General features: G+C 52.7%; 34 protein-coding genes. 17 read left to right on the top strand and 17 right to left on the bottom strand.

Annotated features, from left to right (window positions below; translation table 11 throughout):
- Positions 1-58 precede the first annotated feature (58 nt).
- Positions 59-388 (top strand): hypothetical protein, encoded by a 330-nt coding sequence (locus AC3DKE_RS03710; RefSeq protein ID WP_487990094.1) that lies wholly within the window; start codon positions 59-61, stop codon positions 386-388.
- 82 nt (positions 389-470) lie between these two features.
- Here the strand turns inward: AC3DKE_RS03710 and AC3DKE_RS03705 are convergent, their stop codons facing one another.
- Together AC3DKE_RS03705 and AC3DKE_RS03700 are read right to left on the bottom strand one after the other, a co-directional pair.
- Positions 471-3,668 (bottom strand): thrombospondin type 3 repeat-containing protein, encoded by a 3,198-nt coding sequence (locus AC3DKE_RS03705; RefSeq protein WP_487990093.1) that lies wholly within the window; start codon positions 3,666-3,668, stop codon positions 471-473.
- Positions 3,669-3,692: 24 nt separating this feature from the next.
- Complete coding sequence (locus AC3DKE_RS03700; RefSeq protein ID WP_487990092.1) at positions 3,693-4,775, bottom strand: OmpA family protein; 1,083 nt, start codon at positions 4,773-4,775, stop codon at positions 3,693-3,695.
- A gap of 255 nt (positions 4,776-5,030) precedes the next feature.
- Here AC3DKE_RS03700 and AC3DKE_RS03695 point away from each other — a divergent pair, with 255 nt between their 5' ends.
- The 4 genes from AC3DKE_RS03695 to AC3DKE_RS03680 all read left to right on the top strand — a co-directional run bounded on the left by AC3DKE_RS03695 (position 5,031) and on the right by AC3DKE_RS03680 (position 8,873).
- Positions 5,031-6,164: a Re/Si-specific NAD(P)(+) transhydrogenase subunit alpha gene (locus AC3DKE_RS03695; protein ID WP_340676149.1), complete on the top strand. Its 1,134-nt coding sequence runs from the start codon at positions 5,031-5,033 to the stop codon at positions 6,162-6,164.
- A gap of 24 nt (positions 6,165-6,188) precedes the next feature.
- Entirely contained in the window at positions 6,189-6,533 is a 345-nt protein-coding gene (locus tag AC3DKE_RS03690; RefSeq protein ID WP_340676360.1) for a proton-translocating transhydrogenase family protein, read from the top strand.
- A 12-nt stretch (positions 6,534-6,545) separates the two neighbouring features.
- Positions 6,546-7,934 (top strand): NAD(P)(+) transhydrogenase (Re/Si-specific) subunit beta, encoded by a 1,389-nt coding sequence (locus tag AC3DKE_RS03685; protein WP_340676150.1) that lies wholly within the window; start codon positions 6,546-6,548, stop codon positions 7,932-7,934.
- A 195-nt stretch (positions 7,935-8,129) separates the two neighbouring features.
- The gene (locus AC3DKE_RS03680) at positions 8,130-8,873 is read left to right on the top strand and encodes a hypothetical protein (RefSeq protein WP_379067925.1); all 744 of its coding nucleotides are present in this window, start codon (positions 8,130-8,132) and stop codon (positions 8,871-8,873) included.
- Between the two features lie 17 nt (positions 8,874-8,890).
- Here the strand turns inward: AC3DKE_RS03680 and AC3DKE_RS03675 are convergent, their stop codons facing one another.
- Genes AC3DKE_RS03675 through AC3DKE_RS03655 form a run of 5 tightly spaced genes read right to left on the bottom strand, consistent with a single transcriptional unit; the run spans position 8,891 to position 15,337 of the window.
- Positions 8,891-9,682 (bottom strand): tRNA threonylcarbamoyladenosine dehydratase, encoded by a 792-nt coding sequence (locus AC3DKE_RS03675; protein ID WP_487990091.1) that lies wholly within the window; start codon positions 9,680-9,682, stop codon positions 8,891-8,893.
- A 21-nt stretch (positions 9,683-9,703) separates the two neighbouring features.
- Positions 9,704-10,738: an SMP-30/gluconolactonase/LRE family protein gene (locus AC3DKE_RS03670; RefSeq protein WP_487990090.1), complete on the bottom strand. Its 1,035-nt coding sequence runs from the start codon at positions 10,736-10,738 to the stop codon at positions 9,704-9,706.
- Positions 10,739-10,784: 46 nt separating this feature from the next.
- The gene (locus AC3DKE_RS03665; RefSeq protein WP_340676154.1) at positions 10,785-11,120 is read right to left on the bottom strand and encodes a type IV pilus assembly protein FimV; all 336 of its coding nucleotides are present in this window, start codon (positions 11,118-11,120) and stop codon (positions 10,785-10,787) included.
- 5 nt (positions 11,121-11,125) lie between these two features.
- Positions 11,126-12,454, bottom strand: a complete 1,329-nt coding sequence (locus AC3DKE_RS03660; protein ID WP_411729799.1) for a ribonucleotide-diphosphate reductase subunit beta — start codon at positions 12,452-12,454, stop codon at positions 11,126-11,128.
- Positions 12,455-12,478: 24 nt separating this feature from the next.
- Positions 12,479-15,337: a ribonucleoside-diphosphate reductase subunit alpha gene (locus AC3DKE_RS03655; protein WP_379067930.1), complete on the bottom strand. Its 2,859-nt coding sequence runs from the start codon at positions 15,335-15,337 to the stop codon at positions 12,479-12,481.
- 545 nt (positions 15,338-15,882) lie between these two features.
- Between AC3DKE_RS03655 and AC3DKE_RS03650 the strand changes: the two genes are divergently transcribed.
- Both AC3DKE_RS03650 and AC3DKE_RS03645 read left to right on the top strand, forming a co-directional pair.
- The gene (locus tag AC3DKE_RS03650; RefSeq protein WP_340676157.1) at positions 15,883-16,593 is read left to right on the top strand and encodes a response regulator; all 711 of its coding nucleotides are present in this window, start codon (positions 15,883-15,885) and stop codon (positions 16,591-16,593) included.
- Complete coding sequence (locus AC3DKE_RS03645) at positions 16,593-18,227, top strand: ATP-binding protein (RefSeq protein WP_487990089.1); 1,635 nt, start codon at positions 16,593-16,595, stop codon at positions 18,225-18,227. Before AC3DKE_RS03650 ends, AC3DKE_RS03645 begins: the two co-directional genes overlap by 1 nt.
- Positions 18,228-18,770: 543 nt before the next feature.
- Here the strand turns inward: AC3DKE_RS03645 and fdxA are convergent.
- The 3 genes from fdxA to AC3DKE_RS03630 form a co-directional block, all read right to left on the bottom strand.
- Positions 18,771-19,094, bottom strand: a complete 324-nt coding sequence (gene fdxA / locus AC3DKE_RS03640; RefSeq protein ID WP_340676159.1) for a ferredoxin FdxA — start codon at positions 19,092-19,094, stop codon at positions 18,771-18,773.
- A 115-nt stretch (positions 19,095-19,209) separates the two neighbouring features.
- Entirely contained in the window at positions 19,210-21,876 is a 2,667-nt protein-coding gene (gene mutS / locus AC3DKE_RS03635) for a DNA mismatch repair protein MutS (RefSeq protein ID WP_487990088.1), read from the bottom strand.
- A 99-nt stretch (positions 21,877-21,975) separates the two neighbouring features.
- Positions 21,976-22,977, bottom strand: a complete 1,002-nt coding sequence (locus AC3DKE_RS03630) for an NAD(P)H-dependent flavin oxidoreductase (protein ID WP_487990087.1) — start codon at positions 22,975-22,977, stop codon at positions 21,976-21,978.
- A 255-nt stretch (positions 22,978-23,232) separates the two neighbouring features.
- Here AC3DKE_RS03630 and AC3DKE_RS03625 point away from each other — a divergent pair, with 255 nt between their 5' ends.
- On the top strand, positions 23,233-24,396 hold the full coding sequence (locus AC3DKE_RS03625) for an NnrS family protein (RefSeq protein WP_487990086.1): 1,164 nt from the start codon (positions 23,233-23,235) through the stop codon (positions 24,394-24,396).
- Positions 24,397-24,425: 29 nt separating this feature from the next.
- Here the strand turns inward: AC3DKE_RS03625 and AC3DKE_RS03620 are convergent, their stop codons facing one another.
- From AC3DKE_RS03620 to AC3DKE_RS03600, 5 genes are read right to left on the bottom strand one after another with little or no spacing between them, the layout of a single operon-like run.
- Complete coding sequence (locus AC3DKE_RS03620) at positions 24,426-24,827, bottom strand: DUF488 domain-containing protein (protein WP_487990085.1); 402 nt, start codon at positions 24,825-24,827, stop codon at positions 24,426-24,428.
- The gene (locus tag AC3DKE_RS03615; protein WP_487990084.1) at positions 24,827-26,287 is read right to left on the bottom strand and encodes an NAD-dependent succinate-semialdehyde dehydrogenase; all 1,461 of its coding nucleotides are present in this window, start codon (positions 26,285-26,287) and stop codon (positions 24,827-24,829) included. The genes AC3DKE_RS03620 and AC3DKE_RS03615 overlap by 1 nt, the downstream gene beginning before the upstream one ends.
- A gap of 41 nt (positions 26,288-26,328) precedes the next feature.
- Positions 26,329-26,769, bottom strand: coding sequence for an acyl-CoA thioesterase (locus tag AC3DKE_RS03610; RefSeq protein ID WP_340676176.1), 441 nt, complete (start codon positions 26,767-26,769; stop codon positions 26,329-26,331).
- A gap of 6 nt (positions 26,770-26,775) precedes the next feature.
- Positions 26,776-27,927 (bottom strand): iron-containing alcohol dehydrogenase, encoded by a 1,152-nt coding sequence (locus tag AC3DKE_RS03605; RefSeq protein WP_487990083.1) that lies wholly within the window; start codon positions 27,925-27,927, stop codon positions 26,776-26,778.
- A complete protein-coding gene (locus AC3DKE_RS03600) occupies positions 27,927-29,084 on the bottom strand; it encodes an iron-containing alcohol dehydrogenase (RefSeq protein WP_487990082.1) in 1,158 nt (385 codons plus the stop codon). The genes AC3DKE_RS03605 and AC3DKE_RS03600 overlap by 1 nt, the downstream gene beginning before the upstream one ends.
- Positions 29,085-29,188: 104 nt before the next feature.
- Here AC3DKE_RS03600 and AC3DKE_RS03595 point away from each other — a divergent pair, with 104 nt between their 5' ends.
- The 6 genes from AC3DKE_RS03595 to csrA all read left to right on the top strand — a co-directional run bounded on the left by AC3DKE_RS03595 (position 29,189) and on the right by csrA (position 35,818).
- On the top strand, positions 29,189-29,740 hold the full coding sequence (locus tag AC3DKE_RS03595; protein ID WP_487990081.1) for a CinA family protein: 552 nt from the start codon (positions 29,189-29,191) through the stop codon (positions 29,738-29,740).
- Between the two features lie 82 nt (positions 29,741-29,822).
- Complete coding sequence (recA, locus tag AC3DKE_RS03590; RefSeq protein WP_340676180.1) at positions 29,823-30,872, top strand: recombinase RecA; 1,050 nt, start codon at positions 29,823-29,825, stop codon at positions 30,870-30,872.
- An 11-nt stretch (positions 30,873-30,883) separates the two neighbouring features.
- Positions 30,884-31,384 (top strand): regulatory protein RecX, encoded by a 501-nt coding sequence (locus AC3DKE_RS03585; RefSeq protein ID WP_487990080.1) that lies wholly within the window; start codon positions 30,884-30,886, stop codon positions 31,382-31,384.
- Positions 31,385-31,531: 147 nt separating this feature from the next.
- Positions 31,532-34,177, top strand: a complete 2,646-nt coding sequence (gene alaS / locus AC3DKE_RS03580) for an alanine--tRNA ligase (RefSeq protein WP_379067968.1) — start codon at positions 31,532-31,534, stop codon at positions 34,175-34,177.
- Between the two features lie 69 nt (positions 34,178-34,246).
- Positions 34,247-35,476, top strand: a complete 1,230-nt coding sequence (locus AC3DKE_RS03575; protein ID WP_340676183.1) for an aspartate kinase — start codon at positions 34,247-34,249, stop codon at positions 35,474-35,476.
- Positions 35,477-35,620: 144 nt separating this feature from the next.
- Positions 35,621-35,818 carry a carbon storage regulator CsrA gene (gene csrA / locus AC3DKE_RS03570; RefSeq protein WP_340676184.1) on the top strand — a complete coding sequence of 66 codons (198 nt, stop codon included), beginning with the start codon at positions 35,621-35,623 and terminating at the stop codon, positions 35,816-35,818.
- Positions 35,819-35,834: 16 nt separating this feature from the next.
- Here the strand turns inward: csrA and yihG are convergent, their stop codons facing one another.
- The gene (yihG, locus tag AC3DKE_RS03565; RefSeq protein ID WP_487990079.1) at positions 35,835-36,737 is read right to left on the bottom strand and encodes a 1-acylglycerol-3-phosphate O-acyltransferase, YihG family; all 903 of its coding nucleotides are present in this window, start codon (positions 36,735-36,737) and stop codon (positions 35,835-35,837) included.
- Positions 36,738-36,954: 217 nt separating this feature from the next.
- Here yihG and nhaB point away from each other — a divergent pair, with 217 nt between their 5' ends.
- Together nhaB and AC3DKE_RS03555 are read left to right on the top strand one after the other, a co-directional pair.
- Positions 36,955-38,472, top strand: coding sequence for a sodium/proton antiporter NhaB (gene nhaB / locus AC3DKE_RS03560; protein ID WP_340676186.1), 1,518 nt, complete (start codon positions 36,955-36,957; stop codon positions 38,470-38,472).
- 4 nt (positions 38,473-38,476) lie between these two features.
- The gene (locus AC3DKE_RS03555) at positions 38,477-39,637 is read left to right on the top strand and encodes a GNAT family N-acetyltransferase (protein ID WP_487990078.1); all 1,161 of its coding nucleotides are present in this window, start codon (positions 38,477-38,479) and stop codon (positions 39,635-39,637) included.
- Positions 39,638-39,680: 43 nt separating this feature from the next.
- Here the strand turns inward: AC3DKE_RS03555 and AC3DKE_RS03550 are convergent, their stop codons facing one another.
- On the bottom strand, positions 39,681-41,168 hold the full coding sequence (locus AC3DKE_RS03550; RefSeq protein ID WP_340676188.1) for a SulP family inorganic anion transporter: 1,488 nt from the start codon (positions 41,166-41,168) through the stop codon (positions 39,681-39,683).
- Positions 41,169-41,340: 172 nt separating this feature from the next.
- Between AC3DKE_RS03550 and AC3DKE_RS03545 the strand changes: the two genes are divergently transcribed.
- The coding region (locus AC3DKE_RS03545; protein ID WP_487990077.1) for a TonB-dependent receptor at positions 41,341-42,479 on the top strand (1,139 nt) is incomplete at its 3' end.

Here is a 42,479-nt window from a genome sequence, read left to right as displayed (position 1 = left end):
GATTCAGCCAGCATTCGCGATGTGATTTTGTTTCCGCATATGCGGCCTGAGGTTTGATATGGGCAACGCACTACGTGATCAGGCAAACGCGCCTTATCTAAAAGCAATTTATGTATTGTTTGGAGTTAGTGTCATTTTTAATGTGTTGTTTCCAGTGGCGTTTATTTTAACCGCATTGCAGCGCTCGAAAGCGACGCAATGGGCAGTGAGTCATTATCGATATTTACTGAAATATAGTCTGTGGGCATTTAGCTTCATGTTGTTGAGTGCTGTGCTAATTTATTTGAAAGTAAGTTTAGGCATGTGGTTGGTGATACCGATTAAGATATGGTTTGCCTACATTATTTTTGTAGGTGTAAGTGCGCTGTTGAAACAGCAGTCGGTTTAATTTAAAGCATAAAAAAACCCGCCTAGGCGGGTTTTTTTATGCTTTAGCCTTAGTTAAGGGAAGAACGAGGCGATAGCAGGGGTTATGGGTTTGCGGGAAGTAGTGCAAGAAACCTTGTTGGTAAGGTAGTGAGGCCGGGTGGGAGGCCGGAGCTGAGGCCGGGAGGGATCCCGGGAGTGTTGCCAGGTTTGCCACCCGGTTTGCGAGTGCCATTGATAAGATCGACAACGCCATTGCTGAGAGGTGCCAGTGGAGTTTGACCCAGTGTGCTATCTAGGCCATCAGCCAGTGGCACGGTAAGTGCTGAAAGCGCATCGGTTGCTGGCGCTAGGGCATCACCTAGTGGAGTAGTAATTACGCCGAGGGGGTTATCGCCAAAGGTGTCAGCACCGGGGATTGAGTCGGCAGCAGGAAGTGAGTCAGCACCTGGAAGCGCGTCAGCACCTGGAATCATCGCGGCTAGAGTTTCCAGCGCAGCAGTGATTGGGTTATCGCCTAGTAGGGCCATGAACTCTTCAGGTGAAGTAGGGATGCCGGGAGTGTTGCCAGGCTCGCCACCGGCTTCGCCAGTGCCATCGATGAGATCGACAACACCATTGCTGAGAGGAGCCAATGGGGTTTGACCCAGTGTACCGTCCAGGCCATCAGCCAATGGCACGGTAAGTGCTGAAAGCGCACCGGTCACTGGCGCTAGGGCATCACCCAATGGCGTAGTGATTACGCCGAGTGGGTTGTCGCCAAAGGTGTCCGCACCTGGGATTGAATCGGCACCGGGGAGCGCGTCAGCACCTGGAATCATCGCGGCTAGAGTTTCCAGCGCAGCAGTGATTGGGTTATCGCCTAGTAGGGCCATGAACTCTTCAGGTGAAGTAGGGATGCCGGGAGTGTTGCCAGGCTCGCCACCGGCTTCGCCAGTGCCATCGATGAGATCGACAACACCATTGCTGAGAGGAGCCAATGGGGTTTGACCCAGTGTACCGTCCAGGCCATCAGCCAATGGCACGGTAAGTGCTGAAAGCGCACCGGTCACTGGCGCTAGGGCATCACCCAATGGCGTAGTGATTACGCCGAGTGGGTTGTTATTACCGCCGCTATCACCACCAATGCTAGGTAATGGCGATGAGCCATCACCAATAGTGTTTGTAGTGCTTGCAGATATGTCGGTACAGACGTCGTATACCTCAATGGAGGTACCCAAGTCAGCAGAAAGACCACCACCTACCGTAATTGTCAGGGTTTGGAAAGCCTTCGTTGCAAACCCACCTAAAACATACAACGGTTGTACGGAGCCTGGCGCTAGGTTGTCTACTCCGAGAGGGTCAACATTGCCGTCATAACCGGCTGTTAGCAGCTCCAAAGCAAAGCCACCTGTCTGGTCTGGTCCGCCGAAAGACTCGCCGCCATCAGTAGTTACTGTAATAGCCTTGGCTAAGCTTAGCTCCACTAAACTTCGTGGCACGCTAATTTTAAAGGCAGCGAGTTTTCCTGCTGCAACTTTCTGGGGCAGCGTTACTGAAATACCAACTTTCCCTGTCAATGCGCCATCGGTAAATAGGCTATCTGCGAGAGCAACTGCGTTGTTCACCTTGGCAAACGTCTCGCCATTGCCGTCAGCGGCCGAGGCAGGAGAGTCCACGCCGCAAATATCAACGAGAGAACCATTAAGCAGAAGATTACTTAATGAGCAGAGGCCGCCCTGTTTGACTGCTACTGCCACGCTTCCAGTGGGTGCGAAGCCTGTACAGCTGTAGCCAGTTTTCAGGTCGGCTACTGCAGGGCAGGTAGGAGTTGCTGTGCCAGTACCGCAAGTGAAACCATCGGTGTCACAAGCATCACCTACACCATCTTTATCCGAGTCGAGCTGATCACGATTTGGAGTTAATGGACAGTTGTCACCATCGGTCTCTTTTACACCGTCACCATCTTGATCTGTATCGCAAAGATCTCCTTTGCCATCATTGTCCGAGTCTTTTTGATCGGCATTTGAGAGTGATGGGCAGTTATCATCATCGTTTGCCACATTATCGCCATCACGATCTGGATCACACACATCGCCGATGCCATCACCATCAATATCGCCTTGATTAACGTTGGATACTAGCGGGCAGTTGTCTTTATCATCGAAGATCTCGTCACCATCTTCGTCGCTGCATGCATCACCTGTGTTGACTACACCTGGGATGTTGCTTTCGTTGAAGTCAGCCTGATTGGTGTTAGGGGTGAGTGGACAGTTGTCTACATCGTCGGGAATTGAGTCGTTATCTGTGTCGCCATCACAGGCGTCACCTTTGCCATCGCCGTCTTTGTCGGGCTGGATTCCGTTGATTGGTGGGTTGTTAACCAGTGGGCAGTTATCGACAGAGTTTGAGACGCCATCGCCGTCACGATCTATATCGCAAACATCACCAAGCCCATCGCGATCTTGGTCTGCTTGATCATTGTTGGCGTTCTGGGGGCAATTATCTTGGTTATCAAACAGGCCGTCAGAGTCAGAGTCATCGCAGACATCGCCTAGGCCATCGCCATCTTGATCTTTTTGGTCAGCATTTGGTATGAAGCGGCAATTATCGACAGTGTTTAAAATGCCGTCATTATCAGAGTCATTCTCGCAGGCATCGCCGCTGGGAGTGCTGTCAGAGTTTTCTTGGCCTGGGTTAAACACAAATGGGCAGTTGTCCATCGCGTTCAATTTTCCATCGCCATCAGTATCTGAGTCACAGACATCGCCAACACCATCTTGGTCTTGGTCGGCTTGACTGGGGTTGCCATTCATTGGGCAGTTATCTGCTGTATCCAAGATGCCATCGCTGTCGCTGTCTTGGCAAGCATCGCCAATATTATTGCCATCGGAGTCAGTATTGGGATTGTTTGGCGTAGTTGGACAGTTATCCTCCGAGTCCTTAATACCATCGCCATCTTGATCGCCTTCACATGCATCACCAATGCCGTTATTGTTGGAGTCAATCTGATTCTCGTTAGACACTGTCGGGCAGTTATCTGGCGAGTTTAAAATGTTGTCACCGTCGATGTCGGGATCACAGAGGTCGCCGACTCTGTCTTCATCAAGATCGTTTTGATTTGGGTTAAAAGTTGTTGGGCAGTTATCGCCAATATCTGGTACGCCATCGCCATCAGTGTCAGGTTTAATTTGACCACTTGTGTTGTCGTTAGAGGTTGTGCCGGTCCCGTTCTTCGCCGAATCGCCGCCACAAGCAGTAAGCGTGAGCGCTACTGCGGTGAGGCCGATCAGCATGTATTGTTTGCTTTTGAGCAATATCATGATGTTAGTCCTTTAATTAAAATCTTAGTTTGCTTCTGAAATGCTGAGTAAGAACTCAACACGTCGATTTTTGGCGCGATTTTCAGCGCTGTTATTTGTTACCAAAGGCATGGTTTCACCCAGGCCTATCGCTTGAAAACGTTTGCCATCTAAGCCTTCAGCAATCAGTGCGCTACGCACGGCAGCGGCACGCGCGAGTGATAGGCGTTGGTTGCTGTTGTCGCTGCCAACATCATCGGTATGGCCGGCGATGATGGCGCGTAGGTTGGCTTGTTTTTCAAAGAATTTAGCGGCTTCGCTAATGCTCGCTTTTGAGGCGGCAGTTAGTGTGGCTTTATTCGTGTCAAATTCGATGTTGTTGAGTGTTGCTGCTTGGGCAATGGCACAGCCGGTGTTGTCTGTGCGGACGCCGGCCAGTGTGTCTGGGCATTGGTCGCGATCATCGGCGATGCCATCATTGTCGGTGTCAGCTGGAGCAACCTCTTTAATGATAGGAGCTACGGCAGGTGCTGGCACTTCACGAATCACTTCTACTTCGCGGATCACCTCTACGCGCTCGACTTTGCCTAATGGCACTTCGACACCAGCACTTAGAGTGGTATCGAAAATATCTTTGCTATTAAAGTCGTCATACACGCCTTGAACCTCTATTCGGCCACGCACTGTTTTACCGATGAGTTTGGTTAGGCCGAGACCGACATGAGCGGTTAGGCCATCTTCATCGAGAAAGTTAGTGTCGTTGTGCACATAGCCCGCGCCAGCGAGGACATAAGGTGTGAATTCATCGCGATCGCCAAATGAATACATCAGCGAGCCGGTTAATGCTTGGCGAAAGTAGTTGGTATCTTGGGTTTTATTGGTTTTTAGCGTGCTGGCATTGGCGGCAATCTCAAACGCCCAGCGCTCGCCCCAGCTCGTGATGGGAATATCTAACGCGCCAGTTACGCCGTAGCCGTGGTCAACATTTTGACGGCTATCATCGGTGGCATTGAACATGGCGCCTATATAAAAGTTGTATACGCCGTTGGTTTGCTCAGGAACATCAGCGAGTGCAGCGCTGCATGTAGAGGCTAGTAGGGCCGCTGCGGCTAGGCGTGAAATAGGCATGACAAGTTCACTCAAGTGTTATTGTTGTGTGTGAGTGAATTTATCACGCAAGTGTAAACTTGTTGAGCATTACATCAGGTTTTTGGTAATTTTGTGTAAACGAATTTCTGGCATTTTCTCTGCATAGCCTCGACAAAAGTCGTAGCAGATAGCTTACAATCCGCCGGTTACTTCCTGCGGTAATCTGCCGCTTTTACCGAGTCGCTCCTCTATTCACGTATGATGGGCGGCTTAAACGCAAGATGAGGACGAACCATGCAGATTGGTATCCCCGCGGAAACTCTGGCTGGCGAGACGCGTGTCGCTGCAACTCCAGAGACCGTAAAGAAGTTTGTGGCTATGGGCTGCAAAGTTGTTGTGCAAGCTGGTGCTGGTGTTGCCGCTAGCTGTATCGACAGCGCCTATGAGGCCGCTGGTGCCAGCATCGCTGCTAGTGCTGCTGATACATTAAGTGCATCAGATATTGTGCTGAAAGTTGCTGCACCAACCGCTGATGAAGTGGCCTTGATGAAGCAAGGTGCAACTGTACTGGCTGCTTTTGCACCTCATCAAAACACTCATTTCGATGCTTATGCCGCTAAAGGTCTGACCTGCGTTGCGATGGAATTGATTCCGCGCATCACGCGCGCACAAAGCTCCGATATTCTGTCGTCGCAAGCTAACGTGGCCGGCTACAAAGCCGTGCTCATGGCTGCGAACGAATACGCTGGCCTATTTCCCATGATGATGACCGCTGCTGGCACTATTAAGCCTGCGCGCGCCGTAATCTTGGGTGTTGGCGTGGCTGGCCTACAAGCCATCGCGACCGCTAAGCGCTTAGGTGCTGTGGTGGAAGCGTCAGATTTGCGTCCTGCTGCACGCGAGCAAGTTGAATCGCTCGGTGGTCGCTGGTTAGACGTGCCAATGAGCGAAGAAGAGGCCGCCAAAGCCTTGAGCACGGGCGGTTACGCTTGGCAGCCATCGCCAGAATACATCCGTGATCAAGCGGCTGTGGTCGATAAAGCGGTGTCGAATGCCAACGTGGTGATTACCACGGCACAGATTCCTGGTCGTAAAGCGCCGACATTGGTGAAAGCCGAGACTGTTGCGAAGATGAAGCCAGGTTCGATCATTATCGATATGGCCGTGAGCTCAGGCGGTAACGTCGAAGGTTCGCAGCTCGATCAAATCGTGGTGACTGAAAACGGCGTGCGCATTGTCGGTATTGGCAACATTCCGGCATTAGTGGCAACTGAAGCTTCTGCTTTATATGCCCGCAACATGCTGAATTTCTTAGCGCCAATGCACAACAAAGAAACCAGCGAGATCGTCTTGAACCGTGAAGATGACATGGTTAAGCCCACGCTGATTGTTGATGCCGGCACGGTCAACTACCAAAAACCGAATTGATCGGGAGCTTTCCAAATGATTGATATGTCTCAGGTAAGTCAGTTGGCAGAGCACGCTACCAGCGTGCCATTTGTCACTACCTTTACCATTTTCGTGCTGGCTATTTATGTCGGCTACTACGTGGTTTGGGGCGTAACACCTGCGCTGCACACACCATTAATGGCGGTAACCAACGCATTGTCCGGCATTATTATTGTCGGTGCCATGCTGCAAACCGTGGCTACGGGCACAGACCCTGCTGCGCTGCAAACCATTACCCCCACCAGCCTTTTGGGCGCTTTCGCTGTTTTCTTGGCCAGTATCAACATCTTCGGCGGCTTTGCTGTTACCGAACGCATGCTTGATATGTTCAAGAAAAAGAAGAAGTAAGGAGCGACTCAAATGAGTGATTTTGCACAATACGCCGACTGGTTCTATTTGGTCGGCTCTGTTCTGTTCATCCTGACCCTGCGCGGTTTGTCGGGTCCAAAAACAGCCATCATGGGTAACCGTTACGGCATGATCGGCATGACGCTGGCCATTCTGACCACGTTCTTTGTTGCGCCTAACCCAGTGCTCGGCATGATCATCGGCGCGATGATTGCTGGTGCTGTGGTTGGCTTGGCGCGTGCGCGCACTGTGCCGATGACGCAAATGCCTGAAACTGTGGCGATGATGCACTCCTTGGTGGGTCTCTCGGCTGTCTGTATCGCTATTGCAGCGGTATTGCACGAAGGTGTTCATCACGACGCATTGCACCGTTTTGAACTCTTTGTTGGCTGCTTTGTTGGTGCTATCACCTTCACGGCCTCGGTCTTTGCTTATGGCAAATTGGCCGCGAAAAAGTGGGCGAAATCGGTTAGCGGCGTTTGGGTGAAACCACTGCAAGCTATCTTGTTCTTGGGCATGGTTGGCTTTGGCATGGTGTATTTCCGCACTGAAGATCTCAACGCCTTCTACGCCATGACAGCCTTAGCATTGGCATTTGGCCTTATCTGGATCGCCCCCATCGGCGGTGGCGATATGCCTGTGGTGGTATCGCTGCTGAACTCGTTTTCGGGTTGGGCTGCTGCCGGTATCGGCTTCACACTGAACAACCCAATGCTGATCATCGCTGGTTCGCTAGTGGGTTCGTCAGGTGCCATTCTCTCCTACGTCATGTGTAATGCCATGAACCGTTCGCTACTGAACGTGCTCTTCGGCGGCTTCGGTACTACAGCAGTTGCTGCTGCTAGCGGCGATGGCACAGAGAAGACACACAAGTCTGGTTCGGCTGAAGATGCGGCATTCATGATGGCTAATGCTGATTCTGTTGTCATTGTGCCTGGTTATGGCTTGGCTCAAGCGCGTGCGCAAAACGCCGTGAAAGAACTAGCAACGGTGCTGAAAGAGCAGGGCGTGAAAGTGCGCTATGCCATTCACCCGGTTGCAGGCCGTATGCCTGGCCACATGAACGTGCTGTTGGCAGAGGCCGATGTGCCATACGAAGACGTGTGCGAGATGGACGAAATCAATAGCGATTTCGCCTCTACCGACGTAGTTCTGGTCATTGGCGCTAACGATGTGGTTAACCCCGCAGCGAAAGATGATCCAGCATCACCGATCTACGGCATGCCAATTTTGGAAGCTAGCCGTGCGCGCACCGTGATGGTGATTAAGCGTTCGATGGCAACAGGCTATGCTGGCCTTGATAACGACCTGTTCTATCTAGACAAAACCATGATGGTGTTTGGCGATGCCAAAAAAGTCTTGGAAGAAATGGTTAAAGGCGTTACCGGCGGCGGTCACTAATTCATTTGAGTTAGTCCCCGCGGGATGTTGAAAAAAACCACGGCCCATGCCGTGGTTTTTTTTGCTCTCGATTTGCCTAGACGACTGGAGTTACAAAAATACTCAGTATTTTTCATACCCCCTAAACGGGGGATTGTCGGCTCACTAGCGCTAAAATTATATTTGCCTTGAATTAAATATAAAGGCTGAGCCTCCATGAAAAAACTACTCATAGCCGCTACTGTAGCGGCTAGCTGCTACGCACCAATGGCAATGGCTGGCTGGGGCGATTTGCTCAGCGCCGCTGCGAATATCGCCAATCAAAGCGCTGGCAATAACGCTGGTAATGAGCAAGCAGCCGCTGCTATTGCTGCCGCTGCAGCCAACTTAAACGCCTATGGCACTGTGGCCGCTAACCCAGCAACCATCCAGCAAGGTCTTGCCCAAGCCCTAGCAAACCAAGCTCAGGCCAATGGTCAGACGCTGACACCAGCTCAGCAAAAAGCGCTAGTAGCTGCCTATGCGCAAGCCGCTGCTAATGCTCAAGGCCAAGCAGCGGCATTGACGGCACTTCAGCAGCAGCAGTTGATTAAGCAGGGCATGACTCCCGCACAGGTGCAGGCCTATGCTCAGCTACAAGGTGTGACGCCAGAGCAGCTGCAAGCGCTCGCGCAAGCACAAGTCAACGCCATGACACCTGCGCAACGCAAACAGTATCAAGCAGCCCAGGCGCAGGCTTTGGCTCAAGCACAACAGCAAATTCAAGCACAACAAGTAGCAGCTGGCCCTTGTCAGGCGTCAGCTACATCAAAAACCGGTGGCTTAGGTGGCATGTTCGGCAAAATGGCCGGCGGCATGTTGAAGTCGGGCCTAGTGCCAGGCATGTCGGCTGAAGCAGCGGCAACTGCTGCATCGGTGGCTGAAAGCGCCGGAGCAATGGCCGACTGCGTACCCCAGTAAACGTTAAGCAATAAGTGTTAAGTCCGCACCTTGCGCCGCAGCAGCTGCGCAAGGGCGGTACTCACCGCGAGCAAACCCATGCTCGCGGTCACCGTTACCAAAGAGCCATAGCCGCTACAATTTAGCGATGCGCTGCCGCACATATCTGGCGGCGTGCTTATCGGCTCATCTGAATAAATACAGCTAATACCAAATACTTTGCCAGCCTCGAGAGGGTAGCCATGATGCTTGCGCAGGCGTTTGCGTAAACGCGCGAGCAGTGGATCTTGCTCAGTGAGCGCTAGGTCGGCCATATGCAAACGCGTAGGATCCATTTTGCCGCCAGCGGCACCGCAAACCACCAATACATTGCGATGACGGCGTGCATGTAGCGCTAGTGTGAGTTTGGCTTTTGCATCATCGCAGCAATCTAAAATGATGTCGGGCTGTGGCGTGAGAATATCCAGCGCATTTTCCCGCGTCAGAAAATCATCAACCACTCGCACTTGGCAGCGCGGATTAATATCTCGTACGCGCTCAGCCAAAACTTCGGCTTTGCCACGGCCAAAGGTTGATGTCATGGCTGGAAGCTGGCGATTCACATTGGATGCAACCAACACATCAAGATCAACTAGCGTGAGCTGGCCGATGCCATTGCGAGCAAGTGCTTCTAATGCCCAAGAGCCAACGCCGCCAAGGCCGACTACTACGGCATGGCTATTTTGGAAGCGCTCAAGTGCGACGTCGCCATAGACTCGCGCCACGCCAGCAAAGCGGCGCTGGTGATCGTCATCAATAAGGGGGTCTAGCGTAGGGGTAGGCTCGGTCATAAATCGGGGTGCGCAAGCGGGTTATTGTAGGCTCGCAGGCAATGGGCAGCTGAGCAAGTAAGGGTCAAATAGCTGGCCTGCATAGAGCCGGCCATCGAAGGATTGTACGCTGCTAATGGCACTAATTCGTTCGCCGCTATCTGTAAAAATAACGCGACTGGCACCCGTGGTGGGATTGATAGCATAAATTTTGGTTGGCGATTGCGACGCAGGGCGCTGCCAATGCAAGCCAAGACCTATGAGTGATGGGTAGGCACTGCTGAGCAGGTCGCCATTGCTCGCAACGCTGAGGCCGTCGAGTAACGATAGTGCTGTCACGCTGGTGCGCTCGCTAAGCTGGCCATCTTTGCCACGCTTGAAGCGCACTAAACCCTCGCCCAATGTTTGCGTGACCCAAAGATTATCACCGCGAATAGCCACGCCATTGGCGATGGCAAATTGACCAGCGGCGACGCGCCAGCCTTCGCCTGGGCGATACATCACCACGGTAGCTTTGCGCTGTAAAAATAGCCACTCGACGATGCTGGCACCATTGGCGCGCTCGTTGGTGACATAAAGTGTGCCATCGGGCGCGATGGCGATATCGTTGGGCGCACTCAGTAGCGGAGAGGTGAGCAGCTCGTGAAAGCGTAGCTGATCGTCAAGCACTTCATAGACTGCGATGCTGTGCTGATCGCTGATTAAGTCACGATCGTGGCTGATGACATACAGCCACCAACGACTGTCAACGTGTCGAAGCGCCATGCCTTGAGGGCGAAATCGAAATTTTTCGGGCTCGCCGACGCGTGGCAAGACCACCATGGCATTCATGCTTGGCGTATAAGCGTAGATCTCGCCAGTGCGTGCAAAATGTCGACGATCGTGACTAGAAATTAAGAGTCGCGGCGTATCTAAAGCCTGCGAGATGACCTTGTCGGGCCCCGGGCCTGTGCCAATCAGCTGGCATTGCGCAATGTTCAGCTCCACGGCAGCACTCGTCGTGGCGTGACTCATTGGCGCTAGCATTAAGCTGACCCAGAGCAAGTGCTGGGTCAGATGGCGCAGGGTAGGTGTCATCGGCAGGGCCTTAATCAAGCAAGCAGATGGCTCAATACGCCATAATTTACTGAGCGTCGGGCTTTTCTGCTAGCTCTTGCAGACGAGCGGCTTTTAACTCAATCAGCTGTTGCGCATCTTTGCTCTGCTGCTCTAGGTCAGCAATGCGCGACTCCAGCTCATCATTTTCGGCCTTTAGGGCGTCTACCGACTCCTGCGTTAGCACTAAGGCCTCAGCAGAAGTGGCATTTTCCGGCATGGCCAATGGCTCTTGCTTGCCAGTCGTGAGCGCTGATTCAGCGTTTACTTCAGCATCGTTTGCCGCTGGCTGACTGGCTTGCCACCAGCGCCAGCCAGAAAACACCACAATGATCGTTAACGCTAGAATAATCAGCCGTTTCATAGGACCTACCAGGCTAGTGCGCCACCGGTTTGATACTCGGTGACACGGGTTTCAAAGAAGTTCTTTTCCTTGCGCAAGTCCATGATTTCGGACATCCACGGGAAAGGGTTTTTAACGCCCGGGAACTGTTCAGCTAACCCTAACTGCATTAAGCGACGGTTGGCAATGTATTGCAGATACTCTTCCATCATCGCAGCGTTCATGCCGAGCACGCCACGCGGCATGGTGTCGCGGGCATATTCGACTTCGAGCTGAGTGCCTTCCAAGATCATTTGCGTGGCTTCCTGTTGGAAAGCCTTGGTCCACAACTGTGGGTTTTCGTTTTTGATTTGGTTGATGACATCGATGCCGAAGTTCACGTGCATGGATTCATCGCGCAGGATGTATTGGAACTGCTCAGCGACACCGGTCATTTTATTGCGGCGACCCATGGAGAGAATCTGGGTAAAGCCACAGTAGAAGAAGGTGCCTTCGAGCACGCAGTAGAACGCAATCAGATTGCGCAATAAGCGTTGATCATTCTCAATAGTGCCGGTTTTGAAGCTTGGATCACTGAGATTTTGCGTGTACTTCAAGCCCCATGCCGCTTTACGCGCCACACTCGGTACTTCGCGATACATATTGAAGACTTCGCCCTCATCGATGCCCAGCGACTGAATGCAGTACTGGTAAGCATGGGTGTGGATGGCCTCTTCAAAAGCTTGGCGTAGCAAGTATTGGCGGCATTCTGGGTTGGTGATGTGGCGATAGAGTGCCAGCACCAAGTTATTCGCCACCAGTGAGTCGGCGGTGGAGAAAAAGCCCAATGAGCGCATGACGATTAGGCGCTCGTCATCGGTTAGTTGGCCATCGCCAGATTTCCACATGGACACGTCTTTCGACATGTTCACTTCTTGTGGCATCCAGTGGTTGGCGCAGCCATCGAGATATTTTTGCCATGCCCATTCGTATTTGAATGGTACGAGCTGGTTAAGGTCAGCACGGCAGTTGATCATGCGTTTGTCATCGACGCGAATGCGCTCGGCACCCATTTCCAGGTCTTCTAGGCCGGGAGCGGGGTCGAGTGCAGCCAAGGCCGCCGCAGCGCGCTCGTGAGCAGAGCCCTCTACGGCGTCTCGGGCGTCATTGCTGACGCGAGTGATGGCCTCTGTGATGATGGCAGCAGGTGCCTCAAGTCCACGAGGGGCAGATCCGGCTGCAGATGGCGCAGCAGAAACCACTGCCTCTGTCGGCGCACTTGCTGGGTTCGCAGCTGGCGTCTCAGTTCTTTTCGACGGAATCGGTGCTGGCGCATTGGGCTTCTCGTCCGCATTAAAATCATCCCAACTAATCATATTCTATCTCCTAGAGCCTACGCCTTATTGACAGGCTTCGCAGTCTGGATTGTCGATCGAGCAGGCCAGTGGTACTGGTGCTGCGACGACCATGTCTTCAATTTGTGCTTTTACCGCGTTCAGCGCGCCGTCGGAAACCGTCGATTTCTCTGTCGCTGTGGCGCCAATGGCACGGAGGTAATACGTGGTTTTTAGGCCGCGATACCACGCCATACGGTAGGTAATGTCGAGTTTTTTGCCCGATGCTTCAGCCAAGTACAAGTTCAGTGATTGCGCTTGGTCAATCCATTTCTGGCGGCGCGAACCGGCATCGACTAACCAGCGCGGTTCGATCTCAAACGCGGTGGCATAAATCGCTTTCATGTCGGCAGGCACGCGCTCGAGTTTCTGCACCGAACCTTCGTAATACTTCAGGTCGTTGACCATCACTGTATCCCATAGGCCACGTGCTTTCAGCTCATGCACCAAGTAGGGGTTAACTACGGTGAACTCGCCCGACAGGTTCGATTTCACATAAAGGTTTTGGTAGGTCGGCTCGATCGATTGCGAGACGCCGCAAATATTCGAAATCGTTGCCGTTGGCGCAATCGCCATGACGTTGGAGTTGCGCATACCGACGGTTTTTACTTGATCGCGCAATGTTGCCCAGTCCAGCGTTTGGCTGAAATCGACTTCAACATATTGTGCGCCGCGATGCTCAGCGAGTGCCCATAGCGAGTCGATAGGCAATACACCACGGCTCCATAGTGAGCCTTCGAATGTCGAGTAGCGGCCACGTTCGCCGGCTAGCTCGCAAGAAGCTTCGATGGCGTAGTAGCTGATGGCTTCCATTGAACGGTCGGCAAAAGTTACGGCGTCATCGCTAGCATAGGCCAGTTTCTGCTTATACAGCGCATCTTGGAAGCCCATGATGCCCATGCCGACGGGGCGATGGCGCATGTTTGATGTGCGTGCAGCTTCAACGGCGTAGTAGTTGATGTCGATCACGTTATCGAGCATACGCACAGCAGTACGCACGGTGCGGCGCAGTTTGTCTTGGTCTAGGCCGGTTTCGGATACGTGGTTTACCAAGTTTACCGAGCCTAGGTTACAGACCGCGATTTCATCTTTGCTAGTGTTTAGCGTGATCTCGGTGCACAGGTTTGACGAGTGCACGACACCGACGTGTTGCTGCGGCGAGCGCAGATTGCAGACATCTTTGAAAGTGATCCAAGGATGGCCTGTTTCAAACAGCATCGAGAGCATTTTGCGCCATAAATCTTGCGCTTGAATGCGTTTGTACAGGCGCATTTGGCCGTTGTCGCACATGCGCTCATATTCGGTGTAGCGCTGTTCGAAGGGCTTGCCGTACAGATCATGCAGATCGGGCACATCAGATGGCGAGAACAGAGTCCATTGGCCGCCATCGAAGACGCGCTTCATGAACAGGTCGGGCACCCAGTTGGCGGTATTCATGTCGTGTGTACGACGACGATCATCGCCGGTGTTTTTACGCAGCTCGACAAACTCTTCGATGTCTAAGTGCCAGGTTTCTAAATAAGCACAGACCGCACCTTTGCGTTTGCCGCCTTGGTTCACTGCCACAGCGGTGTCGTTGGCGACTTTCAGGAATGGCACGACGCCTTGTGACTTGCCATTGGTGCCTTTGATGTAGGCGCCGAGTGCGCGCACGGGCGTCCAGTCGTTGCCTAGACCACCGGCCCATTTCGACAGCATGGCGTTATCTTGGATGGCGCCATAGATGCCGTGCAGGTCATCGGGAATCGTGGTCAGGTAGCAGCTGGAAAGCTGCGGACGCAGGGTGCCGGCGTTGAATAGAGTTGGTGTTGATGCCATGTAGTCGAAGCTGGACATCAAGTCATAGAACTCGATGACGCGGGCTTCACGATCACCCGGCTCTTGCATGGCTAGGCCCATGGCGACGCGCATAAAGAAAATTTGCGGCAGCTCGAAACGGACGTCATTGCTATGTAAGAAATAGCGGTCGTATAGCGTTTGCAGGCCAAGATAAGTGAACTGGAAGTCACGATCTGGCTTCAGTGCTGCGCCTAAGCGCGCCATGTCGTAGTCGGCGAGTTTAGGGTCGAGCAGTTCTAACTCAATGCCGCGATTGATGTAAATCGGCAGTGCGTGCGGGTAGTACTGAGTCATCTCGCCTTGTGATGCCAGCTCAGCAATGCCCATAAACGACAAGCCTTCGCTGCGCAGATGATCGAGCAGTAGACGGGCGGTAACGTAGGTGTAGTTGGGCTCTTGCTCGATCATCACGCGGGCGCACATGACTAAAACGTTGTTGATGTCAGTTTCTGCGGCACCGTCGTAGAGGTTGCGCAGAGTGTCTTCAACAATGGCTTTCGATTCGACACCGCTCAGGCCTTCGCAGGCGTTGACCACTAAGGCTTCGAGGCGACCAAGATCGAGCAGATGACGGCTGCCATCGGCCTTTAGCACGTGCAGTGTCGGGTGATGACGTGTCGACGCAGGTGTTTCGATATCGCGGGCGCGGGCGCGCTCATCGCGGTAGAGCACATAGGCGCGAGCAATTTTTTGCTCACCGGAGCGCATCAAAGACAGTTCAACTTGGTCTTGGATTTCTTCGATATGAACCATGCCGCCGCTGGGCATGCGGCGCTTAAACGTGGCCGAAACCAATGTGGTGAGCTGAGCCACGGTTTCATGAATACGGCTGGAGTTGGCTGCTGCCGAACCTTCAATGGCTAAAAAAGCCTTGCTGATGGCTAGCGCGATTTTGTTGTCGTCATAGCTGACCACAGTGCCATTGCGTTTAATAACACGCAGTTGGCCTGGCGCAGTGCCGGCAGTGGGCGTTGTCGGAGTAGTTGGCGTTTGCGTGGTGGCTTCGGCGAAAATGTCTGCTTGCATAGATTCCTCGGCAACAGGACACAGTGTGTGGCCTGAATAAAGACAGTGATGGCGACTGTCGAACACTAGATATTGTGGTTGTTGAGTTCAGCATTTAGGTGGCTGATGTGCAAGTTGGCGAGTGGGCAGCCTCTTGCACTTGGTGTGTATAAGACCGCGTATGCGCATATCATGTCCAGCGTTTTTTAAGAAAAAATCGCTATATATAGTGTTTATATATGTGGATGACACACTAGATGGTGTGTTTTGCTGAGTTCTCTGAGCGCCAAATCTGTGGATAAGTTGTGCATAGCTTGCGGGTATCCCTTGGGATAACTTAACTTTGGTCGAAATATTAGTGACTTAGCTAAAAACACTAGATATTGTGTTTTGAGCTGTTTCGCAACTCGATAAATTGTTCTATCACTAGCCGCAGTGTTCGTTGCGTTGCAGTATATGAATGTTTACAAAACCGTATAAACTGCAACATGAGCCACTTGCTTTGTCGCGCAGTGGCAGTAACACGCGTGTTTTAGTTAACACATAAGAAGAATAGGGAGCATGGCATGGCATCTCACGAAGCGCCGCCGAAGATTTTGATTGTAGAAGACGACCAGCGCTTAGCAGAGCTGACTCAGGAATACCTGATCCGTAATGGCTTGGAAGTGAGTATTGAAGGTGATGGCCAGCGTGCTATTCGCCGCATCATTGATGAGCAGCCCGACCTCGTTGTGCTTGATGTTATGTTGCCTGGAGCCGATGGCCTGACTGTTTGTCGCGAAGTGCGCGGCCAGTTTAATAAGCCGATCATTATGCTAACGGCACGTACTGACGATATGGATCAAGTCTTGGGCTTGGAAATGGGCGCGGATGATTACGTGCCTAAGCCTGTGCAGCCTCGTGTATTGCTGGCGCGTATTCGTGCGCAACTACGCCGTGGTGAGAGCACTGAATCGACAGCGCAGCGCATTAGCTTTGGTGAGCTGATCATCGACAATGGTGCACGTTCGGTAACATTGGCTGGCGAATTAGTTGACTTCACTAGCGCCGAATATGACCTGCTCTGGCTGCTAGCTTCTAGTGCTGGCAAAACATTGTCGCGCGAAGATATCTTCTCGAAATTACGCGGCATTGAGTATGACGGCCAAGATCGTTCAATCGACGTCCGTATCTCGCGTATTCGTCCAAAAATTGGCGATGACCCCGATAGCCCGCGCATTATTAAAACTGTGCGCAGCAAGGGTTATCTCTTTGTGAAGGATGGTGGCAACGCCTAATGCTGCGAGCCTTTCGCACTAAGAGCATCTTTGTCGGGATTTACGGCGGCATCTTGTTGACGGTGGTGGCAGTTAGCTTCCTCACCTATATCACGATGCACTGGATGAATAATCAGCGTGCGCAAGAATATACCGAGCGTATGTCGACAGCGGTGTTTCACATCACGGCAATTGCTGTAGCACGACAAAAGGCCGAGCAGCGCGCTTTATGGTTGCAAGACGCTTCGTTACTTATTGATGCGCCCTTGCAGCTGATTAATGCACTGCCTATCTCCCTCACGAACCACGAAGAAGAGCGTTTAGCTCAGGGTTACACCGTGGTTCGCACGGTGGGTGATGCCAGCGATATTTATATTCGTGTGCCGCTGCCAGGAAAGCCGTCGTACTTAACCACGCGCATAGCTGGTATTGGTGAGCAGCAGGCTAGGGCGGCGGCAAACTTTTATTTAGAAGATCTCGCCAACTATCCCGGCCAAGAAGAAATTCGCCTGAAGACGCTATCGCCATTTGTTGGCTTTCCGATGGCGATGATTCCATTGAGTAAGGTCAGGCTAGACCGCGATCAGCGTATTCGTCTTGAGCAAGATGAGATTGTCGTGAGCTTTGGCGAGCTTTCATCCAGTGCCACGCGCTCGGCCATGACGGTCTATGCGCCTAGCCAAAATCGCTCCGGCCAAGTGCTAATGCTTGGCCCCTTCGAATTATTTGACCCTTTACCATTTCAGCATCTGGTTATTGCCTGTGTGATTGCGCTGTTCTTTATTACCTTGGGTGCGTATTGGGTTATTCATAACTTCGAGATCAAGGTTGTCTCGTTGGGCGCGACTGTGCAACGTCTGCGAGAGGGTGACTTAACCGCGCGGGCTGATGTCAGTGGTAGCGATGAGATTGGTCGTTTAGCTGAGACGCTCAACCAGATGACGGCGCATATAAAGCGCTTGCTAGACTCGCAGCGCGAATTAACCCAAGCGGTATCGCATGAGTTACGCACGCCTTTAGCGCGCCTACGGTTTGGTATGGAAATGATGGCGGGCTCTCCCGATGAGGAGGATCGCTTTCAGCAGCTCGAACTACTCGATGAAGATATCAATCAGCTAAACCAATTGATTGATGAGATTTTGACTTACGCCACGCTACAGCAGAGCCGTCCGCAGCTGAGCTTTGAACCACTAGATATGACTGCTTTGATGGGGCGTATTCAGCGTGAGACTGATGCGCTGAGAAAGCCTGCCAAGTTGACGGTGACTGTAGATGATGACTTGGTGATTCAAAGCGTTGAGCGTTACGCCCATCGTGTCATCCAAAATCTAGTAGGTAATGCCCTGCGCTATGCCAACCATGATGTGCGCGCAACACTGCGCCGTGATGGTGACTATGTCGTATTGTGGGTTGAGGATGACGGTCCGGGCATTCCAGAGGCGCATCGTGAGCGTATTTTTGAGCCGTTTACTCGCCTCGATGATAGCCGTACGCGCAGTACCGGCGGTTATGGCTTAGGCCTGTCTATTGTCAGTCGCATCGTGCATTGGTTTGAAGGTACGATTTATGTAGACCAGAGTCACCAGCTAGGTGGCGCCAGATTTATTATGCGCTGGCCAGTCTCTCCAACTGGGAAGCAGAGCGCATTAACGTAACGCAACAAAATGCCACAAACCTCATATCGTTTTTGTCTGACATTTGCCAGATTATTACGTCAACCGCAACGCGAACCACACGTTTAATCTCACAGGATGAAGACGACGGTGTGCAACAACGATGATTGTTTTTCAGGGCTCACATGATGTGGGCCCTTTTTTTATGTAAGAAATACCTTACAAGAAACCCTGTATTTTACGCCATATTGCGGTAATTACTTTCAAACTATTGTTGGGTCTTTTTTTATCTATTTGAATATAAAAGGGTAAAATCAAACCCATCATAGGTTGGATCGCTCAGCATATTGTGCGGCCCTGTAAACCTACTACCATTAGCCTTATCAGGACGCCGCTTAAAGGATTATGCGAGCACAAGGATGGTGTGTAGGAAGTACGCATGATGTGAACTCCCAGGGTAGGGGACAAGGATGTGGTCGAGCGAGGGAATGAGTCGGCCACAAAAAAGGAGCTATTTAGCTCCTTTTTTGTATTTAAATTTCACTGTTTATCTGACGCTATAAGCGTAGACCACAGCGCTAGGCTTTAGCGTTCTAGCAAAGGCAGCTTGTTCGGCTTGCCATCCCACTCTTTACCGTCTGCTGGACGCTCACCAATCTCGGTGATATTTGGCCAAATCTGCGCCAGATCGGCGTTGATTTTGATAAATGCCTTTTGGTTTTCTGGTAGCTCATCTTCAGAGAAAATGGCGTTGGCTGGGCATTCTGGCTCGCAGAGTGCGCAATCGATGCACTCATCTGGGTGAATCACTAAAAAATTTGGGCCTTCATAGAAGCAGTCTACTGGGCACACTTCCACGCAGTCTTGATATTTGCACTTGATGCAGTTTTCGGTAACGACGAATGTCATGGTTAAGCAATCCCGGTGACTAATGACTAATGGCGGTTAGTTTACTGTCGCAGCATCAGTGTGGCAATTGACTCATGCTGAGTAATTCTATCAGCAGCACTGATAGTGATGATGACTACAGTTGTTTTTTCAGCGCATAAATCAGCTCAAGCGCTTCACGTGGGCTCAGGCTATCTGGATCGATCTGGCGTAACGACAGCTCCACATCGCTAGGTTGGCGGGTGGCGAATAGGTCTGCTTGCGGGTTGTCGTTGCGCAGGCTGAGTTTGCGTGATGTGTTGCGCTGAGGTGTGTCGGCAGCTACGGCAGTTGGTGGTGTATCTGCCGGTAAGGCAGCTGGCGTGGCGAGAGCGGCAAGCGGTTCGCTATAGCGCAGGCTCACGCTTTGCGATTCGAGCAGAGCTAAGCGTTCACGCGCTCGGCTAATAACTTCTGCTGGCACACCCGCGAGCTGTGCGACTTGCAGGCCGTAGCTTTGGCTGGCGGGACCAGATTTTACTGAGTGTAAAAACACCACATGGCCATCATGTTCGGCAGCGGCTAGATGCACGTTGGCGACACCTTCGAGCAAATCAGGAAGTGCCGTGAGTTCAAAATAGTGCGTGGCAAACAAGCTTAAGGAGCGGCATTGCATAGCGAGGTATTCTGCCGCCGCCCACGCCAGTGAGAGGCCGTCGAAGGTGCTAGTGCCACGGCCGATTTCATCCATGATGACTAGGCTGTGTGGTGTCGCATTATGCAAAATAGTGGCGGCTTCGGTCATCTCGACCATGAAAGTGGATCGGCCAGAGGCGAGGTCATCTGATGAGCCAATACGCGTGAAGATGCGATCGACTGGGCCAATGCTGGCAGCGCTGGCGGGCACATGGCTGCCGATATGCGCGAGCAGCACAATGAGCGCGGTTTGCCGCATATAGGTGGATTTACCGCCCATATTCGGGCCAGTGACCACCAACATACGCTGCTCGTTGTCGAGGCGAAGATCATTGGCGGTGAAAGGCTCGCTGAGTAAGCGCTCGACCACAGGGTGGCGGCCGGCCTCGATGGTAATGCCGGGTTCGTCGAGCAGTGTTGGTTTGGCCCAATTCAGCGTATCAGCGCGCTCGGCGAGACAGACTAGCGCATCTAACTCGGCTAGCGATTCGCAGAGTGCTTGCAGCGGTGTGAGTTCAAAGATGATGGCATCGAGCAAGTCTTCAAACAGCTGTTTTTCGCGTGCCAAGGCTCGGGCCGAGGCCGACAGCGCTTTATCTTCGAAGGCTTTGAGTTCGGGCGTGATGTAGCGCTCAACATTTTTCAGCGTTTGGCGGCGAATGAAATGTGCTGGCGCTTGCTCTGCGTGTAGCCGCGAGAGCTCGAAGTAATAGCCACTGACGCGGTTATAGCCAATTTTTAGTGCGGCAATGCCAGAGGCTTCACGCTCTTTTGCTTCTAGCGCGAGCAGGTAATCGCCGGCGTTTGTGCTTAAGCCGCGCAGCTCATCGAGGTCAGCATCGAAGCCATCGGCGATAACGCCGCCATCGCGCAAAACTGCTGGCGGCGCTTCAACCACGGCGCGTTGTAAGAGATCTGCCAGCGCGGGTTGTGGTGCGATGTTGCCGGCTAGCGCTTGTAGGCGTGTGGATTGGCGGATGCTAAGCCATTGCGCAAAATCTGGGATGAGTGCGAGTAAATCACGTAGACGTGCCAGGTCGCGCGGGCGGGCGCTGCGCAATGCCACGCGCGAAAGTACGCGCTCGCCATCGCCCATATCAGCTAGTGGCTGGCTGAGTTCATCCCAGGCATGGTCAGCGATGAGTTCATCGATGGCTTGTTGGCGCCAGAGCAGAATTTCACGTACACGAATAGGCTGATGCAGCCAGCGTCGCAATAAGCGGCTGCCCATAGCCGAGCGAGTTTGGTCGAGAATGCCGGCCAAAGTGCTACGTGTATCGCCTGCGAGGGTATGGGTAATTTCGAGATTACGCCGCGTTGCGGCATCGAGTTGCAGTGTGTCTTTGGCATTATCGACTTGGATACCACGTAAATGCGGCAGAGCATTGCGCTGGGTTTCGCGGGCATAGACTAGCAAAGCGCCAGCGGCGGCAATGGCACTGGGCATCGCTTCGCAGCCAAAGCCCTGTAGGTCATGCACGCCGAATTGTTGGCAGAGCTGACGATGACCGCTGTCACGATCGAAATGCCACGGTAAGCGTCCACGTAGACCGCGCTGGCCTTCGAGCTGGGCGCGCCAAGAAACATCTTCGGGGTAGAGCACTTCAGCTGCTTGGATGCGTGCGAGCTCGCCGAGCACGTGGTCAATGTCGCTGAGTTCCTGCACATTAAAGCGGCCGCTAGACATATCTAAATAGGCCAAGCCCCAGCGTTCATTTAGGCAGACTAACGCGGCGAGTAGCGTATCGCGGCGCTCATCTAAAAAAGCGTCATCGCTCACGGTGCCAGGCGTGACCACGCGCGCGACTTGGCGCTCCATTGGGCCTTTTTGTGCGCCGGCTTCGCCGACTTGCTCGCAAACCACCACCGATTCGCCGTGGCGAATGAGGCGGGCGATATAGTTTTCCGCGGCATGGTACGGAATGCCGGCCATCGCGATAGGTGCGCCAGCCGATTTGCCTCGCGCCGTTAGCGTGATGTCGAGCAGGCGTGCGGCTTTTTTGGCGTCATCGAAAAACAGCTCGTAAAAATCGCCCATGCGATAGAACACCAGCTCATTGGGGTGTTCGGCTTTGATGCGCAAATATTGTTGCATCATTGGCGTGTGTTGGGCGTTATCGCTGCTCATAGATGAAACAAGCCTAGTGTTTGCTGGCCACAAGCTAAAGGTGCGTGGCCGATGAGTGAGGGCTGGGAGGATAGCAAACCCAGCCATCAGGCACTAATGCTATGGCAGTTGATTCAAGCGTTGGGCCGCGTCTTCAGCGATTTGTTGAAAGCGCTCGGCGGCGCTGCACAGCGTAGAGATTTGGCTGCACGATTGGCCGCAATACAGCGCCATGTCGTCGAGCTTACCGGTGGCGCCAACGAGTGGCGAGTCGGTGGAAAAGATATACACCGGCTGACCATCTTGATGGCCAATTATCAGGTCGCGATCGGCACTGTCGTATTCGCCACGAGTGGCGGCATTGGTCAGTACGCGCACGGGCGCGGCCTCATGCCAGTTGCGCGCAAAAAGCGTGGTGTATATGGTTTCATCGGCTTCGGCCGCCAACACGCGCTGCTTATGATGCAGGTGAGCATTGGCCTCGTGAGTAGCTAGGAAGGCTGTGCCTAAGCTCACGCCTTGAGCGCCAAACATCATTGCCGCCGCCACAGCTTGACCGCTTGCGATGCCGCCAGAGGCTACCACCGGCACATCACAGTGCTGAATAATTTGCGGCAATAAAGAGAGTGTTGAGGTTTGGCCACGAACATGACCGCCGGCTTCTTGGCCTTGCACGATCAATACATCAGCGCCGGCAGCTTGCGCGGCATCGGCATCGCACTGATAGCCCACTTGATGAATCACGGTTTTGCCGAGGCTTTTTAAGTAGCGAATCAAGGCCGTGTCGACTTCCCAAAACAGCACAAACGTAGACACATCTAGATCCAAGCAGGTGTCGACTTGTTCTTTCAATAGCGCTGCGTTGGTGCAGGCCGGAATTAAGTTCACGGCAAATGGCGCTTGGCTGAGTTCGCGCAATGCCAAGATCTCACTGCGGATTAATGCGGCTGGCTCGCGCACCATGCCGAGCACACCAAAACCGCCGGCATTGCTAACGGCAGCGGCAAGCTTATGGCGCGCGACACCGCCCATACCGGCGAGCATGATTGGATACTCACAGCCTAAAATTTTCAGCAGCGGGGCGCTACGCTGAGTCAGAGCATTTAGGCTGTGGTTTGGCATGCCTTATTCCATTGTCTGAGAGGCGTGCTATAGGGTGCAAATAGTCGCCGATAGGTTGCTGAGTAAGTCGCTTTCGAGCGAGGAGGTTACCGAGGTATTCATCGGCTCGGTGGAGCCGACTTTAGGCCCGAAATAGCTGGCCTAGCAAGTCAATACAATGCTCTTCGCGGACATGGCGACTCCGAGTGCCACCATAGCTGCATTCTTCTCCAAAGAAGCATATTATTTACCTGTTTATTTTTGGAGAGTTATGCGATGTCGCTGATGAATGATCGTTTTACCGTGCTTGCGCATCCATTTCGCATCTTCTTTTTAAGCTCGGCGATTATGGCCGCCGTGCTGATTCCGCTCTGGGTGTATCTGCTCACCAGCGGGGTGAGCGCGCACTTGGCATTGCCACCGATGCTCTGGCATCAGCACGAAATGCTGGCGGCGTTTTTATATCCAGCCATTGCCGGCTTCTTGCTCACCGCAGTCTGTAATTGGACGGGTACGCCGCCACCGGCCCGTAGTCATTTGCTCATGCTCTGGTTGGTCTGGCTTGCCGGTCGCCTAGCAATGGGCTTTGGCCAAGGTTTTGAAGTAGTGGCGGCCATCGTTGATTTGGCATTTATGCCGATGGTGGCCTGCTTTTTTGGCCTGAAAGTGTGGCGCACCAAGCAAAAGCGCCAGCTGATTTTAGTCTGTGGCATCTGCCTGTTTTGGCTCTTGGATCTTGGCTTTCATATCACCGATCAAGTACGTTTTTTTCACGCACAAATCTTATTGGCGGGCGCATTAATTTTGGTGGTGGGCGGTCGTATTACGCCAGCATTTACCAATAATTGGTTGCGCCAAAATGCTCCACAAGCGCCGCAGATCGCTAGTCATGAGCGCTTAGATCGCATTGGCTTGATCATGGCCGTGTCGCTGGTATTGACCCAAGCCATGTTTGCCCAGCTATCACCGCTTGGTGCCGTGATGGCGCTAGGCGCTGGCGTGGTGACGTTAGCTAGGTTGTGGCAATGGCGATTGTATTGGGTGAGGCAGGAGCCATTGCTTTGGGTGCTACAGCTTGGCCAACTCTGGGTTGCTATCGGTTACATACTGTTTGCTTGCACGGCGCTAGGTTGGTTGCCAGCGAATGTGTGGCTGCATGCACTTGGTGCCGGCGCTATGGGAACGATGATCTTAGGTGTGATGACGCGAGTGTGCATGGGGCATACCGGTCGTCCGCTTAAGTTGCCGAGTGGCGGCGTATGGATTTATATCTTGGTGACAGCTGCTGTGTTGGTACGCTTAGCGGCGGCACTGAATTGGATTGCGCTGCCGCTGGGATGGTGGTTGGCAGCGGCATTATGGAGCTTGGCTTTCGGCCTATTTTTGCTGCGTTATAGCGGTATTTTGCTGGCGCCTCGCCCTGATGGAAAGGCAGGCTGATTTATAGGTCGCGCTAAACTACGTGCTAATTAATGCGGAAATTGCGCGGCATAGCACAGCGATGAACTTGGGTCCTGCTGCTTATCCAGCGCATCCTCGAGGAAGTCAGCAAGCACGCGCGCATGGCTGGTGTCGGGGTCGCGCGCAGCAAATAGCAGAGTTATTGGGCCATCTTGCGCCATGCCGAGTAAATTCATCCAATGCGATGGTTCAGCGTTAAGCTCTTGCACATAGCTCTGACTAAACTCCTCGAAGCGCTCTTTGCGATGGCCATACCAGGTGCGCAATGCAGGGCTGGGCGCGGCGTCTTTGCACCAGTCATCGAAAGGTAGGTCTTGCTTGCGCACACCGCGCGGCCAGAGGCGATCAACAAAAATACGACGGCCATCATCAGGGCTAGGCTCTTCGTAAACACGTTTGATATTGACCATCAGCGCGCGCTCATACCGCCTAAACATAAATACTGTGTTTCTAAGTATTCGTCGATGCCATATTTCGAGCCTTCACGGCCAAGGCCGGACTCTTTTACCCCCCCGAATGGCGCCATTTCGTTGGAAATAATGCCTTCATTGATACCTACCATGCCGTATTCCAAACGCTCGGCCACCGACCATAATTGCTGCAAATTGCGGCCATAAAGGTAAGCGGCCAACCCCGCGCTAGTGTCGTTGGCTAGGGCTACGGCGTGGTCGGCGTCGCGGATGCGAATGAGCGGCGCAACTGGGCCAAAGCTTTCTTGCTGCGCGATGGGCATGTCGTTGCTGACGTTTAGCAGCACGGTGGGTTGATAGAAGCTGCCACCGAGTGCATGGCGTGCGCCGCCCATGGCGACATGCGCGCCAGCGGCGATGCTTTCATTGACCAGGCGTTCGACTTTATCGACTGCGGCGGCATTGATTAGCGGGCCGATGGTTGTGCCCTCGTCGACGCCATTGCCAACGACAAGTTTTGCTACGGCCGCTTGTAGTTTTTCGGCAAAGGCATCGTAGATTTTTTCATGCACCAAAAAGCGGTTGGCGCAGACACAGGTTTGCCCGGCGTTACGATATTTAGAGGCTAGCGCCCCGACAACGGCTGCATCTAAGTCAGCGTCTTCGAGCACGATAAACGGGGCATTACCGCCAAGCTCTAGCGACACGCGTTTAACCGTGTCGGCGCAGGCGGCCATGAGTTTTTTACCCACCGGTGTCGAGCCAGTGAAGGACAATTTGCGCACGATGGGGCTTTGCGTGAGCACTTCGCCAACGACAGATGCGTGAGCTGAAGTGATGATATTTAACACGCCATCAGGCAGGCCGGCTTGCTTGCCGAGCTCAGCTAAAGCCAGCGCACAAAGTGGAGTAACGCCGGCGGGTTTGACCACTGAAGTGCAGCCGACTGCAAGCGCCGGTGCGACCTTGCGCGTGATCATGGCGATGGGAAAGTTCCACGGCGTAATCGCGACAGTAACGCCGATCGGCTGCTTCAGTGCGATTAATCGGCGATCAGGTGTAGGGCCAGGAATGACATCGCCATAGGCGCGTTTGCCCTCTTCGGCAAACCACTCAATAAACGAAGCACCATAGGCGACTTCACCACGTGACTCAGCCAAAGGCTTGCCTTGTTCGGCGGTCATCAGCTGCGCAAGATCTTCTTGGTTGGCCATAATGAGGTCGAACCAACGCTTGAGAATTTGGCTGCGCGTTTTCGCTGCCAGTGCTCGCCATGCTGGTAATGCGCGCTCGGCGGCCTCGATAGCTAATTGTGTTTCCGCAGCGCCCATATCGGGCACATCGGCAATGTGTTCGCCAGTGGCTGGGTTGTTAATGGCATAGGTTGCGCCAGAGTTGGCCGCCTGCCATTTGCCATTGATAAAAGCGAGTTGGCGCAGCAGTGAATTACTAAATGTCATGATGCTCTCCGTAAAATAGTGCTTGCACGAGGTTTGCCAGCTCAGTGGCCTATCAGCAATGGTATGAGTGCGGCACGTGTGGCCTGTGGAATGGCAACCGATTGGCTGCTGGCGCGATCAACATAAACATGGACAAAGTGGCCAACAGCGGCTGGCGTGTCGTCGTCATTACGAAATAGGCCGATCTCATAGCGCACACTGCGTGTGCCCAAATGTGCGACTCGCACACCGGCGGTGATGGTGTCGGGGAAGGCAATGGGCGCTAAATAGTTGCAGTGAGTTTCCACCACAAAAGCGATTTCGCTGCCGTGATGTATGTCGAGCACGCCAGCATCAATCAGGTAGCGATTCACCGCGGTGTCGAAAAAGCTGTAGTAATTAACGTTGTTCACATGGCCGTAAATATCGTTGTCCATCCATCGTGTGGGCATGCTCAGAAAATGCTTGAACGTGTCGCGGGTGTTGAGTTTTAGGTCTTTCATTAGGGCTTAATACACCGACTGATAAATCGCGAGGGCGTCAGCTAATGTGACCTCGCGCGGGTTATTGATGAGCAAGCGCTGTACGGCCATGGCATCTTGCGCCAATAGCGGCAGGTCGGCCTCGCGCACGCCATTGCCGCTAAGCGTTTGGGCAAATGGCATCTCGGCGACTAATGCAGTCATGCGCTCAATAAAGGCTAGTGAGGCTACTTGGTCGTCGCTGCTGGCTTGAATATTTAGCGCGCGCTCTAGCTCTGCATACAGCATGGCGGCAGCGGGTTGGTTAAAGCGCAGCACGGGGCTGAGCACTAGTGCGTTGGTTAGGCCGTGCGGCAAGTGATAGCGCCCGCCGAGTGGATAGGCCAGTGCATGCACGGCAGCTACCGGCGCGTTGGCGAAGGCCATGCCGGCGAAAAGCGAACCCATGAGCATGGCTTCACGCGCATCGGCATTTTTCGGCTCAGCGAGCACGGTACGGATATTGTCGTGCAGGGCTTTTAAGGCTTGCAACGCGAGCGCATCCGATAGGGGGTTTTTCTTGTGACGACTGGTGTAGGCCTCGATCGCGTGCACCATGGCGTCAATGCCGGTCGCAGCGGTGATGGCTGGCGGCAGGCCTAGCGTAAGCGTGCTGTCGAGCACAGCAATATCGGGGTAGAGAGCGCTTGAAACAACGCCTTTTTTCTCATCAGTAGACGTTGTGAGAATGCTAATTGGCGTGACTTCCGAGCCTGTGCCCGCCGTAGTCGGCACTTGGATTAATGGCAGGCGCGGGCCTCGTGCGATATCGACGCCATAAATGCTTGGGATGTCTTGCGGTGTGCGCACTAACAGCGCCACTAATTTCGCCGTATCCATGGCACTGCCACCGCCAAAGCCAATCACTGCATCGGCCCCACTGGCGATAGCTTGAGCTACCGCTGCTTGCACGCTAGCCTCGGGTGGGTCGGCCAACACATCGGTATATAAAGTGTGCTTTAACTTTTCAGCCCCTAGGCCTGCGAGTAGCGACTTTGTTAGTCCGCTATTGTGCAAAAACGCATCGGTGACGATAAACACATGGCTGGCGCCTAAGCCCTTCGCTAGCTCACCAATTCGTGCTGCACTGCCTTGCTCGCAAACAATGCGAGGGCTGGTTTCGAAATTAAAACTGGCCATTACAGCGCGGCCTCTAAGACCTTGCGGCTAACCTCAGGCGTGATGGTTTGACGCTCACCGAGCTTGACCATGCCGTGCGCTTTTAGCTGCTCAATAATGGTTTCGATGTGCTGCTCGCCAAGGCCATAAGCACTAAGTGTGGTGCCCACGCCTAGGCGTTCGAAAAACTCTCGGGTGCGCTCAATGGCGGCACTGATGCGCTCATTTGGCGTACCAAAGTTGATGCCCCAAATGCGTTCGGCGTACTGCACCAATTTGTCTTGCTTGGCTTCGCGCTGGATGTCGAGCATGGCCGGCAGCACTACCGCCAGAGTTTGCGCGTGATCGAGGCCGTGCAGTGCAGTGAGTTCGTGGCCGATCATATGCGTCGACCAGTCCTGCGGCACACCGGCGCCAATTAGGCCGTTCAAGGCTTGGCTGGCGGCCCACATCAGGTTGGCGCGTACATCGACATTGTCGGGCTCGCTAAATGCACGTGGGCCATCCTCGATGAGCGTAAGCAAAATGCCCTCGGCGAAACGATCTTGAATTTTGCCATCGACGGGGTAAGTCAGATATTGCTCAACAACATGGACGAAAGCATCGACTACGCCGTTGCCAACTTGGCGCTTCGGCAGCGTTAGGGTTTTGCTTGGATCCATGACAGCGAATTGTGGAAACAGTAACGGGCTGCTAAAGGCCATTTTGCTATGCGTGGCGCGAATGGTGACCACCGCGCCGTTATTGGTCTCGGAGCCAGTGGCAGCTAGTGTGACGACCACACCAAGTGGGAGCGCTTGCTTAACCGAGCGGCCACGACTGGTTAAGATGTCCATGGTTTCGCCATCGTGATGAATGGCGGCGGAGATGAATTTGCTGCCATCCATGACCGAGCCGCCACCGACAGCGACGATATAGTCTGCTTGTTCGCTGCGGCCAAGCTCAACGGCCTGCATTAAGGTCTCAAAACTGGGGTTGGGTTCGATTCCGCCGAACTCGATAATATGGCGATCGCCCAGCGCTGCTTTGACTTCATCTAGCGTGCCGGTAGTTTTCACGCTACCGCCGCCGTAAGTCACTAGCACGCGAGCATTGGCGGGCACTTCCTTGCTCATTTGGGCAATCATGCCAGCGCCAAAAAGAACTTTAACGGGGTTGCGGTAGCTGAAATTAAGCATATAAAAAACCTCGGTTGGACATCGCGACAGTGCAAAATGACGTCTACACTGAGGCAGAGACAGCAGAAAAAGCATGTCTTCGAGCATACTGTTTTGGAGCTTAAATGTCTTATTTGATCAGCCCTTATGCCGCTATCGATGAAGGAGATATCACACTCATCATTGCTGCTGCTCATGTGCTAGGTGCAACATTACAGACGCATGGCTTGCGTGTGAGCACCGTCGAATCTTGTACTGGCGGCGGTATTGCGCAGGCCATTACTGAGGTTGCAGGCAGCTCGGCGTGGTTCGATATGGGCTGGGTGACATACAGCAATGCCGCGAAGACTCAGCTCGTCGGCGTGCCAGCAGAGCTTATTGCTCAGCATGGCGCTGTTAGTGAGGCGGTCGTTCGTGCAATGGCTGAAGGCGCTCGACAGGCATCTGGCGCATCGTGGGCGGTCGCGGTTAGCGGCGTCGCAGGCCCTAGTGGTGGCATGCCCGAAAAGCCAGTTGGTTTGGTTTGGATGGCTTGGGCAGGGCCGCAGGGCACAGTGGCTGAGCATAGTTACTGGCCAGCTTCGCGTGCAGTGGTGCGCTGTCAAACCGTCTATCGGGCATTGAGTCAATTAAATACATTGCTGTTGGCTAGCGCAGGGCATGCCCCTGTGCCATAATACTGTACGAAAGGACAGCAGTGACGTATGGTCGCTGCTTCACACATTTTTCAATGCGCGTTAAGTGCGAGGGTTGAGCCTTATGAATGACAATAAACAAAAAGCGTTGGGTGCAGCACTAGCTCAGATTGAAAAGCAATTTGGCAAAGGTTCAGTGATGCGCTTGGGCGATCAACCGGCGAGTGGTGCCATCCCTGCCATTTCTACCGGTTCGCTGGGCTTAGATATTGCCCTAGGCATTGGTGGTTTACCGAAAGGCCGTATTGTTGAAATTTATGGCCCAGAGTCATCGGGTAAAACTACGCTCACATTGCAAGTCATTGCGGCCTGTCAGCGTGCTGGTGGTACCGCTGCATTTATCGATGCCGAGCATGCTCTCGACCCGCAATACGCTGGCAAGTTAGGTGTAGATATTGAGAATTTACTGGTATCACAACCAGATACCGGCGAGCAGGCATTGGAAATTGCCGATATGTTGGTGCGCTCTAACTCAGTCGACATCATCGTCATTGACTCAGTGGCTGCATTAACACCTCGCGCTGAAATTGAAGGCGAAATGGGCGATACACACGTCGGTCTGCAAGCTCGTTTGATGTCGCAGGCGCTGCGTAAAATCACCGGCAACATCAAGCGCTCTAACTGTTTGGTTATCTTCATTAACCAAATTCGTATGAAAATTGGCGTTATGTTTGGCAGCCCAGAAACCACTACCGGCGGCAATGCGTTGAAGTTCTATGCTTCGGTACGCTTGGATATTCGCCGTATTGGCGCAGTGAAAGAGGGTGAAGAGATTGTTGGTTCTGAAACTCGTGTGAAGGTGGTCAAAAACAAAGTGGCACCACCCTTTAAGCAGGCTGAATTCCAGATTCTCTATGGCCAGGGTATTAACCGCCAAGGCGAAATTGTTGACCTAGGCGTGAAGCTTGGGCTGATCGATAAAGCTGGCGCTTGGTATGCCTATCAGGGCAATAAAATTGGTCAAGGCAAAAGCAATGCCTGCAATTTCTTAAATGAAAATCCCAAAATCACCAAAGAGATTGAAGATCAGATTCGTGATCAGCTCATTGGTCCAGTTGGGGCATTGCCCGATGATGTAGATGAGCCGGATGCGCTAGAGCTAGCCGACCTTTAAGGCGATTAGTGGTGGCAGGCTTCGGATTTCGGCGCGGTGGCAAGTCAGCAATTGATGAGCCGCTTAGCGCTGAGCAAGTCTGGAGTCGCCTACTTGCTTGGCAAACACGCCGCGAGCACACGCAGCATGAGCTCAAAGCAAAGCTGTCGCAGCTAGGCGTAACGAGTGAGTTGGCTGAGCAATCGCTGGCTAAACTTGTAGATTACGGCTTACAAGATGATGACCGTTGTGCAGAAGGCATCGTGCGCGGTCAGTTGCAGCGCGGCCGTGGTCGTCGAGCCATTGCTCAGCGTTTGCAGCAAAAGGGCTTGGCTGCTGAGCATCCAGCCTTGGATGAGCAAACAGAGAACCTCGATTGGGTAAAAGAGGCGGCCACACTGCTGCAGCGTCGTTTTGGCGATACACCAATCGACGACCCCAAGGCTCAAGCCAAACGCGTACGTTTTCTGCAATATCGTGGCTTCAGTTTGGCGCAGGCAATTGAAGCTATGAAGTCTCTCAAATCAAATTAATTTAGCTCTAAGTAGGCCTCAAACGTCGGATTAGCTGCGAACAGTTGCGAACTCGCGCTATAATTGCGGGTTATTTGCGATAACGTATTTGCCTATTTTCGTAAGTAGAGATAGGTATTGTTGTCATTGACTGGTTCGGAGCGGTAGATGAAAAGCGCTGATATTCGCGAAGCATTCTTGCGATTTTTTGAGCAAAAAGGGCATACCCGTGTGGCATCAAGCTCTTTGGTGCCAGCAGATGACCCGACTTTGCTATTTACCAATGCCGGTATGAACCAGTTTAAAGAGTGCTTTTTAGGCATTGATAAGCGCAGCTATACCCGTGCAGTTTCCTCGCAAAAGTGCGTGCGAGCTGGCGGCAAACATAATGATTTAGAAAATGTCGGCTACACCGCGCGCCACCACACATTTTTCGAAATGCTCGGTAACTTCAGCTTCGGTGACTATTTCAAGCGCGACGCCATCCACTACGCATGGGAATTTCTCACCTCTGCTGACTGGCTGAATATTTCAAAAGATAAGCTCACCGTTACGGTCTACGCCAGCGACGATGAAGCCTATGCTATTTGGCAGAATGAGATTGGCGTTCCAGCTGAGCGCATCATTCGCATTGGTGATAACAAGGGCGCGCCTTATGCCTCAGATAACTTCTGGGCCATGGGTGACACGGGTCCATGCGGCCCCTGCAGTGAGATTTTCTATGATCACGGCGCTGATATTCCAGGTGGCCCACCAGGCTCGCCTGATGAAGATGGCGATCGCTTCATCGAGATCTGGAATAACGTCTTTATGCAATTTAACCGCACCGCCGATGGTGTCATGCATCCTTTGCCGGCGCCCAGCGTCGACACCGGCATGGGCTTGGAGCGTATTTCAGCGGTTATGCAGCATGTGCATGCAAACTACGAGATTGACCTGTTTCAATCACTATTAAGTGCTTCGGCCAACGCGATTGGCTGCGAAAACACTAATCAATCATCATTAAAAGTGGTTGCGGACCATATTCGCTCATGCGCATTTTTAGTGGCCGATGGTGTGTTGCCATCAAACGAAGGTCGCGGCTATGTCTTGCGCCGCATCATTCGTCGCGCCTGCCGCCATGGCAATAAATTAGGCGCCGAAGGCCCGTTTTTCTCACGCATTGTGTCTGCTTTAGTGGGGGAGATGGGTGCTGCTTACCCTCAGTTGAAAGCGCAACAAGACGAAATAGCCCGTGTGTTGCTAGCAGAAGAAGAGCAATTTGCCCGCACATTAACGCAGGGCTTACGCATTTTAGATGCTGATTTGGCTGACTTAGTAGGCACGGAAATCCCAGGTGCCACAGTGTTTCGCCTCTATGATACCTACGGCTTTCCGGTCGACTTAACAGCAGACATCGCTCGCGAGCGCGACCTAAGCCTCGACATGGATGGCTTTGAGCAAGAAATGCAGGCCCAGCGCGAGCGCGCCCGCGCTAGCTCACGCTTCGATGTCGACTATAACGCTGTCATTACGCTCGATGGCGCCACGCAATTTATTGGCTATGAACACGCTGCAAGCACAGTGCTTGTTCGAGCCATATATCGCGATGGCCAGCGCATAAATGAAGCTAACGTCGGCGATAAAGTAGCTATCATTCTAGATAAAACGCCATTTTACGCAGAGTCTGGCGGTCAAATCGGTGATTCCGGAACACTTCAGGCCCATGGCTTACGTGTAGACATCAGCGATACGCAAAAAAGTGGTTCACATCATGTGCATCAAGCCATTGTTAGCGAAGGTGTATTGAAAGAAGGCCAGCCAGCCGAAGCAGAAGTAAACAGCGATATCCGGCGCTCAACTGCACGTAACCACTCAGCCACACACTTGCTGCATGCCGCTCTTCGCGAGCTACTCGGCGATCATGTGCAGCAAAAGGGTTCTTTGGTAACCGCTGACTATTTACGCTTTGATTTCTCGCACTCCGAGGCCGTAAGCCCAGAGCAGCTGCGTGCGTTGGAGTCTAGGGTTAATGGTCAAGTCTTAGGTAATACCGCGGTGCAAACCGAGTTGACCGATATCGATACCGCGCGCACTCGCGGCGCAATGGCATTATTTGGCGAAAAATATGGCGATGTCGTGCGTGTATTGAGCATGGGTGAGGCCAATTTTTCGGTTGAGCTTTGTGGTGGCACGCACGTTAAGCGTACTGGCGATATCGGCGTTTTACGCATTACCAGTGAGTCGGGTGTGGCGGCCGGTGTGCGTCGGATTGAAGCGCGTACTGGCTTAGGTGCTTTAGCATGGCTAAATCAAGGCGAGCAAACGCTGTCGGAGCTTTCAAGCTTAGTTAAAGCCAATCGCGACTCAGTTACAGCAAAAGTGCAGCAGCTACTTGATCGTCAGCGTGAATTGGAAAAAGGCATTGATCAATTAAAGTCAAAAATGGCTGCAGCTGCTGGTGCCGATTTAGCCAAGCAAGCGACAACGATAGCCGGTGTGCCTTTATTGGCCGCTCGACTCGATGGCGTTGATGCTAAGGCTTTACGTGAAAATGCCGAACGCCTGCGTAATCAGCTAGGTGATGCCGTAGTATTGCTGGCCAGCGTTGTCGATGACAAAGTTAGCTTAGTAGCCATGGTGAGCAAGCCATTAACCGCGCGAATTAAAGCCGGCGATGTGGTCAGCTATGTCGCGCAGCAAGTTGGCGGAAAGGGTGGTGGGCGCCCCGATATGGCAATGGCCGGTGGCACACAACCCGAGCATCTAGACAGTGCTTTAAGCTCATTAGCAGCGTTTGTAGAGGCACAATTGAGCTCTAGCATTAAGGCCTAAGCGAGCACTTAATTTAGCAATACCTGGCCGTTTGCATAAGCGGTCAGTTGAGACGATGAGAGAAATACTATGGGAATAATGGTACAAAAGTATGGTGGTACATCGGTAGCCAACCCTGAGCGCATTGAGGCAGTTGCCGATCGTGTGAAGCGTTGGCATGACCAAGGCCATCAGGTAGTAGTCGTATTGTCGGCAATGAGTGGCGAAACTAATCGCCTGATCGCTTTAGCGAAAGCCATTACCGACGAGCCAACACCGCGCGAAATGGATGTCATGCTCTCCACTGGCGAGCAAGTCACTATCGCTTTATTGGCGATGGCGCTGATCAAGCGTGGTATCGACGCTAGATCATATACTGGCACGCAAGTGGCAATCCGAACTGATAGCGCCCATACCAAAGCGCGCATTGAAGCGATTGACGACGCGCGCATCCGCGCTGATCTTGATGCCGGTCGTGTTGTTGTTGTCGCCGGTTTCCAAGGTGTTGATGCCGATGGCAATATCACCACCTTAGGGCGTGGCGGTTCAGACACAACTGGTGTGGCATTAGCGGCTGCTTTAGGCGCCGACGAATGTCAGATTTATACCGATGTTGATGGTGTTTACACCACCGACCCTCGCGTGGTGCCACAAGCGCGCCGCCTCACCACCGTGACCTTTGAGGAAATGTTGGAGATGGCCTCGCAGGGCTCGAAAGTGTTACAAATCCGTGCCGTTGAGTTTGCCGGCAAATACAATGTTCCCTTGCGCGTTTTGTCGAGCTTTGGCGAAGGCGAAGGAACTTTAATTACAGTTGATCATGCAGAGGACGATATGGAAAAGCCCGTCATTTCCGGGATTGCCTTTAACCGCGATGAAGCCAAACTTACCGTGCGCGGTGTGCCCGATACCCCAGGGATTGCTTCACGCATTTTGAGCCCAATTGGCGATGCAAATATCGAAATCGACATGATTTTGCAGAACGTATCAGCTGATGGCAGCACCGATTTCACCTTTACCGTGGCGCATGGCGACTTGAAAAAAGCCATGGCTGTGCTCGAAAAGGTCGCGAAAGACGTTTCAGCGCGTGAGATCGTGGCAAATGGCAATATCGCTAAAGTGTCATTAGTGGGTGTTGGCATGCGCTCGCACGCTGGCGTGGCTAGCAAAATGTTTTCAGTGCTAGCGAAAGAGAATATCAATATCCAAATGATTTCGACCTCGGAAATTAAAATTGCCGTGGTAATTGACGAAAAATATTTGGAACTGGCCGTACGTTCTTTACATTCGGCCTTTGATTTAGACGCGCCGGCGCCTTAAGCTACGCATCTGTAAATGGCTTTGCGAGTTGTGTCACTGGGCGAGGGAGTGTCCCCAAAATATTACAATTGAGGCGTTACCCCTCGCAGCCAAATATTCATGGCCTATGTCTGTGCACTAGGCCAACACTTTGGAGTGGTGAACATGTTAATTTTAACAAGACGAGTGGGTGAGACCCTCATGGTCGGTGACGAGGTCACCGTGACCGTGCTCGGCGTTAAGGGCAACCAAGTCCGTATTGGCGTAAATGCACCTAAGGATGTCGCTGTGCATCGCGAAGAGATCTATCAGCGTATTCAGCAAGAGAAGCCCATCGACGACTCTGTCGCCGACGAGCAATAAGGCAAAAAGCGAGTGTTTAGCGTGTGGAACTTTCTAAAAGCGCGCTGATCCTCGCGTCTTTCTCTGCCCAGAGTGATGCTATCCAACGATGATAGCGACCACGAAACTGGGCATCAGACTCGTAGTCACCGTCGTAAAACTCGCTAGGGATAGTGATTTCACGAACATCAACGATTACGCGTCGCACATCACCGCAGAGAAACTCCCAAAAACCCACAGAGCCATCAGGATAAACAATCGTGATGTCTAGTAGGGCGTTAAGGCGTTCGCCAAAAGCCGATGTAGCAAAGGCAAAGCCACCTGACTTAGGTTTCAATAAGTGTTGGTATGGTGAGTTCTGGGCGGCATGTTTTTTCTCGGTGAAGCGCGTACCTTCTAAAAAATTCAATACCATCACGGGTAAGTCTTTAAACTTCTCGCAAGCTTTTCGCGTAGTTTCCATGTCCTTGCCTTTAAGGGCTGGATTTTTCGTGAGTTGTTCGCGCGTGTGGCGCTTCATAAATGGATAGTCCAAGCCCCACCAAGCTAGGCCCAAGAGTGGCACCCAAATCAGCTCCTGCTTTAAAAAGAACTTAAAGAATGGGGCCTTGTAGCCAAAGGCGCGCATCAAGACAAAAATGTCATTCCAGGATTGATGGTTGGCGCAGGCCAAATACTGGCCGCGGCGATTGAGATTGGCGGGTAGGCGAATGTCCCAGTCGATGCGCATGAGGTGGTTGGCGATCTGGCTATTACAGGCGGCCCATGTTTGTGCGAGTAAAGACATGACATCCGAGATCACCAGACGCACGGATTTGATGGGCAGAATGAGCTTCAGTATCACCAAAATATAGAGCTGCGACACCCAGAACACAGTATTGGTGAGCAATAGAATGGCCATAATGAGGCCATGAAGCGGGCGTGGCAGAAAAGAAATCATAGTTGGGCTCTGAAAAGGCAGTTGCTAAAGTGTGCCATTACAGGTGTGCATAGCAAGTATTTTGAGCACAGTTCTTGTGGATAGGTTTTTTGCCCTGCCGTTAGCACCCAAGTCGTGCTAGTTTTCCATGCCGCCAACGGAGCCCTCGCTCAGGGTCACTTTGCGGTGGCGCGAAAGCTTGCGTAATCGTTAGCGCTCAAACAATAAGAGAACCATCATGTCCAAGCCATTTACTCACGCCTTAATGCGTAACTTTTTAGGTCACTCGCCACTTTGGTATAAATGGACCATTCTCACTTTTTTAGCGATTAACCCGGTACTCATGTGGGCACTTGGCACCTATATAACGGGTTGGATAATTGTCGCTGAGTTTATTTTTACGCTAGCGATGGCGCTGAAATGTTATCCATTGCAGCCTGGTGGGCTACTGGCTATTGAGTCGGTGCTGATTGGGATGACGACCTCCGACACCGTGTATGCAGAGGTGTCGCATAACCTGCCGGTCATCTTGCTGCTGATGTTCATGGTGGCGGGCATTTACTTCATGCGCGACTTATTGCTTGTGATGTTTACTAAGCTCTTGGTTGAAGTGCGCTCGAAGGTGCTTTTGTCGCTGATGTTTAGTTTGGTCGCAGCTTTGCTGTCGGCATTTTTGGATGCACTCACCGTGACCGCTGTGATTATCAGCGTGGCGGTCGGTTTTTATGGCGTCTATCACCGCGTGGCTTCTGGCAAAACATCGCAACAAGAGCATGAGCTCCACGACTCCAGCGACGACGCTGAAGTGGAGCTACACCGGAGTGACCTCAAACGTTTTCGCGGCTTTCTGCGCAGCTTGCTGATGCATGCGGCAGTGGGTACTGCGCTGGGCGGTGTTTGCACCATGGTTGGCGAGCCGCAAAACTTATTGATTGCCAAGGTTGTGGGCTGGGACTTTATTACCTTCTTCCTAGTTATGGCGCCAGTGACTATGCCGGTATTGGTTGCCGGTCTATTAACTTGTGTGGTGCTGGAGAAAACTCGCTGGTTTGGTTATGGCGAAACACTGCCTGATGCTGTGCGTGATGTGCTCTCAGACTTTGCCAAGCGCGAGCAGTCACGCCGTGGCAGGCAGCAGCAGGCGGCGCTTATCATCCAAGCCATTGCCGCTGTGATTTTGGTCTTAGGCTTAGCTTTTCATGTCGCAGAAGTAGGTTTGATTGGCCTGCTGATCATTATTCTAATCACAGCATTTAATGGCGTAACAGACGAGCATCAAATCGGTAAAGCATTCGCTGAAGCGCTGCCATTTACGTCATTGCTGGTGGTGTTCTTTGTCATCGTTGGCGTTATTCACGATCAGCATTTATTCACACCAATCATCAATGCTGTGTTGTCGATGCCGAAAGATATTCAGCCAGCGATGTTCTTCTTAGCGAATGGATTATTGTCGGCAATTAGCGATAACGTCTTTGTTGCCACGGTGTATATCGGCGAAGTGAAATCGGCGCTAGATCAGGGCAGCATTACGCAAGCTCATTTTGAGCACTTGGCGATTGCCATCAATGCTGGCACTAATATTCCCAGTGTGGCTACGCCCAACGGTCAGGCCGCGTTTTTGTTCTTGCTGACTTCGGCGATTGCGCCTTTGGTGCGTCTGTCCTATGGTCGCATGGTGATCATGGCGCTGCCATACACCATCGTCATGAGCAGCGTTGGTTTGATCGCGATGATCTTGTTCACTGGCAACTCCTGAAGACGTGTCGGATAAAGCATCGGAGAAGGCTTCAGAAGGGCAACTACGCACACTGGCGAGCTTGCGCGAGGTTGCCGCCAGTGATTGGGATGCTTTATTTGATGGCTCTCAGCCATTTCTGAAGCATGGCTTTCTCAGCAGCTTAGAAGATAGCGGCTCGGTCACAGCCGCTATTGGTTGGCAGCCGGCGCATCAGCTACTCATTGGCGATGACGGTGTGCCGCTGGCTGCTGCGCCGAGCTATATAAAAAGTCATTCGCGTGGCGAATATGTGTTTGATTCGGGTTGGGCCGATGCCTGCCATCGTGCCGGCATCGCGTATTACCCCAAGCTACTCACCGGCATTCCATTCTCCCCAGTGACGGGCGCGCGTTTTGGCGGCTCACTCGTGCATCAGCAAGCGCTGATCTTTGCTGTTCAGCAGCGTGTGGAGAGTGAGGCTTTATCGAGCTGGCACATCAACTTCACATCAGCTGAGCAGACGCTTTTGCTTGATGAATCGTCGAGTTTACTGGCGCGCGAAGGCGTGCAGTTTCATTGGCAAAATCCTGGCTGGCGTGACCTGCAAGACTATCTAGATGCATTGCGATCATCGAAGCGAAAGAAGTTTCGCCATGAAATAAACGCTGTCAGCCGAGCAGGCATTAGTTATGACTGCCTGCAGGGCCATGAGCTGAGCGAGGCGCAGTGGGATTTTGTCTACGCTTGTTATAGCAATACCTATCACGAGCGTGGCCAGCAGCAGTATTTGACGCGGGCATTTTTCAGTCTGCTAGCAGAACGTTTGCCGCAAGCTATTCGTGTTTTGATTGCTAAGCGTGGTGATAAGCCGGTAGCAATGGCATTTTACTTAGTTGGCCGCGATAGCTTGTTTGGCCGTTATTGGGGCGCGCTGGAGCCAATTGATTCGCTGCATTTCGACGCCTGTTTTTATCAGGGCATGCAGTTGGCGATGCGCGAAGGCTTATCGCACTTCGACGCCGGCGCTCAGGGCGAGCACAAGCTATTGCGCGGGTTTAGACCGGTGATTACGCACTCATGGCATCAACTCAAACACCCTGGCCTTCGCGAGGCGGTGGCAAGCTTTGTGCGCGATGAGGCGGTGAGTGTTCGAGCCTATGCGCTCGATGCTGAGCAGCATTTGCCGTATCGAAAAGAAGACTAGCCTGCGAGGCATGAGTTTAGTGTCTCGCAGGCTCTACAGAGCCTTAGTGCTCGAGGATTTTATCCGCAGCATCGGGCTTATCGTGTATCGCGAAGCGGTCAACGATGGTCGCACTGGCTTCATTCAGGCCTAAGACCACGACGGTCGCGCCTTCGCGGCGCAATTTCATCACCACTTTATCGAGTGCCGCCACCGAGGTGACATCCCAAAAGTGCGCGCGGGTGAGATCGATCACCACATGGCGAATGTCTTCTTTTAAGTCGAAGGCATCGATGAAGCGATTGGCTGAAGGGAAGAAAACCTGGCCAACAATGCGATAGGTGCGTGTTTGCTTATCTTCGCTGAGGGCAGAGTCGATGGTGAGGAATTGCGAGATCTTATGAGCAAAGAATAGCGAGGCCAAGAGCACGCCGGCCAATACGCCATAAGCAAGGTTATGCGTAGCCACCACGACAGCAACGGTCGTGACCATGACGATATTGGTCGATAGTGGGTTCTTTTTCATGCTCAGAATGGAGCCCCAGTTAAAGGTTCCGATCGACACCATAATCATCACCGCGACCAAGGCGGCCATCGGGATACGCGACACCCAGTCGCTCAAAAATACTACCATCAATAGCAATACAGCGCCGGCGGTGAAGGTCGATAAGCGCGTGCGACCACCTGATTTTATATTGATGACAGACTGCCCAATCATCGCGCAGCCGGCCATGCCACCAAACATGCCGGAGGTGATGTTTGCTATGCCTTGGCCTTTGCACTCACGATTTTTGTCGCTGGGTGTGTCGGTCATATCGTCAACGATAGTTGCGGTCATCATCGACTCCAGTAAGCCAACCACGGCTAAAGCGGCGGAGTAGGGGAAGATGATCATCAGTGTTTCGAAGTTCAGCGGTACTTCTGGCCAGAGGAAAATGGGCAGTGTATCGGGCAGATCACCCATATCGCCGACGGTACGAATATCGACACCAAATGCTAGCGCAACAGCGGTTAGCGACAGAATGCAGACTAGCGGTGAGGGAATGACGCGGCCGATTTTCGGGATATAAGGAAATAAATAGATGATGCCTAGGCCGGCAGCTGTCATGGCGTAGACCGGCCAGCGCACATCGGTAAGTTCTGGCAACTGCGCCATAAAAATCAGGATGGCGAGTGCGTTAACAAAGCCGGTAACCACTGAGCGCGAGACAAAGCGCATGAGGCTGCCAAGGCGTAAATAGCCCGCAATGATCTGTAAGACTCCGCAGAGCAGCGTGGCGGCAAGCAAATACTGCAGCCCGTGGGTTTTCACCAACACCACCATAAGCAGTGCCATGGCACCAGTGGCGGCACTGATCATGCCGGGGCGGCCGCCGACAAATGAGATGGTTACCGCGATGCAAAATGCTGCATACAAACCGACTTTTGGATCCACGCCGGCTATCAGTGAGAAAGCGATTGCCTCAGGAATTAGGGCGAGGGCGACGACTAAGCCGGCAAGAAAATCAGCACGCGGATTAGACAGCCATTGCTGCTTGAGAGTCTGGGTCATGCGAGAAAGCATCCTAAAAACACAGGCCGAGGCAAAAACCATCGGAGCAAAGCGGGCGCATAGGATAGCGGATTATCGTGTTTCAGGCATATAAGTGAGTATTTTTAGTAAATAGGAATTGTTATCGTTCAGATTTAGTATAATAATTGGCTCAGTCTTAAGGAGAGTGTGCATGTTTGTGAAGTCCCCGTTGGTGCAGGCAGTAAGCCTTGTGTTGTGTGTGTCCCCCGCCTTGGTGAGCGCTGCTGAAGCCCCAAAAACATTACCGACAGTATCGGTTACGGCGGCTGCAGAGCTGGCCACTGATGGTTATCAAGGTGTTGGTAGCCGCTCAGCAATGAAAACCAATACAGCGCTGAAAGACACGCCGCAGTCCATTAGTGTGATTAGCCGCGCCCAGCTTGATGATCAGTCGGCACAAAGTTTAGCCGACGCCGTGAAGTACACGCCCGGCGTGAGCTTTACTCAGGGCGAGGGCAACCGCGATCAAGTAGTTATTCGCGGCAATGTCTCAACTGGCGACTTTTATGTCGATGGCCTGCGTGATGACGTCCAGTATTATCGCGACCTCTACAATATCGACCGCGTTGAAGTCTTGCGTGGCGCCAATGGCTTAGCGTTTGGCCGTGGCGGCAACGGTGGCGTGATTAATCGTGTGCAAAAAGAAGCGAGCTGGTCGCCCGTGCGCGAGCTAACCGTTTCTGGCGGAAGCTATGGCCATATGCGCGGTGCTTTAGACATCGGCGGTGGTTTGAGCGAGCGCGTCGCTGGTCGCGTTAACGTGGTTAGCGAACAATCCGACAGCTTCCGTGATGGCGTCGAATTACGCCGCAATGGCATCAGCCCGACACTTACTATTCAGGCCACAGACGCGACAAAGATTGTCCTCGGTGCTGAATACTTTAATGATTTGCGTGTTGCTGACCGTGGTATTCCTTCGCAAAACGGAAAGCCATTTAAAACTGACGAATCCACATTTTTTGGTAATGCCGCGCAAAGCCCAACGGAGACTACCGTGAAGGCGTTGAATGCTTCGGTAGAGCATCGCTTTGCTAATGGCGTGCTGCTAACCAACAAGACGCGCTTTGCTGATTACGACAAGTATTATCAGAATGTTTATGCTGCCGATGCTGTGGGTAAGCAAGCAGCAGGCATGGTTAAAATCAAAGGCTATTACAACGATACGCAGCGCACGAATTTGTTTAACCAAACCGATGCGCAGTTTAACTTTGTCACAGGTAGCATTAAGCATGAGCTGGTGACGGGTGTTGAGCTGGCGCGTCAGGATTCGGATGACTTCCGCATTGATGC

This window comes from Paraperlucidibaca sp. (assembly GCF_982810325.1).
The sequence above is the reverse complement of the archived record's forward strand: the minus strand, read 5'-3'. Positions and strand labels throughout refer to the sequence as shown.

Coding starts and splice junctions, on each gene's coding strand:
- AC3DKE_RS03710 (WP_487990094.1), top strand. CDS start 59: ATGGGCAACGCACTACGTGATCAGGCAAACGCGCCTTATCTAAAAGCA.
- AC3DKE_RS03705 (WP_487990093.1), bottom strand. CDS start 3,668: ATGATATTGCTCAAAAGCAAACAATACATGCTGATCGGCCTCACCGCA.
- AC3DKE_RS03700 (WP_487990092.1), bottom strand. CDS start 4,775: ATGCCTATTTCACGCCTAGCCGCAGCGGCCCTACTAGCCTCTACATGC.
- AC3DKE_RS03695 (WP_340676149.1), top strand. CDS start 5,031: ATGCAGATTGGTATCCCCGCGGAAACTCTGGCTGGCGAGACGCGTGTC.
- AC3DKE_RS03690 (WP_340676360.1), top strand. CDS start 6,189: ATGTCTCAGGTAAGTCAGTTGGCAGAGCACGCTACCAGCGTGCCATTT.
- AC3DKE_RS03685 (WP_340676150.1), top strand. CDS start 6,546: ATGAGTGATTTTGCACAATACGCCGACTGGTTCTATTTGGTCGGCTCT.
- AC3DKE_RS03680 (WP_379067925.1), top strand. CDS start 8,130: ATGAAAAAACTACTCATAGCCGCTACTGTAGCGGCTAGCTGCTACGCA.
- AC3DKE_RS03675 (WP_487990091.1), bottom strand. CDS start 9,682: ATGACCGAGCCTACCCCTACGCTAGACCCCCTTATTGATGACGATCAC.
- AC3DKE_RS03670 (WP_487990090.1), bottom strand. CDS start 10,738: ATGACACCTACCCTGCGCCATCTGACCCAGCACTTGCTCTGGGTCAGC.
- AC3DKE_RS03665 (WP_340676154.1), bottom strand. CDS start 11,120: ATGAAACGGCTGATTATTCTAGCGTTAACGATCATTGTGGTGTTTTCT.
- AC3DKE_RS03660 (WP_411729799.1), bottom strand. CDS start 12,454: ATGATTAGTTGGGATGATTTTAATGCGGACGAGAAGCCCAATGCGCCA.
- AC3DKE_RS03655 (WP_379067930.1), bottom strand. CDS start 15,337: ATGCAAGCAGACATTTTCGCCGAAGCCACCACGCAAACGCCAACTACT.
- AC3DKE_RS03650 (WP_340676157.1), top strand. CDS start 15,883: ATGGCATCTCACGAAGCGCCGCCGAAGATTTTGATTGTAGAAGACGAC.
- AC3DKE_RS03645 (WP_487990089.1), top strand. CDS start 16,593: ATGCTGCGAGCCTTTCGCACTAAGAGCATCTTTGTCGGGATTTACGGC.
- fdxA (WP_340676159.1), bottom strand. CDS start 19,094: ATGACATTCGTCGTTACCGAAAACTGCATCAAGTGCAAATATCAAGAC.
- mutS (WP_487990088.1), bottom strand. CDS start 21,876: ATGAGCAGCGATAACGCCCAACACACGCCAATGATGCAACAATATTTG.
- AC3DKE_RS03630 (WP_487990087.1), bottom strand. CDS start 22,977: ATGCCAAACCACAGCCTAAATGCTCTGACTCAGCGTAGCGCCCCGCTG.
- AC3DKE_RS03625 (WP_487990086.1), top strand. CDS start 23,233: ATGTCGCTGATGAATGATCGTTTTACCGTGCTTGCGCATCCATTTCGC.
- AC3DKE_RS03620 (WP_487990085.1), bottom strand. CDS start 24,827: ATGGTCAATATCAAACGTGTTTACGAAGAGCCTAGCCCTGATGATGGC.
- AC3DKE_RS03615 (WP_487990084.1), bottom strand. CDS start 26,287: ATGACATTTAGTAATTCACTGCTGCGCCAACTCGCTTTTATCAATGGC.
- AC3DKE_RS03610 (WP_340676176.1), bottom strand. CDS start 26,769: ATGAAAGACCTAAAACTCAACACCCGCGACACGTTCAAGCATTTTCTG.
- AC3DKE_RS03605 (WP_487990083.1), bottom strand. CDS start 27,927: ATGGCCAGTTTTAATTTCGAAACCAGCCCTCGCATTGTTTGCGAGCAA.
- AC3DKE_RS03600 (WP_487990082.1), bottom strand. CDS start 29,084: ATGCTTAATTTCAGCTACCGCAACCCCGTTAAAGTTCTTTTTGGCGCT.
- AC3DKE_RS03595 (WP_487990081.1), top strand. CDS start 29,189: ATGTCTTATTTGATCAGCCCTTATGCCGCTATCGATGAAGGAGATATC.
- recA (WP_340676180.1), top strand. CDS start 29,823: ATGAATGACAATAAACAAAAAGCGTTGGGTGCAGCACTAGCTCAGATT.
- alaS (WP_379067968.1), top strand. CDS start 31,532: ATGAAAAGCGCTGATATTCGCGAAGCATTCTTGCGATTTTTTGAGCAA.
- AC3DKE_RS03575 (WP_340676183.1), top strand. CDS start 34,247: ATGGGAATAATGGTACAAAAGTATGGTGGTACATCGGTAGCCAACCCT.
- csrA (WP_340676184.1), top strand. CDS start 35,621: ATGTTAATTTTAACAAGACGAGTGGGTGAGACCCTCATGGTCGGTGAC.
- yihG (WP_487990079.1), bottom strand. CDS start 36,737: ATGATTTCTTTTCTGCCACGCCCGCTTCATGGCCTCATTATGGCCATT.
- nhaB (WP_340676186.1), top strand. CDS start 36,955: ATGTCCAAGCCATTTACTCACGCCTTAATGCGTAACTTTTTAGGTCAC.
- AC3DKE_RS03550 (WP_340676188.1), bottom strand. CDS start 41,168: ATGACCCAGACTCTCAAGCAGCAATGGCTGTCTAATCCGCGTGCTGAT.